This window comes from Enterobacter sp. BIDMC 26 (assembly GCF_000534435.1).
GTDB classification, from domain to species: domain Bacteria; phylum Pseudomonadota; class Gammaproteobacteria; order Enterobacterales; family Enterobacteriaceae; genus Enterobacter; species Enterobacter ludwigii.
The window spans coordinates 1,369,665-1,427,335 of sequence record NZ_KI973182.1; the positions used below are offsets into that span (position 1 = coordinate 1,369,665).

A 57,671-nucleotide genomic window follows, 5' to 3' on the forward strand; every position below is an offset into this window, starting at 1 on the left:
GCAACAACCGCGGCGGACGGCGGCTGGAGCCTGACGGTACCGGCAGCGGATCTGGCCGCGCTGGGTGAGGCGAACTACACCCTGAGCGCAACCGCGACGAACACCGTGGGGAACAGCGTCAGCAATACGGCGAACCTGCAGGTCGATACCGCGCTGCCGACCGTTATCATCAACACCGTGGCCGGTGACAACGTGATCAATGCGGCGGAAGTGGCTGCCGGTCAAACCCTGAGCGGTACCGTTGCCCACGCCGAAGCGGGCAATACCGTCACCGTTACGATGGGCGGTAACAGCTGGACGGCGACGGTGCAGGATGACCTGACCTGGTCCGTCAACGTGCCTTCAGAGGTGCTGACGGCGCTGGGTAACGGCGGACTGAGCGTGACGGCCACCGTCACCAACGGACACGGCAATACCGGTTCCGGCGAACGCGATATCACCATTGACGCCAGCCTGCCGGGCCTGCGTGTCGATACCGTGGCAGGCGACGATGTGATCAACAGCATTGAGCAGGGTCAGAACCTGATTGTCAGCGGCTCCAGCGATGGGCTGGCAGCGGGGACCATGCTTACGGTAACGGTGAACGGCAAAACCTATGCGGCGTCCGTACTGGCGGACGGGACCTGGAACGCGGCTATTCCGGCGGCGGATGTAAGCGCGCTGCCGGCAGGAACGGTAACCGTTACCGTTGCAGGCCAAAGCACCACGGGCAATCCGGTGACCATCAGCCATGACGTCACTGTTGATCTGGCGACCGTCGCCATCAGCATTGATACCATTGCCGTTGACGATGTGATTAACGCGGCGGAGAAAGGGGCAGATCTGCTGCTTTCCGGCACCACCAGCAACGTGGAAGCCAACCAGACCGTCAGCATCACCTTTGGCGGCAAGCACTACACGGCCACCGTTGATGCCAGCGGTAACTGGACGGCGACGGTACCGTCTGCTGACCTGGCCGGTCTGAAAGACGGCGATGCCAGCGTACAGGTGAGCGTCACCAACGTGAACGGCAACAGCGCCTCAGCAGGGCGCGAATACAGCGTCGATGCGACCGCGCCTGCCATGACGATTGATACGGTTGCCGGCGACAACGTGATCAACGCCAGCGAAGCGTCTGCAGGTGTGGCCATCACCGGCACCACCACGGCAGAAGCGGGTCAGACGGTCACCGTAACGCTCGGCAATAAGCAGTACACTGCGCAGGTTCAGGCAGGCGGCACGTGGAGTGTGAATGTGCCCGGGGCCGACCTGACCGCGATGGCCGACAACGGCTACACCGTACAGGTTAGCGTGAGCGATGCGGCCGGTAACCCAGGCAGCGCGGATAAAGCCATTACCCTTGACACCACGCCACCGGTTATCAGCTTTAACGCGGTCGCCGTTGATGATGTGATCAACAGCGTGGAGCATGCGCAGGCGCAGATCGTCAGCGGTAGTGCAACCGGTGCAAACGTCGGCGACAGGCTGGTGATTACCGTCGGGTCTCATCAGTACACGACAACGGTAGATGCGAGCGGCAACTGGAGTGTGGGCGTACCGGCCAGCGTCATTTCCTCGCTGGCTGACGGCACCGCGACCCTCAGCGCAACCATTACCGACAGTGCGGGCAACAGCAGCACGAAGACCCATGATGTGGTGGTCAACACGGCCTCGGTGGCGCTGACCGTGAATACCATTGCCGGCGACGACGTGATCAACGCGGCAGAAGCAGGCACCTCGCTGGTGATTAACGGCTCGAGCGCGCAGTTTGCCAGCGGGACGCAGGTCACGGTAACCCTGAACGGTAAAAGCTACACCGCCACCATTCAGAGCGACGGCTCCTGGACGACTACCGTGCCGGCTGCTGATGTGGGCGCACTGACCGATGGCGGACATTATCCTGTCTCCGTTGCTGCCCAGGACAGCGCGGGCAACAGCGCGTCGGCAACGCACAGCATCAGCGTGGATACCACCGCGCCGGTGATCGGTGTGAATACGCTCTCTGGCGACGACGTGTTAAATGCAGCAGAAGCACAGCAGCCGCTGACCGTGCATGGTTCTACCAGCGCGGAAGCCGGGCAGACCGTTACCGTAACGCTGGGGGGTAAAACCTACAGCGCAACGGTGGCGAACGATGGTACGTGGACGCTGGATGTGCCAGCCGCCGACCTGGCGGCCCTGAATGAAGGGGCGCTGACGCTGACCGCTTCAGTCAACGATAAAGCGGGTAACAGCGGACAGACCACTCACACCCTGACGGTGGATACCGTGGCGCCAACCGTAACCATCGGCACTGTGGCGGATGACGATATTATCAATAACGCTGAGCAGCTGGCAGGCCAGACCATCAGCGGCACCACCACGGCGGAGCAGGGCCAGACGGTGACGGTTTCCTTCAACGATCACAACTATCAGGCGACCGTGGGGGCGGACGGCTCGTGGTCGGTCTTTGTGCCGGGGCATGATTTCCTCGGCCTGAGCGACGGAAATTACACCCTAACGGCGACGGTGAACGATAAGGCCGGTAACCCGGGCAGCGCGACGCACGACGTGACGCTGAACGGTGATGTCCCGACCATAACTATCCACTCCTTTGCGCAGGACGATATCGTCAGCGCCGCTGAACATGGTATCCCTCTGGTGGTCGGTGGTACCACCGACGCGCCTGCGGGCCAGACGGTGACCATCACCCTGAACGGCAAAACCTACACCACAACCGTGCAGGCTGACGGTAGCTGGAACTACACCGTAGGCAGTGCAGACGTGACCGCGCTGGCAGATGGAGGATCGTATGTGATCCATGCCCAGGTGAGTAACACCATCGGTAACACTGCCAGCGACGATCACACCGTGACCGTGGATCTGACCGCGCCGTCAATGGGGATCAGTATCGACGCCCTGCAAAACGATACCGGGCTGAGCGCGAGTGATTTCATCACCAACGACAGCCAGATTATTGTTAACGGTTCATTGACCGCGCAGCTCGGCAATAACGAGAAAGCGCAGATCAGCGTGGACGGCGGGGCGAGCTGGATTGACCTGGCCGTCACGGGCACCACCTGGCGCTACACCGATGGCCGCACCCTGACGGACGGTACGTATCAGTACCAGGTCCGCGTGATTGATAACGCGGGTAACGTAGGGGCAACGGACAGCCAGAACGTGGTGGTGGATCTCACCGCGCCTGCGGCGACGACCATTACGGTCGATTCCGTCAGTCAGGATACCGGTTTGTCTGGCAGCGACTTTATCACCAGCGATAACCAGATCAGCCTGAAAGGGACGCTCGGTGCGGCGCTGGGGAGTGGCGATCACGCGCAGATCAGCCTCGATGGCGGTGTAACCTGGACGGATGTCAGCGTCAGCGGACTGAGCTGGACCTGGGTTGATACCCGCACGCTGGCGGACGGCGATTATAACTATCAGCTTCGCGTGATTGACGATGCGGGCAATATCAGCGCCACCACCAGCCAGGTGGTCACCATTGATACCGTGGCACCCGATGCCAGTAAAACCATCGCCATTGACAGCATCAGCGATGACACTGGCCTGAGCAGCAGCGACTTTATCACCCATGATACCTCGCTAACGCTGCATGGCTCGCTCGGCGCGACGCTGGCTGACGGCGAATATGCGCAAATCAGCATCGACGGTGGCGTGACCTGGCAGAACGTGATTGTCACCGGTAACAGCTGGTACTACGTGGACGGCCGCACGCTGGGTAATGCCACCTATGACTATTATGTGCGCGTGGTGGATGCCGCAGGTAACGTGGGATCCAGTGCCCATCAGCAGGTGACTGTCGATACGGTCGCCCCGGATGCGGCGATTACGGTGACCGTGGATAACATCACCGTGGATACCGGCTTCGACCACAACGACTTCCTGACCAGTTCAACGTCATACACCCTGAACGGGACGCTGGGGGCGCAACCCGGTGCGGGCGAGTATGTTCAGGTCAGTATGGATGGCGGCACCACCTGGGTTAACGCGACGGTGAATGGCACACAGTGGAGCTATAACGACACGCGTACCCTGGCCGACGGTAGCTACAACTATCAGGTGCGGGTGGTCGATCTGGCCGGTAACGTCGGGGCAACCACGTCGCAGACGGTCACGGTTGATACCCACGCGCCTCAGTACGGCATCACCATTGACAGCATCAGTGAAGATACCGGGCAGTCCGGCACTGATTTCATCACCATGGACACCACGCTTACGCTCAACGGCTCGCTTGGCAGCGCGCTGGCCAATGATGAACGCGTGCAGATTAGCCTGGACGGCGGGAATACCTGGACAGATGCAACGGTAACCAACCAGCGCTGGAGCTACACCGATACCCGCGATCTGGCTGACGGTGATTACACCTATCAGGTGCGGATTATCGACCAGGCGGGCAACGTGGGCTCAACCTCATCGCAGGTGGTGACGGTGGATACCACGCCGCCAACCACCGTGGGAACCGTGGTGAGCTATACCGATGACGAAGGTGAGCGTCTGGGCTCCTTTGGCAGCGCGATGGCGACGGATGACAGCTCGCCGCTGATCAACGGAACGCTGAACCGCGCACCGGATGACGGTGAGATTGTGCAGCTTTATCGTGACGGGATCCTGCTGGGCCAGGTCACGATGAACGGTAGCGCAAGCTGGTCCTTCCAGGATAACGGCCTGAGCGATGGCAATCATACGTATATCCTGCGGGTAACCGATAAAGCCGGTAACTATACGGAATCGGACGGGTTTGTACTGAACGTCGATACCAGTATCCCGACCACCACGGCGGCAATTACCGCGCAGACAACATTGGATACCACGCCGATTGTCAGCGGAACGGTCTCCGCGGATCTGGTGAACGGCGAGTACCTGGTGGTGAATGTGAACGGTAAAACCTACACCTCGCAGACGGGCGGCGCGGTGGTGGTCGACCCGGATCACAACACCTGGTATCTGCAGATCCCGGACAGCGATGCACTGAGCGTTGCCAGCTATAACGTAACGGCACAGGTGAAGAGCAGCGCGGGTAACGGCAATACCACCGGGACGGCGAGCGGCAGCCTGGTGATTGACACCACCACGGTGAATACCAGTTGGGCCACCACGGCGGGTAACAGCGAAAACTCGACCATGACCGTCGGCATGAACAGCAGCGGCCTGTGGAATATCATTGCTAACGGACAGTCCTATTCCAGCAGTGATGATTCAACCTACGCGGCGAACGCGCTGACCAATACGCGTGGCTACCCTGCCGTTAGCCAGACCGCTGCCGATTTTGACCGTAACGGCACGCAGGACATCTTTGCGACTGAAACCACCTACGGCGGGTCTACACAGGTGATGTGGACCTACGATGGCAGCACTTACAACGCCAGCCAACTGGGTATGGGAACCACTATCTGGTACGGCGGTGTCATTGCCTACGATAAAACCGGTGACGGGTATCTGGACCTTGCGTATGGCGATGCCGGTGCGGACTCCATTACCTATCTTATTAACAACAAGGGGGTACTCACGCCGGATGGGAGCTATGGCGGCGCCGGATTCTGGGGACAATTCACCACCATGCGTGAAATCTCCGGCGTTGACCTGAATAACGACGGCACCGTGGATGTGGTTCAGCACACCAACCGCAGCGGCGCGTACTCGCTTACCGTGATTAACAACAACGGTAACGGGACGTTATCCCTCGGTCAGAACCTGACTAACGTGTTTGTGGCAAACGTGGCGAATACCACCACGGCGGCGTCGATGACGTGGGCGGATTTCAACGGCGATGGCTACATGGATCTGTACCTGGGCAGCAGCTATAACAACAACGGCGGGGTGATCTACTACAACGACGGTACCGGGAAACTCTCCACCACCAAGAGCGCGGTTGAGGCCTCTAACGCGTCAGCAGGGTATCTGTCGGTGGCGGTGGACTGGAACGCTGACGGCCAGATGGACGTCATCAAGCTCAGTACCTACAGCGGATCGCAGACCGCAACCCTGTTTACCAACAACGGTTACGGTTCAAGCTGGACATCAAGTCAGCTGGCTTCCGGACTGGCGAACGTCACCGGTGTGGCCGCCGTGGATTACAACTGGGACGGCGCGCAGGATCTGCTGGTGTCGCAGCAGAACGGCAAAGTGGTGCTGGTGCAAAACAGCAAAACCGTTGCCGACGGCACGGCGATGCATCTGCACATTGTCGACAGTGAGGGTATCAACGCCTACTACGGTAATACGGTCAATCTGTATAACGCGGCGGGCGTACTGGTGGCCTCGCAGATCATCAACGCCCAGTCCGGTATCGGTTCGAACGATACCTCTGCACTGGTGAGTTTCTACGGTCTGGATCCGAATGAAACTTACTCGGCCGAGATCCTGAAAATCACCAATGGCGTGTCGGATAACGTCACCTGGAGCGGTCTGGAAGCCGGCAACGGTAAAGAGGGCTACGTCCTCACTGCCGAAGCAGCAACCGGAGGGCACAGCGGGACGCTTACCGGTACCGGGTATAACGATACCTTTATCGCCGAGGACGGCACGTATACCTATAACGGTTCCGGCGGCTGGACGACCCACTCGGATCACGACACCTGGAGCAACACCGGGGGTATGGACGTGGTGGACTACCGCAATGCGACGTCCGGCGTGACCGTCGACCTGCGTCTTTCTACCGCGCAGGACACCGGGTTTGGTACCTCACGCCTGCTGAACATTGAGGGCATTAACGGCTCGGACTTTGACGATGTCATTACCGGTAACAGCGGTAACAACCAGTTCGAAGGCCGTGGCGGTAACGACACGTTCAATATTGGCAGCGGCGGTCACGATACGCTGCTCTACACGTTGATCAACGCCTCCAATGCCACAGGCGGTAACGGCAGTGATGTGGTGAACGGCTTTACGGTAGGCACCTGGGAAGGCACGGCGGATACGGACCGTATTGACCTGCGCGACCTGCTTTCAGGCAGCGGCTACACCGGTACGGGCTCAGCGAGCTATGTGAACGGGGTCGCCACGCTGGACGGCAGTGCGGGGAATATCACCGATTACATCCGCGTGGTGCAAAACGGCAGCAATACCGAAATCCAGGTTGACCTGGACGGTAGCGGCGGCCAGTTCTCACCCACAACGCTGGTCACGCTGAACGGCGTGCAGACCGATCTGGCTACGCTGCTGGCAAATCATCAACTGTTAATTGCGTAAAACTATGCCGCGAGGAGCGATCCTCGCGGCCTTTTGCGTAGCTATAACGAAGAGCGATAAAAGATTTCACAACATTATGAAGACACATCCACAGTACGAACCCTGGTTGCAGGGCATGCTCATCATCGCGAAGCACTATCGGCTGGACTTCTCGGCAGAGCATGTTCGGGTCACGATTAACCATGAAAGCCAGTCTCCACGCCAGTTGGTGCTGGAAGAGATGGCACGCCAGCTTGGGTTAGGGATGCGTATGGTGGCGGCCGACGCGGTCTCCCTCGACCCGTGGCGTTTACCTCTGCTTGCGGAATTTACCGGCGGGCAAATCGCGGTCATTAACCGCATGGACAGCGAGGGCAACGTGAGCCTGCAGTTCAGCGGTGACGGCGGCCTGGAGACGACGCTGACGCGTGAGGCGCTGTGCTCACGGTTAACAGGACTGCTGGTGCTGCGCCCGCTCGAGTCCACGCCGGATGCCCGAGTGGATGATTACATCAAACCGTATGAGAAAAACTGGTTCTGGCAGCTGGCCCTGAAGGACTGGCGACGCTACAGCGATATTATGCTGGTGGCGCTGGTCGCTAACGTCCTGGCCCTTTCCGGCATGGTCTTTTCCATGCAGGTGTATGACAGGGTGGTGCCCTCGCAATCGGAAGCCACGCTGTGGGTACTGTTTGGCGGCGTGATGATCGCCATTGTTTTCGAATTCATCATGCGCATGCTGCGCGTGCACATTTCGGATGTGGTGGGTAAACGCGCCGACCTGCGTATTTCTGAACGCGTTTTTGCACACGCGCTGCGGATTAAAAACGGAGCCCGCTCTAAGTCAACCGGGTCGTTTATTGCCCAGATCCGCGAGCTGGAGTCGGTTCGTGAACTGATCACGTCCACCACCATTGCGGCCATCTCCGATCTGCCATTCTTCCTGCTGTTTGTGTTCATTTTGTGGATGATTGGCGGACCGCTGGTACTGGTTGTCCTGCTTGCCGTGCCGCTGCTGCTTATCCCGGGCCTGCTGGTCCAGCGCCCGCTGGGCAAACTGTCCAGCGAAGGGATGCGCGAGTCTGCCATTCGTAACGCCACGCTGGTGGAAGCGGTTCAGGGCATTGAAGACATCAAGCTGATGCGCGCTGAACAGCGCTTCCAGAATCAGTGGAATAACACCAATGATGTTGCCGCTAACGTCGGCATGAAGCAGCGCTGGCTGACCGGGCTGTTGCTGACCTGGACGCAGGAGGTGCAGTCGATTGTGTATGCCGTGGTGCTGCTGGTGGGGTGCTACCTGGTTATCAGCGGGGACATGACCACCGGTGCGCTGGTGGGGACCTCTATTCTCGCGTCGCGGACCATCGCGCCGCTGTCGCAAATTTCAGGCGTGCTCTCCCGCTGGCAGTCGGCGAAAGTGGCGCGTAAAGGACTCGACGATCTGATGCAGCGCCCGATTGACGATCCTCAGCAGGGCAAGAAGGTGCATAAAGCCCATCTGCGGGGGGATTATGTGCTGGAAGAGGTGGGGTTCTGGTACGACGATGAAGAAAAACTCACCGTTCTGAACATCAGCAAACTGCAGATTCGCGCCGGTGAGCGTGTGGCGGTGCTCGGACGCAACGGCTCCGGCAAAAGCACGCTGCTGCAGCTGCTGGCAGGGATGCAGGAGCCTCAGCAGGGCAGCATTCTGCTGGATAATATCGCGTTGAACCATCTGGACCCGGCTGACGTGCGCCGCGACATGCAGCTGCTGAGCCAGCAGGCGCGGCTGTTCTTTGGCTCCGTGCGGGACAACATTCTGATGGGCAACCCGCTGGCCACCGACGATGAGATCCATCAGGCGCTGGTGAACAGTGGTGCGCTGGAGTTTGTCCGCAAACAGAAAATGGGGCTCAACTACATTATCAACGAAGGCGGTGCGGGCCTGTCCGGCGGGCAGCGTCAGGCGTTATTACTGGCTCGCGCCCTGATCACCTCTCCGAACATTTTGTTGCTGGATGAACCTACCGCCTGGCTTGACGAGATGAGTGAGAAGCAGTTTATCCAGCACCTTAAACCGTGGTTGGGCAAGCGCCGGACGCTGGTGGTCGCGACCCATCGTCTGCCTATTCTGGAACTGGTTGACCGTATCATCGTGCTGGAAAACGGCAAGGTGATCATGGATGGCCCGCGCGACGCAATTCTTCGCCAGCACGGTATGGCGCCGCAAAAAGCCTCACAGCGTACCGTGACCATGAAACCGACACCAGTAGCAGAGGAGGGCGTAGCATGACTGATTTCTCTCGCGTCAACAGCCGCCTGAAGGAGCCACGCTTGCCGCGGTCAACCTGGGTCGCCTGGTCGCTGTTCGCCCTGCTGGCGGTATTTATCACCTGGGCAAGCCTGTTCAGCCTTGATGAGGTCACCACCGGTAGCGGCAAGGTGATCCCCTCTTCGCACGAGCAGGTGATCCAGTCCCTCGAAGGGGGCATTATTCACAGTTTGCTGGTGCGTGAAGGCGACATCGTTGAGCGTGGTCAGCAGCTTGCACAGCTTGACCGGACGAAAACCGAATCAAGCGTGCTGGAAAGTGAATCGCGCCTGAATGCCGCGCTGGCAACTGCCTCGCGTCTAAAGGCCGAAGTGAACGACACGGCACTGGCTTTTCCGGCAGAGCTGGATGATGACGTTGAGCTGGTCAAACAGGAAACGGCGCTGTATCAGTCTCGTCGCGAAAGTCTTGAGAAAGGGCTGGCGGGGTTACGGCAGGGGGCCGAACTGGTGCAGCGTGAGCTGTCGCTGACCCGTCCGCTGGTGACGCAGGGGGCAGCCAGTAAGGTGGAGGTGTTACGTCTTGAGCGTCAAAAAAATGAGCTTGAGAACAAAATCACCGAGATGAAAAACCAGTATTACGTTCGCGCCCGTGAAGAGCTGGCGAAAGCGAACGCGGAGATTGAAGCGCAACGTTCGGTGATGAAAGGGCGTGAAGATTCGTTGACCAGACTGACCTTCAATGCGCCGGTGCGCGGGATCGTTAAGGATATCGACGTGACAACCGTGGGAGGGGTGATTCCGCCAAACGGCAAGCTGATGAGCCTGGTTCCGCTTGATGACCAGATGGTGATTGAAGCGAAAATCTCGCCGCGCGATGTCGCCTTTATTCATCCGGGACAAAAAGCGCTGGTGAAAGTGACCGCCTATGACTACTCCATTTACGGTGGGCTGGAGGGCGAGGTGACCATGATTTCGCCGGATACGCTTCAGGATGAGGTGAAAAGGGATGTGTATTACTATCGGGTCTATATTCGCACTGACAGTAACCATCTGACCAATAAACAAGGCAAAGCCTTCCCGGTGTTTCCGGGGATGATTGCGACCGTTGATATTAAAACAGGCAATAAAACGATTCTGGATTATCTGTTGAAACCGCTTAATAAGGCGAAAGAGGCACTGCGGGAACGGTAAGCAAAGGGCGTTCGGGAAACCGAACGCCAGAAACATTATACCGTCGACGTTACGTTAACAACGTGGCGTCGTTCTTTAGGAACGACGTTGATATAGTGAGTCACATAGGCGAAGTATAATCCGGCATAGTTTTCGACCAGTTCTATAAACGCCGGGTAAATCGACATCTGGCCATCACCCTGATCTTTAAGATAACCCGCCTCTTGCGCCGATTTGATAATACGGTTGACGTGGATCCGTGAAACAAAAAATTCTTTAGCCAGTAAGTTGGCTGAATAAGGTATGACTGCGCCATGTACGGTTTTATTTTTTATAGCCTGCAGGTAAAGATATAACATTATCATTCGCCCTCCGTCTTTATCAATAAACAATCCCACTTCAGGCAAAACCTTCCTGAACGTTAATCCCCTGAAAAGGTATTCCGCTGCGCGACGGAAAAAGTTATTTCGCAGGATGTCGTTATCCAGCAGATTAACGTTGATATTAAACTTTGGGAAAAGAATACTTACCGGCAAAAATGCGCCGGACATGTAGCGTTTAAGTTCATTAAGTCCCTTTTCAGTCGGTGCGATTCTCGTTTTGCGTCTGTCTTCACTGCAGCGCCAGGTCTTGATGCGCCCGGTGGTTCTGAGCAAGGTGATGATCGCAATCACACTGTTGGGGCTGGCTATTTTATAACGGGAACATAATTCTTTAATTTCTGATACTGACTCAGCCTGATTTCCAAAGATAAAACAACACATGGAAAGAATAATGTTGAACCGTGATTCCTGAAGCATCGTTTTGTAGAACAAAGGTTGTTTTTTGTAGATGGCGTCATTAATGGTGTAGTGCTCTGTTATTGCCTCACTGAATCGCGGATTGTTTTTAATGACATCCCTTCGATGTAGCAAGGCCCTGGATGAGATATGATTATCCATAGCGTTTGTCTCTTATATGAATGAGCCGATAGATGAAGTATCCAGTCTTCTTTCGGATTTTTCATTATACCTTGAGATTGACATATTTACCGTTATTATTTGATGCGAATTTTATATTTATACTGCATATGGATACAGGCGGTGATTAACACAAAGATGTTCTCGTTAGTCACGTTGATAACGGTTTCTTAACCTGATGGTGTACTGTAAAATTATTATCAACAACAGGGTTTTTTTATATTTTGTTACATTCACAAATGGGATATGTGTTCTTGTGCCCAGGAGCAGGTTATGACCCAAAATATTTCTTTCAGAAATGCTGCTTTTTATGAGCAAAAATTTGTCATCTCAACCTGCCATTTCACATTTCAGGGGTACAGTCTGTTACTCAAACAGTACGGTATAGACGCTTCGCACGTTCGTTTTGAGGGGGATGAACCTTCCCGGCAGGATCTGGAAAATATCCTTAGCAGTCAAAACGCTCAAATCTCGGTGTTTCTCGGAAAAGGTGTGGTCTCTCTGCTGGAGAGCCTGAAGCGACTCGCTTGCGTGCTAAATAAACTTCCTGTTATTCGAAAGGTAACCCTGTACGGGGAAATGCCGGATGGCTGGCTGTATCGAACTCTGGGGAATCTTTTAAATAATACTTTCCAGCTTTCATTGATTCGTATAGCCAGCGTGTCTGATGTTATGACCTGTTTTCGTATGCATAATGACGTATTTAAGGATAACTCACGTTCATTGCGTGACCAATACTGGGGGTTGTCTTATCAGGAAAACGTAAAAGGTTTAACCGAAAGAGAGGTAAGCGTTTTATTAAATTTTTATCGCGGAATGTCAGTGAAAGAGCAGTGTGAAAAAATGGGGCTGTCTAATAAAACGGTTTATACTCATCGTAAGGAAGGGGTGAAAAAATTGCACCAGATCCGACGCTGGCTGAAAGATCCGCATGCCTTAAGAATGGAAGGAAGCACGGAACGGTTAACGCAAAAAGAAAGTCTCTCTGCCAAAGAGACGGCGATTTATAATGCATTGCTAAAAAGAGAGATATTCCCTGCGTATCAGATCATAACCGATCGTTATAAGAAGGGGGTGGGGTTTGAGATACTCATTCGCTGGAATAATAATGGTAAAATTATCAAGCCAGTTAATTTTCTTACTGATATTTCAAGCCAGGAAATATGGCTAAAAATTACTGCGCTAGTGATTCATGCTGCGGTGTCAGGTATTAATAAATATAACGGTAAATATTATTTTTCCGTCAATATCCCCCCGCGACTTGCCTCGGGTAATGCACTTCCCGACATGGCCAAAAAGGCTGTGGCGATGCTGCTCAATCCGCAGTGGGCCGACAAACTGGTCTTTGAATTTGCGGAAGATATTGATGTGACCAAGGATAGAACGATCCCAGAAACCATGCGGCGTTTACGCAATACCGGGTGCCGGCTGTTTCTCGATGACTGCTTTTCCAACCATCAAACCATGTTCCCGGTAAGGCAGGTGCATTTTGATGGATTAAAGCTTGACCGGGATATCGTCGAGCATTTTGTGGCGAATGATAATGATTATAATCTTATTAAAGCGATACAGATATACAGCGATATGACCGGTACGGATTGTATTGCTGAAGGGGTGGATAGCGAAGAGAAGTTTGAGAAATTAGTCGCCCTTGGGGTTAAAAGCTTTCAGGGCTATTATCTGTCGCGGGCGGTGAAAGAAGACGAATTAGATCGCATGGTCAGATTGTTTAGCTAAAGCGCAAAAATAAAGCCCCGAAGGGCCTTTATTTATTTTCGACCCAGTAACAGGCCGAGAACAATACCTACCGCCCCCGCAGCAATTAAACCCGTCAGGGGATTGTTTCTCACCGCTTCAGTGACATCGGAAACGGCGTCGCTGGCCTGTGCGGCATATTTCTTGGCAGCACCTTTAACCTGATGCTTAGGGGAGTCAACGAAATCGCCAAACTGCTGCTGGGCTGAGCCTGCCAGTTCATCGAGTTTATTTTTCGCTTTGTCTTCTGCAAACTGTGTATTTTTATCAGTATTGAAATCAGTCATTTTTGCCTCCTTGTGTTGATAGTATAAGGATAGCCTCTCTTTTGCGTTTTAAGGGACGCAGGGCGGAAATTGGCACAAAATCCTCCTGTTTTCGGATATATCTCTATGCCATAAACCCTTTATTTCTCATTCTCATCCTGACCGTAATACAGTTTCCCAATCCGGATAAGCGGGCGGCCCTGAGACTTGCGGTGCAGGTTACTGTCCCTGAGCGAATACACGCACCCGCAATATTCCTGCTGGTAAAACTGTTCCCGCTTGCTTATCTCAATCATGCGCGAGGAACCGCCCTGTTTGCGCCAGTTGTAGTCCCAGTAGACCATCCCCGGATAGCGCGCTGCCGCACGCTGGCCGCAGTCATTTATCTGCTGCATATTCTTCCAGCGGGAGATCCCTAATGAACTACTGATGACGCGAAAACCATTTTCTGCCGCATACAACGCTGTGCGTTCGAAACGCATATCGAAGCACATGGTGCAGCGGATGCCGCGCTCGGGTTCCCATTCCATGCCCTTAGCGCGTTCAAACCAGTTATCGGTGTCGTAATCGGCATCGACAAACGGCACGCCGTGTTTTTCCGCAAAGCGAATATTCTCCTCCTTACGGATGAGGTATTCCTTTTGTGGATGAATATTGGGGTTATAGAAAAATATGGTGTAATCAATTCCCGAGGCCTGGATGGCTTCCATCACTTCTCCCGAGCAGGGTGCGCAGCAGGAGTGCAGCAGCAGTTTGTCGGCACCGTCTGGCAGGGTAAGTTGAGGGCGGATAAAGGGGGTTGTACTCATCGTATCAACTCTATGTGAATGAAATTTATTGAATTGTAGTCCCGTAATCGAAGAAAGTGAACGTTCAGGGCAAACCCCAACCTTTGGTTCAGCAACTCTGCATGTTCCTCATCAAACATTTTTATGCCGTATAGATACCTGGTATACCCCGACCTGGCTTGTGATGAAAGAGCGGTCAGTGCCCAACATGTCTAAGTGTGCCATGACTGGTGAGGTGTACGTCGGCGGATAGCATCTTCTTTTTGACCCCTATGTCAGAGACATACCCAAACGCGCATAAGCACGCAGGCTCTGGTTGCCTGAAGGAATGGTTCGAACTGAGTATTAGATGGTAGAAGGTTTTATCGCAGGGTGTTTGGCGATGCTGGATTTAACTTGAGATGGATAATTAACTCTGAAAGGGCCTGAAAAGGCCCCTACTTTTTAACATCAAGATAATGGGAAGCCTGCGTCGATATCATTGTGAGAAACTGCTTTGCGGTAATACCCCATAAAGATGGGTCAAAATCGAACCTATACAAGTTAAGAAATTCCAGTTCCACATCATCATTTTTGTTGATGAAATTATGGCAATCCTCAATTAGTCCCTTTGCATATTCAGGTCCTTCGGATTTCAAATACTCTTCCATCACCTCTTCGATCGTCTCGCCGAACAGGTCGTAATCCTGGTTAAAGTAAGCACCCATTAGATGATCTAAAAATTTATTAATCATGATTTATCTCAGTACCGGGAATGCAGTCAGTACGTAGTACGGCTTGTTGTTATACAACTGGCACTCAAGAACGACACGCATTTTATATGACTTGATTATGGGGCCAGTCGCAGACTCTATGCCGAAGCCAACTTCTTTGCCTGCAAAAAAATCGAGGTTCAATTTTGAGCCAGTTCTCGCAGTTTTGGCCCAGTTATTTATATAAGAGGAATTGAATTTCAGTGCCTGGGAAATGGCATCTTCAGCTATGCGTCTGTTATAAAAAGTGCTGCTTCCAGATAGCGTGGGTCTGTTAGCCATACGTGTTCTGAGATCTGCTTCACTTAAACCTACATGGCGAGAGAGTGTATGCCCACCGGGTTTATATCCAGATGCAGATTCATGCTCAATAAGCCTAATTCTTCCGACGCGCACTGATGCGACACGGACAGCTCCGAGAGCAAGGCCAAAAGCTACGGGCACGGCAATATCGACGGTCAGACCTATATTAATTGCGGTCTTTTCATCAGCACCAAGACGGCGAGCTGTATCAACAGCTAACTGGTATGCTGCTGTTCGGGTATCACGACCAGAAATAGTCTGGTCAATAGCTGCATTGAGGCTATCGAGCCCATGCGCGCCAACAACAATGCAGGCTGCTTTAGTCAGCGTAGTTGGGTCTGGTGCTGCGCACAAAATTGTCGCGCCGGCCAGTTCAACAGTACTCATTGCCACACCGAGTCCGCCTAACAACCGATTCTGCAGTGTCTCTGCTTCGGTTACTGTTTTATCAGACAACACTGCAGCCATCTGAACCGGTGACATAACTACCTGTAATCCTTCACTCATACCCATACTCCGATGAAGATATTCCTCGATAATAAGAAAAATTAGTGCGTTACGCAAAAAGTGTTCTAGTGTGCAAAGCGTAGTCTCTTCAACACAACGATTGATTATAGATACACTGCCTTGGGGGGTATTTTAAGGCTCCATCAAGTCACCTCGTATTCCCCCGATCCTGAGACGACTCGCAGCAATCATGCATTGACCGAAGGAATAAATTCGACATAATTTATTTCTGTGGTGAATCATCTCTGACGAGAGGGCGTTCCGGACTACTGCTGTCCGCAGGTATGCACGCGTCTTCGCGTACCAGGGGAGAGTCACTGGGATGCACCCGACACCACGATTCTTTCTTTAATTTTTTATCCCATTGGAAGGGTATAGAGTGCACAAGTTTAATTCCTCTCTTCTTGCGATTTTTTTGCTGACAGGTTGTAGTTCCGATCTGGTTCTCAGCCCACCTCAAAAACCTGAATACAAGGCTATGCCAGAGATAACCCAGTCTGTGACGCCATCCCAACAGCGTGCGATCATGGCTGGCGAGAGGCCTGATTGGTCAGAAAGGACGCCAGTCGGCACCATGAAACGATATTGATAAATACCTAGCGACCAGGGCTGCCATTCGGTGGCCTTTTTTATTGTGATGAATGAGCGGAATGTGATGGCTACAGTCCCTTGTTTGCTCAGCAACAGGGCTCGCGTGCCTGGTGCGACGTTGTACCTATCAATTGGCTAAGAATAAGGGGGTGTAGACATGTAACCTACTGAATATTTTAGAAAAATAGGTAATAGAATGAGTATAAAATTACTTTATGTCCGAAAGAGCCTTTTACCCCCTCAGCTAACTACACGATAACCACGTCAAACCTAATGTTTACATAAAGCTGCTTTCAAAGATACAATACCCCCCTATAGTATCAGGAGGGCGTATGCCGCATTCACCCGCAGATAAAAAACGTATTCTGACGCGCGTCCGCCGCATTCGAGGGCAGGTTGATGCTCTTGAGCGTGCACTGGAATCGGGCGACCCCTGTCTGGCCATCCTGCAGCAAATTGCCGCCGTGCGCGGTGCTGCGAATGGGCTGATGGGCGAAATGGTTGAAATTCACCTCAAAGATGAGCTGGTGACCGGGGAAACAACGCCGGACCAGCGGGCCGTTCGCATGGCAGAAGTCGGCCATTTGCTGCGCTCTTATCTAAAATAAACCCACAGACCTCACAATAAGGGAAGAGACATTATGAAATCTCGCGCTGCTGTCGCATTTGGCCCCGGCCAGCCGCTCAAAATCGTTGAAATCGACGTGGCTCCGCCGAAGAAAGGCGAAGTCCTGATCAAAATTACCCATACCGGCGTGTGCCATACCGATGCGTTTACCCTTTCGGGTGACGATCCTGAAGGCGTGTTCCCGGCGGTACTCGGCCACGAAGGCGGCGGGATTGTGGTGGAAGTCGGCGAGGGTGTGACCAGCCTGAAGCCGGGTGACCATGTGATCCCGCTGTACACGGCAGAATGTGGTGAGTGTAAGTTCTGTAAATCCGGCAAAACTAACCTCTGCCAGGCGGTTCGCGCTACTCAGGGTAAAGGTCTGATGCCAGACGGTACCACTCGCTTCTCCTATAACGGTGAACCGATCTATCACTACATGGGCACCAGTACCTTCAGCGAATACACCGTGTGTGCGGAAATTTCGCTGGCGAAAGTGAACCCACAGGCGCCGCTGGATAAAGTTTGCCTGCTGGGCTGCGGCGTGACCACCGGGATTGGCGCGGTGCATAACACTGCAAAAGTGAAAGAGGGCGACACCGTTGCGGTGTTCGGTCTCGGCGGTATCGGTCTGGCGGTTATCCAGGGGGCGGTGCAGGCGAAGGCGGGTCGTATTATCGCTGTCGATACTAACCCGGAGAAATTCACACTGGCAGGCGAAATGGGTGCCACTGATTTCGTGAACCCGAAAGACTACGATAAGCCGGTTCAGGATGTGATCGTTGAGATGACCGATGGCGGCGTTGACTTCAGCTTCGAATGTATCGGTAACGTTAACGTGATGCGCTCCGCGCTTGAATGCTGCCACAAAGGCTGGGGTGAGAGCATCATCATTGGCGTTGCCGGTGCGGGCCAGGAGATCAAAACCCGTCCATTCCAGCTGGTGACCGGCCGTGTGTGGCGTGGTTCAGCGTTTGGCGGCGTGAAAGGGCGCACCCAGCTTCCGGGCATGGTGGAAGATGCAATGGTCGGGAAAATTCAGCTCGACCCGTTCATTACCCATCGCCTGCCGCTGGAGCAAATCAACGACGCGTTCGATTTGATGCATGAAGGTAAGTCCATCCGTACCGTGATTCACTTCGGCGACAAGTAACTCTTCTGCCAGCGGTTTTTTTGCCGCTGGCGTTTCCTGCATAATCTTCTCTAAAGTGTGACCTGCCTTGCGCTTTTAGCCGTAAGCTAATCTCCAGCCGTGCCGATGACTATTTTACAGGCGTGTTTTTACGCATCTTACCTACAAGAGAGTCGACGGTCATGGACAACACAACAACGATGCAGGCGCAGCGCACGCTGAGCTTTTTGCATCATATCAGGCTGGTTCCGCTGTTTTCCTCCATTCTCGGTGGCATTATTTTGCTGTTCGCCTTGAGCTCAGGTCTGGCGGGCTATTTCCTGCTGCAGGCAGACGCCGATCAGCAGGATGTCACATCAGAAATTCAGGTGCGTATGGGGCTGTCGAACAGTTCTAACCATCTTCGCACCGCGCGTATCAATATGATCCACGCTGGCGCGGCCAGCCGTATCGCCGAGATGGATGCAATGAAGCAGAACATCAGCGAGGCGGAAAAACGTATTAAGCAGTCTCAGGATGGCTTTAATGCGTACATGAACCGCCCCGTTCGTACGGCGGAGGATGAAGCGCTGGATGCCGAACTGAAAACACGCTTTGACGCCTATATCGCGGGCCTTCAGCCGATGGTGAAATTTGCCAAAAACGGCATGTTTGAAGCGATCATTAACCATGAAAACGAATCCGCGCGCCCGCTGGATGACGCCTATAACGCCGTCCTGCTGAAGGCGATTAAGATCCGTACCGACCGGGCCAATGCCCTGACGGCGCAGGCGCACAGCCGCACGCAGCTGGGCCTGATGTTCATGGTCGGGGCGTTTGCCCTGGCGCTGGTGTTGACCGCGCTGACCTTTATCGTGCTGCGCCGCACGGTCATCAATCCGCTTCAGCGTGCTGCTACGCGAATCGAGAACATTGCGAAAGGCGACCTGACGATGCCGGATGATGTCGCCGGGCGCAGCGAAATTGGCCGGCTGACGCGCGACCTGCAAACCATGCAGCACTCGCTGGAGACCACGGTTGGCACCGTACGCCAGGGGGCGGAAGAGATCTATCGCGGAACCAGTGAAATCTCGGCTGGCAACACCGATCTCTCATCCCGTACCGAACAGCAGGCGGCCGCCATTGAGCAGACTGCCGCAAGTATGGAACAGCTGACCGCGACGGTGAAACAGAATGCCGATAACGCGCACCATGCCAGCAAGCTGGCGGAAGATGCCTCCGGTAAAGCCAGCCGTGGCGGCCAGATGGTCTCCGGCGTGGTGAAAACGATGAGCAATATCTCCACCAGTTCGAAGAAGATCTCTGAAATTACTGCGGTGATTAACAGCATTGCGTTCCAGACCAATATCCTGGCGCTCAATGCGGCAGTAGAAGCAGCGCGTGCGGGTGAACAAGGACGCGGCTTTGCGGTGGTGGCGAGCGAAGTGCGTACCCTGGCGAGCCGAAGTGCAAATGCCGCGAAAGAGATTGAAAGCCTGATCAACGAGTCGGTTTCCCTGATCGATCAGGGTTCCGGTGAAGTGGTCGCCGCGGGCAACACCATGAACGACATCGTCGATGCGGTGAAACGCGTCACCGATATTATGCTGGAAATTGCCGCCGCCTCCGACGAACAGAGCCGCGGTATCGAGCAGGTCAGCCAGGCAATTTCGGAGATGGACAAAGTGACGCAGCAGAACGCCTCGCTGGTGGAGGAAGCCTCTGCGGCGGCGGCCTCCCTGGAAGAACAGGGCGCGCGTCTGACCGAGGCAGTCGGGGCATTTCGTCTGAGTGGCGCAAAGCCTGGCCGTTCAGTCTCGTCTGCGCCAGCGGTGAAAAACGCACCTTTACGTCCTGCGCCTGCGGTGTCGGGTGATAACTGGGAAACGTTCTGAGTCGTCCGGGGTAAACGGGTGAAAAAAAAGGGACCGTCAGGTCCCTTTTTTATGGCGTTACTGCTTATCCGGCAGCGCGTAGGCAATCACGTAATCACCGCGATCCGGCGACTGACGGGCACCCCCCGCGTTGATGATGATGTACTGTTTACCGGTTTTCGGTGAAATATAGGTCATCGGTCCGGACTGGCTACCGACCGGCAGACGGTCTTTCCAGATCTCTTTTCCGGTGGCGGTATCAAACGCGCGCAGGTAGAAATCCTGGGTGCCGGCAAAGAACAGCAGACCGGACTGGGTAGCGAGGGACGCGCCCAGGGTCGGCATACCGATTGGGATCGGCATATGCATGCGAATGCCAAGCGGGCCAGTATCTTCCACCGTACCGACCGGAACCTGCCACACCAGCTTGCCTGATTTCAGGTCAACGGCTGACATGGTGCCAAACGGTGGCTTCTGACACGGAATGCCCAACGGCGACAGGAAGCGTTCACGCATAGCCCCGAACGGTGTACCGTCCATAGGCACAATACCCATCTCAATGCCGCTGGCGTTTTTCGCCACGTTGGCACGCGGTACCATGTAGTTTGCCAGTCCCAGGCGCATATCGTTAACGAACATCAGGCTGTTGTTCGGGTCGATTGAGACGCTGCCCCAGTTCATCCCGCCGAGGGAGCCCGGGAACTGCAGGGAACGGTCGAGACCCGGTGGGGTGAAGACGCCCTGGTGACGCATCTCTTTAAACTGAATGCGGCACAGCAGCAGGTCTACTGGCGTCGCCCCCCACATATCCGATTCGGTCAGCGTCTGGTTGCCAATCATCGGCATGCCAACAGAGTACGGTTGGGTCGGGGAGTAACGTTCACCTTCAACGTTACCGGCCGGTACCGGGCGCTCTTCCACTTTCGCCACGGGCTTGCCGGTTTCGCGGTTGAGCATAAAGATCATGCCCTGTTTGCTGGTCTGCACCAGCACCGGCGTGGTGCCACCTTTACCGTCGGGTAAATCGTACAGCAGCGGCTGGGAAGGGAGATCAAAGTCCCACAGGTCGTGGTGGGTGGTCTGGAAATGCCAGCGCACCTGACCGGTGGCGGCGTCCACCGCCACGATGGAGGAGCTGTACTTGTCATCCAGCGCCGTACGCTCACCTGCCCAGAAATCTGGCGTGGCGTTGCCGGTTGGCAGATAGATCAGGTTCAGTTTTGCATCGTAAGACATGGCAGACCAGACGTTTGGCGTGCCGCGTGTATAGGTCTGTCCTTCCGGTGGGAGGCCGGTCAGCTGCGGATTACCCGGATCCCATGCCCATGCCAGCTTGCCGGTATGAACGTCATACGCACGCACGACGCCCGGCGGTTCACCGGTGGAGAAGTTATCCGCGATACGACCGCCGACCACCACCACATTCCCCGCGACCAGCGGCGTGGAGGTCTGCTGATAGTAACCCGGTTTGATTTCCCCCATCCCGATGCTCAGGTCAACGGTGCCACGATCGCCAAAGTCTTCACAGACTTTGCCATTATCCGCATTGATAGCAATCAGTCGCGCATCGGTGGTCGGCAGGAACAGACGACGAGGGCAGGCCGCAGGCTGTGCATCTGCCTGTGACGTTGTCACGCTGCTGTGATCTTCAAAATAGCCCAGACCGCGGCAACGCTGCCAGTTCGGTGCCGAGGCTTTCGCGTCGTAACGCCATTTCTCTTTACCGGAGTCGACGTCCAGCGCCAGGACTTTACTGTACGGCGTACAGACATACAGCGTGTCGCCAATTTGCAATGGGGTGTTCTGATCTTCCGCACCGGAGCCGTTGCTCTGAGGAATATCCCCCGTGTGGGCAACCCAGGCCACCTTCAGATCATTCACGTTTTGTTTGTTAATTTGATCGAGGGCGGCGAAGCGGTCACCGTGGGTGGTATTGCCCCAGTGCGCCCAGTTTTTCTGCTCCTGACCCGGTGCGACCGGTTTTACCGGTACCGGCTCATTCGCCGCCACCAGCGTTTGCGGCTTGAACATCCAGCCGAGGCTCACCAGCATCACGACCGCCAGAACGGCCGCGACGCCAAATGCCGGTGCTTTGTTCGGGGCGTTGTGGTTTGCGGCGCGCATAAACGGCCAGACGATGGCACAGAGGAAGGCCAGCACGGCAAACGTAAAGAGGCGCGAGAAGAGCGGCCAGAAATCCCATCCGGCATCGCTGACGGCCCAGAACAGCGAGGCGATAAACGCGATGCCATAGAGGACGATCCCGCTGGTGCGGTTGATGAAAATCAGGACGGCGGCAATCACCATCGCCACGCCCATGATCAGGAAGTACCCACTTCCGCCTACGGTAACAAGCTTTAAACCTAAGCCGCCAACAGCCAGACCGATGAGCGTCATCAGTCCGGCAAGGAGCCACTGCAGGATACGGGGTATCCCACGTGGCGCGCTGCCAAATGCCATTTCTGTCTCCTTTAAATCCCCCGCGTTGCGGAACGGTGCCGAATATGTACCAATTGGGTAATAATCGCGGAGAGGGATGAGGTTTTATACGGTTTATCCGCATAATTTGCGGTTGAATTCCTGTTTAACAAATAGCATGCGAACCATTTGGTGAATTCGCAGCTATGATAAAACTGTTAAATTGTTTTACGCAATTGTTAATGGATGATTTCGCATTTTTTGACCACAGAAACAAAAAACCCGTCGACAGGACGGGTTAGTGGTTGAGGTTGTAAAGGCGTCTCAGGCAGGCATGGATTTGCGGATGGCGCTGAGCAGCGTCTGCGCACCCGGGGAGAGCGGGGTATCCACGCGGGTTAATATACCGATAGGTTCGCCCGCACCTGGCGACGTCACCGGCAGTGCGGTAAGCGTGCCCTGGCGGAGATCATCTTTCACCGCGCCGGAGGGAACGAACCAGACGTAATCATAATCCACCGTAAGCTGGCGCGAAAGCGAGGCTGACAGCGTTTCGATGCAACCTGAAGGCAGTGAGCAGCCCTGCATCTGCAGCAGTGTCTCGGCGTTCTGACGCGGAACGGTGCCTTTTGGGGATACTACCACCGGCCACTCCATCACGCGGCTTAACGTCACCGTATCCTGCAGAAGGGGGTGACCGGGTCGCACGACCAGCTTCAGGGATTCCAGGAACAACAGTTCGTAGTTAAGCCCGCCCATAAGCTCGGGGTCGGACATGCGCCCGATACCGAGATCCAGTTCGCCGGATTTTAGCCCGGCGAGCAGCATGGTGTTATTCATGGTGGCAACCTGAATAGTGGTATGCCGCTGATGTTTGTGGAACTGTCCAATGACCGGAGGCAGAATGCCGAGCGCCGCCGTTGGCAGGGCACCCACGCGCACAATCTCCGTGGCGTGCTCCTCTTTGCGGTTGAGCGACTGTCCGGCAGTATTCAGCGCATCGAGAACCTTGACGGCGTGCGTCAGGAATTGTTCACCCACGAGGGTGAGTTGTGCCCCCAGCCGACCGCGGTCGAAGAGACGGGTTCCGGTGAGTTGTTCCAGCTCGTTCAGCGTTTTGGAGAGCGCAGGCTGGCTTAGGTTGAGAGTTTCAGCCGCTCGCCCCAGCGTTCCCTGTTGAGCGACGGCCACAAATGTATGCAAATGGCGCAAGCGTATGCGCTGACTGAACAGACCATTTTTTTCCATAGGCGATGTTAAAAACAGAGCGATGCGGGTGACAAGCTAAGTTGTTTAATTTTGATAACTTGATAGCAAAATATTTTTAACATTTGATCTGTTTGAGTTACAACATGTTTTTTGGCAGGGGGGAGAGGAAGAACGTCCTTGTTCTTTTCGTGCACATTGAGAGCGTTACGTCAGTGTATAGCCGGGTTAAATCACGCCATCACCGCCGTCAGAGCACCATACCTGACCGGAGGTAAATGAACATTCATCCGAGGCCAGCGTGACATAGAGCGGTGCGATTTCAACAGGTTGACCCGGACGCCCCAGCGGGGTATCACCACCAAACTCTTTCACTTTTTCCATCGGCTGGCCGCCGCTGGATTGCAGCACCGTCCAGTAAGGACCCGGGGCAACCGCGTTGACGCGTATTCCTTTTGGACCAAGCTGTTTCGCTAAGGATTTGGTGAATACCGCCAGACAGGCTTTTGTCTGGGCATAATCCAGCAGCACAGGGCTGGGCTTAACCGCCTGGACCGAGGAAGTATTAATGATAGAGGCCGACGGTTTCAGATGGCGCAGCGCCGCTTTGGTTATCCAGAAAGGCGCATAGACATTGGTTTTAAAGGTCGCGTCAAAATCTTCCGTGGTGAGCTCTTCAAGGGATTCCCGGTATTGCTGACGACCGGCGTTATTCACCAGAATGTCCAGTCCCCCCAGTTTGGCCACCGCCTCTTCTACCAGCTTCTGGCAGAACGTCTCATCCCGAATGTCACCCGGCAGCGCGACGGCAATGCGTCCTTCCGCTTTGATAAGTTCAATGACGTCAACCGCGTCTTTCTCTTCTTCAGGCAGATAGTTAATTGCGACGTCAGCCCCTTCACGGGCGTAAGCGATCGCGACTGCGCGACCAATACCGGAGTCACCTCCGGTGATCAATGCTTTCTTGCCGGCAAGGCGGCCATGCCCTTTATAGCTCGTTTCCCCGTGGTCGGGTACGGGTTGCATTTCTGATGCCAGTCCCGGCGGCGTTTGCGGTTGCTCCGGGAAAGGGGGTTGCGGGTAAGCGTTCTGACGTTGTGTAGTATCACTCATAGCTGACTCCTTAAGCCAAGGGGTGAGATTTGATGGATAGTTGCAGCGTTAACGCTTCGCTGAATTATTTCTGCAAATGATCGACGCGCACGACAGGCGGCGATGATTTCTTATCAAGCGATCCGTTGATACTGATCATCTGATCGGGTTTAACTGTTCTGCCGTCGAATACTGCCTGGGGAATAATAACGTCTATTTTTCCGGTTTTATCCTGGAATACAAACTTATCGCCGCTACCGTCAATAAGGTTTCCGCGTAATGAAATAGTCGCACCATCATGCATTTCTTTTGCATGATCGATGGTCATAATTCGTGCGTCATCGGTTCCACGATAACCGCTATCCAGTGCGTGCGGCGGTGGCGGTGCTTCACCTTTTTGTAACCCGCCGTTATTATCTGCCCATGCGGCCGGTACCAGAAATATCAAAAAAGCGGAAATAAGCGATAATTTCATCTGATATCCTTCATTTTGTGTGTCTTGACTTATTAAGTATTGTTGCTATTCCTTTATGTGGCAAATGTGATAAGTCTTAAAAACATTCGCTTTTGAAATCAAAAATATCGGTTAATAAGCGAAACGGTGATAGCCGCCATGAAGCGTCAAAGTGATAAGTTACCTGGGATAGATGAGAATTACCGATTGCTGACGTTTGAATATGGATTTCGTCAGGTGGGTTTTATTGTCCTGCTGGCCATTATCGTTGCGGCGATAGCGGGCTTCTTTTCAAGCGGAGTGGTGAGTGATACGCAAAGAACAAACTCGGCAAAGTCGCTGACCATCAACTACGAGCGCTTTGGCCGACGCCAGACGGAGTCGAAGATCCACCTTTCATTCCCGGTCAGAACAGAAGGGAAATACACCCTGAGTGTGACCAGCGAGAGCAACGATGTTTACGAGCCAGGAAGCGTTTGGCCGCAACCGGACAGCATGTTCAGTCGCGGGAATACGCTCTTTTTTGTGTATAACAACCTGAAAATGTCCGACAACTTCTCTGTCTTACTTTTCACGACCCCTGCACGCGCAGGTAAATGGGACAATGTCGTTCGCATAAACAACGAGCCGGAAATCCCTTTCTGGCAATTTATTTACCCGTAGGAGGCTGATATGGATATGGTCTTTCGTGCGCTGGCTATTTACCTGTTCCTCGTCGTGGTATTTAAAGTTGCCGGACGGCGCGCTTTGCTGCAGATGACCAGCTTTGATCTGATTCTCCTGTTAATTATCAGTGAGGCGACGCAACAGGCGCTGCTCGGGGAAGATTTTTCGGTCACCGGCGCAATGATTACCATTACCACGCTGGTGGTAGTGGATATTATCTTTGGGATAATGAAAAAATATTTCTCACCGGTAGAAAATATTCTTGATGGCACTCCGGTGATATTGGTTGAGAACGGCGTGCCGTTAGCAGATAAACTCAAAAAAGTCGACGTTTCCTGTGATGATATTCTGGTATCGGCACGCCAGAATAATGGTGTTACGCAGCTGAGTGAAATTAAATATGCCATTCTTGAGCGCAATGGACATATTTCAATCATTCCTTTTGAGAAGTAAGAGGCCACGAAATGAGCAACCTTCACCATGATAACAATTATACCGTCGCCGAACTGACCAAAAAAGTGGCGAGCAAATTGACAGACTTAGGGCTTCGCTTAACCACGGCAGAATCCTGCACCGGCGGAAAACTCTCCGTCGCCCTTTGTGCCGAAGAGAACACGGCCGAATTTTATGATGTCGGCCTGGTCGTGTTCAGTGACGGCGCAAAAGAGCGCATTCTGGGCGTGCGTCCTGAGACCCTTGAACGGTATACGGCCGTAAGTGAACAGACGGTGACCGAAATGGCCGCCCGGATCCTGGAAATTGCCCAGGCGGATGTCAGTATTGCCATCAGTGGTTATGCCGGGCCAGAAGGGGGCGACGATGGCACGGCGGCAGGGACCGTTTGCTTCGCCTGGAACCTTCGCGGACACACGGAAACCCGTACCGTCCTGTTTTCCGGCGACTGCCAGGATGTGGTAGAGAAGGCGGTGCAGTATTCATTGTCTGAATTAGTGACCAGATTATCCGGCTGGGATAACGAGTAAATTAACGCGGAGGTTCTATGGCTGTGATTGTCATTACCGGCGGTACGGCGGGTGTGGGAAAGGCAACGGCGCTGCACTTCGCAAAGGCAGGCTACGATGTGGGCATTATTGCCCGCGATGAGACAAGCCTGCACTCGACCCAGGAGGAGTTAACGCGATTTGGCGTCAAAGCCTGTGCGGTACAGGCGGATGTCGCCGACAGCCAGGCGGTGGTGGACGCGGCAAACGAGATTGAATATCGCCTCGGCGCAATTGATGTGTGGGTTAACAATGCGATGGGTGCGGTGCTGGCACCGTTTCGTACCCTGACGCCGGATGAATTTCGCCGCGTCACTGACGTGACCTATCTTGGCTTCGTAAACGGAACCCGCGCCGCGCTGGAATTGATGGTGCCACGCGATCGCGGCGTGATTATTCAGGTCGGGTCCGCGCTGGCCTACCGCTCGATCCCGTTACAATCGGCCTACTGCGGCGCCAAAGCGGCGATTCGGGGATTCACCGATGCGGTGCGCACGGAACTGATGCATGAGAACAGCCGGGTGCAGCTTTCAATGGTGCAGATGCCGGGGCTGAATACACCGCAGTTTGACTGGGCAAGAAACAAATTCGCCTGGGCTATGCGTCCGGTTCCGCCAGTGTTTGAGCCTGAAGTTGCCGCGAGCGCGATTTTTAAGGTCGCGCAAAAACCGGTGCGCGAACTGTGGGTGGGCAGCAGCACCATTCAGTCGATCGTCGGACAATTCCTCTTTCCGGGTTTCCTGGACCGGCTGATGGTGAAGAAGGCCTGGGAAGGTCAGATGACTGACGATCTGAATGACCGGGATCGCCAGGATTATCTCGACCAGCCGGTCAACGACCTGCACAAAATCCATGGGCGTTTTACCCCGGAAGCGAAAAACCGCGCCACGGCGATCACGTCAGGTGTGCCCGGGAAAGTCCTGTTAGGCTCCCTCGCGGTGGCGGGCGTTGTGCTGACGCGGCTGATGACCCGGCGTAAAAGGTAATCAGCGCAGCGCGCTACGGTTAGTCCAGAACCAGCGATAGCCGTAGCCGCTGAGGGTAAGCTGGACGGTTTTGCCACAGATCAGCGCGTCGTCATAGCGTTTATCCGCCAGGCAGGCGGTCCAGGTGGCGTGACGGATCCCGCGGGCGGTAAACTGGACCGGCTTGTCGCTAAAGTTAACGAAGGTCAGGATACTGCGCGCTTCGGCTTCGTAATAAATGCCCAGTACCGCGTCATCATCAATATTGATGAGACGAAACGGTGCGACAGCAATCTCCGGAAATTCAGAGCGCGTATTGGCCATGTCGATGATCCGGTGCAGCAGGGAATTGCGGTGCAGCAGGGAATCGGCCACGTTGATTTTCTGATAACGCCAGGGACCGCGATCGATGATCGGGGCGATAAACCGCTCAGGATCCGCTGCTGAAAAGCCACCGCCTTCTGACCCCGCCCACTGCATTGGTGTACGCACGGCATAGCGCTCGTCCAGCGTCAAATCATCACCCATGCCAATCTCATCGCCGTAGCGCATGACCGGCACGCCCGGGAGTGAGAAGAGCACCGCGTGGCAGAACGCCAGCCGTTTTTGATCGCCCTTTAACATCGGTGCCAGACGGCGTCGTATCCCGCGCTGGTAGACGTTCATCTCTTCGTCAGGGGCGAAGGTGTCGACCACAATCTGTTTCTCTTTTTTACCGATCCCTTCCAGATCCAACTCATCGTGGTTGCGCAGCCAGTTGGCAAAGCAGCACGAGTCAGGCGGGACAATCATCTTCTTTATGGCATTGCGCAGCGGTCGGGCGCTTTTCCTGGCAAGGCTGACGTAGAAATACTTATTGAGCCAGAAATTCAGCACCAGATTCAGACGGTTATTTTCGCCGAAATAGTCTTTATACGCCTCCACGTCGACGTCCACCTCACCGAGCAGGATCGCTTCCGGATTACGTGCTTCAATAAGGCGGCGCATATGCTCCAGGATCCATAACCCCTTTTTCTCGTCACCGCCGCCTGCCTGCGCGGTCAGGTGCGTTGCGGCATCAAGGCGAAATCCCGACACCCCGAGCTTGAGCCAGAAGAGGATAATATTTTCGATCTCGTTGAGCAGCGCGGGGCAGGTCAGATTCAGGTCGGGCTCATGGTGATAGAACATATGTCGGTAGTATTGCCCGGCCTCGTCATCCCATGTCCAGACGCTCTCTTCCACGCCGGGAAACATCGGGGAGGTATCGTCCTCGTTATTATCCGACCAGATGTAATAGTCACGAAAAGGTGAAGTTGGGTTGCGGCGAGCCTGCTGAAACCAGGGATGGGCGTCCGAGGTGTGCTGAATCAACAGCTCAATAATGACCTGCATACCCAGCTCCCGAGCCTGTTCAATAAAGGCAATAATGTCGGCCAGCTTTCCGAAGCGAGGATCAACCTGCAGATGGTCGCTGACGTCGTAACCTTCATCCAGAAACGGGGTGAGGTAGAAAGGGGTGATCCAGATAACCGTCGCCCCCATGCGGCGAATGTAGCGCAGCTTTGCGCCAATCCCGGCGATGTCCCCGCAGCCATCGCCGTTTAAATCATAAAAGAGTGCAGTATCAATCTGATAAATAATGGCTCGGGTATGCCAGTCTGCCATAGTTCACCTCAGTGATAACCTTCCGTGTCGGAAACTTTGCCCCGGAAAACATAGTAGCTCCAGGCGGTGTACACCAGAATCACCGGAATAATCAGTAACGTTCCGACCAGCATAAACAGCTGGCTGGCCGGTGGTGCCGCAGCCTCCCACAGGGTAATGCGCGGCGGAATAATGTTAGGCCACAGGCTAATGCCCAGACCGCTAAATCCGAGGAAGATCAGCCCAAGGGTCAACAGGAAGGGACGCGAGTGGCTGGCCGGGTTGTGCGTCAGTCGCCAGATCCACAGGCTAAACACGCCTACCAGCAGGGGAACCGGCAGGAACCAGATGAAGTTGGGGAAGGTAAACCAGCGGTCGGCAACGTACTGCCAGCCGAGCGGCGTCCAGATACTCACCACCGCGATCACCACCACCAGCGCCAGCAGCACGTGCCGGGTCAGTTCACGCATGCGGTTTTGCAACGCGCCTTCACTTTTCATGATAAGCCACGTGGTACCGAGCAGGGTGTAGGCCACTACCAGCCCGATGCCGCAGAAAAGATTGAAGGGCGTTAACCAGTCAAGGGCGGAGCCGACAAAGCGCCGGCCCTCAACGTCAAAGCCGTTAATCACTGCTCCCACCACCACCCCCTGGCTGAAGGTGGCAAGCAAAGAGCCGCCGGCGAAGGCGTAGTCCCAGAATTTGCGGTGCGAAGGCGTTGCCTTAAAGCGGAACTCAAAGGCCACGCCGCGAAAGATAAGGCCAATTAACATGGCGGTAAGAGGGATGGTCAGCGCATCGATAATCACCGCATAGGCCAGCGGAAACGCGCCGAACAACCCCGCACCGCCGAGCACCAGCCAGGTCTCGTTGCCGTCCCACACCGGCGCCACGCTGTTGACCATTACGTCACGCTCTCTGGCATCGCCCACGAAGTTAAAGAGCAGCCCGATGCCCAAATCAAAGCCATCCATGATGATATACATCAGCGTGGCGAACACGATGATGGCAAACCAGATAACTGAGATATCGACGCCCATCAGTTTCTCTCCTGTTCCGGAACAGACTCAGCGGCAGACAGCGGACGGGCAGGGGTGCCCGAGGTATTTGACGTCAACGTATCAACGGGCTGCGGACCTTTCTTGATAAGCCGAATCAGGTAGACGTAGCCCACGCCAAACACCGACGAATAGACCACAAAGAAGGCCAGCAGGCTAATGCTCATCTGCAGCGTGCTGTGCAGCGAGACCGCGTCGATCGTGCGCAGATAGCCATACACCACCCACGGCTGACGACCCACTTCGGTGGTGACCCAGCCGGCCAGCAGCGCCAGTAGGCCCGCTGGTCCCATGCAGAGCGCGAACCAGTGGAAGGGCCGCGACTGGTAGAGTCGATGGCGATAGCGTAGCCAGACGCTGACCAGACCCAGCGTGATCATCAGCAGACCCATGCCGACCATAATGCGGAATGACCAGAAAACAATCGGTGAGTTCGGGCGATCTTCTTTCGGGAAGTCTTTCAGTGCCGGGACCTGTTTATCCAGGCTGTGGGTCAAAATCAGACTGCCAAGGGCAGGAATTTCCAGCGCGTAGCGGGTGCGCTCCTGCTCCATATCCGGCAGGCCAAACAGCAGCAGCGGTGTCGCTTCGCCTGGCGGATTCTCCCAGTGACCTTCGATGGCGGCAATTTTGGCCGGCTGATGTTCGAGGGTATTCAGGCCATGCATATCACCGACGACGGCCTGAATGGGCGCGACCAGCAGGGCCATCCACATCGCCATGGAAAACATGGTGCGTATCGCGGGCGTGTCGTTGCCGCGCAGCAGATGCCATGCGCCCGACGCCCCCACAAACAGCGCGCTGCTCAGGAACGCGGCGATAGCCATGTGAATGAGACGGTAAGGGAAGGAGGGGTTAAAAATGATGGCCAGCCAGTCCTCCGGAATGACCTGACCGTTCTGAATACTGAACCCCTGGGGCGTGTGCATCCAGCTGTTGGAGGCGAGGATCCAGAAGGTGGACATCAGCGTACCCAGCGCGACCATGCAGGTCGAGAAAAAATGGAGGCCCGGGCCGACCTTGTTCCAGCCGAACAACATCACGCCAAGAAATCCGGCTTCGAGGAAGAAGGCGGTTAAGACTTCATAGGTCAGGAGGGGGCCGGTAATACTGCCGGCAAACTGTGAGAATCCGCTCCAGTTAGTGCCGAACTGATAGGCCATGACCAGACCGGAAACGACCCCCATACCGAAGTTAACGGCAAATATCTTTAGCCAGAAATGGTACAGCGAGCGCCACACCTCATTTTTGGTGCGAAGCCACATCCCTTCGAGCACCACCAGATAGCTGGCAAGACCGATGGTGATCGCCGGGAATAGAATATGAAACGAGACGGTAAAAGCGAACTGGATTCTGGCGAGGTGAAATGCGTCGAGTTCGAACATGGTCCGTACCTCTGGAACTGTTGCGCACGAGGATTGCCAGGCAGTCCGGGGCTGCCTGGCAAAATCGGTTACGGTTTTTTCTTCCCGGCACCCAGTTCGGCGCCGGTCAGCGGGTCGGAATGTGGATCGGACTTCGTGCGGGCCGACATCGCTTTGACCAGCGTGGCCTGTTCGGTCGTCAGCGTCACGCTTGCACTCCCGTCACCGCCGTCAACGGCAGGTTGGGGGGATTCAACGTAGTCGAAATGTTTATCGCTGTTCCAGCTTCCGCGAACCTCTCCACCTTCAGACATATTGTAGTACTTGTTGGTGTATTCCTCGATTGGCGGCAGTTTTCCCGGAGGGAAATTATTACGAATGGACTGAAGCGCCTTTTCAAAGGAGAGCTGATGCGCCGCCTCACGCGTCATCAGAAACGCCAGCGCATCCTTCACGCCCGGATCGTCCGTGACGTTAATCAGCCGTTCATAGATGATCTTCGCTCGGGCCTCGGCAGCCACATTTGAGCGCAGATCGGCGGTCGGCTCGCCAATGGTGTCGACATAAGCCGCCGTCCATGGCACCCCGGCGGAGTTGGTCAACGGAGTACCGCCACCGTAAAGCAGGGAGGTGATATGGCTGTCGTTACCGTTTTCGGTCATGGACCGATACAGCTCGGCTTCATTTTCCACGCCCTCCGCCAGTGCGCCTTTAGCCCCTTTATTAAGCATACCCACCAGGGTACCGATAATTTCAAGGTGGCTTAACTCTTCGGTCGCGATATCCATTAGCATATCTTTACGACCCGGGTCGTCATCACTCAACCCCTGAGTAAAGTAACGGCAGGCGGCGGCCAGCTCGCCCTGAGGACCGCCGAATTGTTCCAGTAATAAATTGGCAAGGCCGGGATTCGGTTCGGCAACCCGAACCGTATATTGTAATTGTTTGACGTGTCGAAACATGTCTTCTCTCCTGAGGTTATTTTTTTGCTTCGACACCGGATGCGTCTGAACGCAGCAGGAACTGTTCGGTGGTCTGTGGAATGTGGCGAATCAGCCAGTCGGCCATCTCGCGCTCTTCCGCCAGGATACTCTCGATGGCGGGCACGGAAGCCATGTCGCCCGCTTTTTTGGCCGCGGCCAGCAGGGAGGTGTAGCAGGCTATTTCAAACTGTTCGAAAACATAGCCGCTGATAGACCCTTTGACGATCTCATCAGAGGGGAACATCCCGCCAATGGACTGTCCGAGCGCCGCCATTTTACTCATCGAATCTTTTAAAACCGAACGAGAAATATCATTACGGTCGAGGATCTCTTCCAGTAAGGTAATTTGTCGCTTTGTTTCACTAATATGCTGCTCAATTCTGGCGCGAACATCGGGATAATTATCAATACGGCTGGCCATGGATTCCAGCATAGATTCGGCTTGCTTTTCCATCGCATGGGCATCGCGTAGCCAGTCATGGTAGTGTTCTACGTGATTCATTATAATGTCCTCATTATGGTGTCGCTTATTTGGTCTCACTCTCAGCAGCCTGATCGGCACGCGCAGCACTGTAGCCAGATAAATGGCCGACAATATTGGCGTAGATACTGATGATAATGACCCATAGCACGCTGCTCTTCCACCATAAAACGGAAGGGATAGCGAGTATGAACCATATTATTGCTGCCGTTAAATGGCACCGTTTAATAGTCCTGGGACTGATGCTCATTTTATTTAACCTTTGCTATAGCGTCATTTTTGCGCTTTTTGGTTAATATTGCCTACGGCCAGGTCGGTAAGTTTAAGATCGGTTTCTTTCTCTTCTTCCAGCGTTTCGGCCAGAAGTTTAACGGCTTTTTTATAGCCCAGTTGTTCTGCTAATGTGGCGAGGGTACCGTAACTGGCAATTTCGTAATGCTCCACTTTTTGTGCTGCGGCAATTAATGCGGCGTCACGCACCTCATTTTTCTCGGTGCTCTCGATGACCTCATTGGCCTCTTCAATCAGGCCTTCCATTGCTACGCACTTCATACGCTTGAGCTTAAGGCCAGATTCTTGCTCGATAATCTGGTCGATACGCTCAATCTGTCCCTGCGTCTCTTCAAGGTGTGCACTAAAGGCTGCGCTCAGTTTTTCACTGGAGGCAGCACGAGCCAGTTTGCCGAGCGCGCGGGTCAGCTGCTTCTCAGCGCTGTAGGTATCGGACAGGAGGTGAATAAACACATCTTCGACACTTTTCATATTCATCATTACGCTCCGGTAAAATAAAGAAGGGGTACTGCGAGCCTGGAGGCCCGCAGCATGCTCTCTGTTTTAAATAAAAAAGATTTACATCAGATCAGGAGTTTTTACGGCCACCACCGTGGCTGTTTTCTCCTCCTTTCTTACCTGCTTCAGATGCGCGTTGCGGATCGTTTTTAAAATTACCGCCGCTGTGCTGGCCACCTTTACGTCCAGCTTCTGATGCTTTTTCACGGTCTTGTGCGAAATTACCGGAACCACCACGATGCTCTGCCATATTAAACCTCATATATTGGTTATGTCAGTTAAGATACGAAAATATTCCGTATCACTCGTCGTTCGAATAATAACTTTAGTCGGTGTTTCATATTCGTCAAATATGTTTTGTAAACCATCGCTTCGTTGCTGAGATATTTCTGATGGTTAACGCTTCGTTTAATATGAATATATCCTGGATGGCTTGCGGTTAACTGCCTGTCTTCATGGGGTTAATCCGCGAGCCGCAGGGGATAACTGTTTTTCTTGCATTGTTTATGCCTGAAGCGCGTGCGGCAGTCTAAAAATTACAGATTAATCTTAAGGAGAAATATTGGAAATCCGCTTGTTGCGTTAACGAAATAAGATATATGCCACTGATATTTGTTTTTAATGAGATATTACCTCTTAAGATAATGCTATTTATTACCTCTTAATGGTTAAGCGATGAGGTTATTAATAATACAGTTTGATCAGAAAACGCTTTATTTAGAGAAGGTGAATCTACATTTAGAGAAGGTGAATCTGCCAGGTCATATGGGTGTCAGGGCAGGCCAGCACACGCTTTAACCACTCCTGTCTTAAGATCACAAATCGGAAATTCTTCCCCCCAGAGGGAACGGGTTTCTCTACACTCCAGGTAATATTCACTGGAGGCATGACATCATGGCGAACACCATCACGGCTGATGATATTCGGGAACACTTTTCGCAGGCTATGTCGGCGATGTACCAGCAGGAAGTTCCGCAGTACGGCACCTTGCTCGACCTGGTTGCGGACGTAAACCTGGCGGTTCTGGAAAATAACCCACTATTACATGAACAACTGGCGAACGCGGATGAACTGGCGCGCCTGAATGTGGAGCGTCATGGGGCGATCCGCGTGGGTACCGCGCAAGAGCTTTCGACCTTGCGTCGTATGTTTGCCATTATGGGGATGTACCCGGTCAGCTATTATGACCTCTCTCAGGCGGGCGTGCCCGTCCACTCCACGGCGTTCCGCCCGGTCGATGATGCGGCGCTGTGCCGAAATCCGTTTCGTATCTTTACCTCGCTGCTGCGCCTCGAACTGATTGACAACGTCGTCCTGCGTGAGCGTGCCGCGGAGATCCTGTCTCACCGCAATATCTTTACCCCGCGTTGTCTGGAGCTTATCGCGCTGCATGAGGCAGAAGGGCACTTTACGGATGCGCAGGCGCAGGCGTTTGTACAGGAGGCGTTAGAAACCTTCCGCTGGCATCGCCATGCGACGGTCGACCAGGAGACCTATCTGGCATTGCATAACGAGCACCGACTGATTGCGGATGTGGTCTGTTTCCCGGGGTGCCATATCAACCACCTCACGCCACGTACGCTGGATATTGACCGGGTGCAGGAGCTGATGCCGAAGTACGGGATTGAACCCAAAACTCTGATTGAAGGGCCACCGCGCCGCGAGGTTCCCGTATTACTGCGCCAGACCAGCTTTAAAGCGCTGGAAGAGCCGGTGCTGTTTGCCGGGGAGCATACAGGAACGCATACCGCGCGCTTTGGCGAAATTGAACAGCGCGGCGTGGCGTTGACGCCAAAAGGTCGTGCGCTTTATGACAGCCTGCTTGCAGAGGCCGGTACCGGTAAAGATAACATGACGCACCAGCTCCATTTGCGCGAGATCTTCAGCGCCTTCCCGGACAGTGAATTGTTGATGCGCCGTCAGGAGCTGGCCTATTTCCGCTATCGCCTGACGCCATCCGGGGAAGCGCATCGTCATGCGTTTCGTCCGGGAGACGATCCACAGCCGTTAATTGAGCGCGGGTGGGTTGTCGCTCAGCCGATCACCTATGAAGATTTCCTCCCGGTCAGTGCCGCAGGGATTTTCCAGTCGAATCTGGGCAATGAAACCCAGGCGCGTAGCCACGGTAACGCCAGTCGCGACGCGTTCGAAGCGGCGCTGGGTTGCCCGGTGTACGATGAGTTCATGCTCTATCAGGAGGCTGAAATCCGCAGCAAACAGCGTTGCGGTTTGCTCTGAAATCGTTACTCTTCTGGGGTGTGATGGAAACAGAAGGTTGTTATGCAAAATCCCTCCGCCCCTGTGATTGAAACGCGCCAGGGCGCACTGTCTGGTTTAACAGATGAAAACGTACATCTCTGGTGTGGTATTCCCTATGCGGCGCCTCCCGTTGGCAACTGGCGCTGGCGTTCGCCACGGCCGCCTGAACGCTGGGAGGGGCTGCGTCTGGCCACCGCTTTTTCGCCCTCAAGCTGGCAGAACAGTGAGTATTGCCAGGCGTTAGGCGGCGGCGATCCCGGCCGGTTCTCAGAAGATTGTCTGTATCTTAACGTCTGGTCACCCGTCGAGCGCCCGGCGCCGCTTCCCGTCATGGTCTGGCTACACGGCGGGGGGTTTACCATTGGCGCGGGTGGCCTGCCGCCCTATAACGGTAAGGCGCTGGCAACGCGCGGCGTGGTGGTTGTGACGATCAATTACCGTCTTGGTCACCTTGGCTTTTTTGCCCATCCCGCGCTGGAGGGAGAAGAAGACCGGGTGGTGCATAACTTTGCGCTGCTGGATCAGATTGCCGCCCTTGAATGGGTTCGGGAGAATATTGCCGCTTTCGGTGGCGATCCTGACAACGTCACCCTGTTTGGCGAATCCGCCGGCGCGCGCAGCGTGCTGTCGCTGCTGGCGTCTCCGCTGGCGAAGGGACTCTTCCACAAGGCGATTGTGCAAAGCGGATACACCCTGCCGGATACGCCACGGGAACAGGCCCTGCAAAAAGGGGAAGCGCTGGCGGCGCATTTCGGCCTTGAGGAGGCGTCAGCAGAACAGTTACGTGCCATTCCCCCCGAAGCGTTCTGGCCGCTGGCCGCGCCGCTGAACATCGCCCCGGCCCCCATCGTCGGAGACTGTGTTCTGCCGGAATCAATGCTCGATGTGTTCTTTGCCGCGCGTCAGCATCCTGTTCCGGTGATGATTGGGTCGAACAGTGACGAAGCCAGCGTGATGGCGGTATTTGGTATCGATCTCGCCGGTCAGATCCAGAAGCTTCGCCGTGAACGTCGCTTTGGACTGGGGCTGATCAAACTGCTCTATCCGGGTGTGAAAGGGGATGTGGAGCTTGGCAGGCAGGTGTGCCGGGATATGGCTTTTACCACCATGGGATATGTGGTGATGCAGGCCCAGCAGCGCGTGGGCGGCTTGTGCTGGCGTTACTGGTTCGACTATGTGGCGGAAGCAGAACACGCAACCTATATCAACGGTGCCTGGCATGGTAATGAGGTGCCGTACGTGTTTGATACCCTTGGTGAGATTGAGCCTTCCTGCCACTACGTTAATGCGCGAGACCGGCAATTCGCTGCGCAGGTTGCAGATTATTGGGTGAGCTTTGCGCGTGACGCCGGTCACCGGGAAAGTCTTCCTGGCCCGACGCACTGGCCGGCCTGTCGAAAAGGAAGGGACGTGCTGCTACGTATTGGCGTGAATAAACATGCAGGTTTCAGGCTTGAAAACCGCTTTATGCGCGCGCGAATGAGCCTCTTTAAGCGCGTCATGAAACACCATGTGAGCCTCGACTGAGCAGGCAGGCGCGAAACGCCGCCAGCCCATTTTCCTGGCCAGGCGATTCGCGCAGAACCAGTCTGTAGCTCGCACCCGTTTTAATGCTGCTCTCAAAAGGCCGCACCAGCCTTCCGGCGCGGACATCTTCTTCCACCAGCGTTTCGTCAGCAATGGCCACCCCCAGCCCCTGAATGGCGGCCGTGATGGCAAGGTCCATCGTGTCGAAGTGTTGATTTTTGTGCATAACAACCCCCGGGCCTTCCTGCTTCGCCAGCCACAAGGACCAGTCTGTCTTATCCCGTGTCGGGTGAAGGAAGGTTAACGCACCCAGTTCGCAACCTGCTCGCAGGGGGCTCATTACCGGCGTTAACGCCTCTTCAAACAGCAGATCGCCCGCGCTCATATGGGTGCCAAATACAATGGCCGCGTCGTAAGATTCCGTTTTGAAATTGACGTTATGGTCGGTGGTAGTGGTCAATGCGATCTGCAGATCCGGTTGCTCACGCTCCACCTCCAGCAGACGAGGCACCAGCCAGCGCATGGCGCAGGTGGGTGCTTTGAGTCGGATCACGGTTTGCTGGGTACGGGCCCGATCGGCCAGGGTCAGCAGCGTTTCAAAAGTGGATTGCAATTCCGGAAGCAGGGCGCTGCCCTGTGGGGAGAGGCGCAGGCCGCGCGCATGGCGCTCGAACAGCGGAAAGCCGAACCACGCTTCAAGGGTGGCGATTTTGCGACTTACGGCTCCCTGCGTCAGACAGAGCTCTGTTGCGGCATGGGTCAGATTCAGATGACGCGCGGTGACTAAAAAGGCGTCGATGGCATTAAGCGGGAGCGAACGGCGCGACATTAACCACCTCAGGTATGCGTTTTTCTCATGGCTATTATGACAACAATTCGATTGTCCCGACAACTGACTTGTTGTTTGAATAGTTATGCATTCATCATGAGAAAGGAAAGAGGATGACGTTACACACTCCGGTGCACACCCGTTCCAAATTACCCGATGTGGGGACCACGATTTTTACCGTTATCGGCCAGCTCTCCGCCCGGCATAACGCCATCAATCTTTCTCAGGGTGCACCCAATTTTTCCTGCGATCCCAAACTGGTCGCCGGGGTGACCCGGGCGATGGAGGCAGGGCACAACCAGTACGCGGCAATGACCGGCCTGCAGCCGCTTAAAGAGCGTATTGCGGATAAAATTGCCACCCTCTACGGCACGCACTATGACCCGGCCAGCGAAGTGCTGGTCACCGCCAGTGCCAGCGAAGGACTCTATTCGGCGATCAGCGGGCTGGTGCACCCGGGCGACGAAGTGATCTACTTTGAACCGTCGTTTGACAGTTACGCCCCGATTGTTCGCCTGCAGGGGGCCACGCCGGTTGCCATTAAACTGACGGTGCCGGATTTTGCCGTCAACTGGGATGAAGTCCGTGCGGCGATCACCCCGCGTACGCGCATGATTATCATCAATACCCCGCACAACCCGAGCGGGCAGGTCTTCTCAGCAGAGGACCTGCAGCAGCTGGTGGCGGTGACCCGCAATACCGATATCATTATTTTGTCTGACGAAGTGTACGAACACGTCGTCTTTGATGGTGAACCGCACCACGGTATGGCGACACATCCGCAACTGGCGGAGCGGAGCGTCATTATCTCTTCCTTCGGAAAAACCTATCACGTGACCGGCTGGCGCGTGGGTTACTGTGTTGCTCCGGCGGTACTGATGGATGAGATTTGTAAAGTCCATCAATTTCTGATGTTTTCTGCCGATACGCCAATGCAGCATGCGTTTGCAGAGCACATGATTGACCCGCAAACCTGGCTGTCGCTGGCGGCGTTTTATCAGCGCAAACGCGATCTGCTGCAAAGTTTGCTGGAAGCATCACCGTTCAGACTCTTGCCGAGCGCCGGTTCGTTTTTCCTGCTGGCCGACTACAGCCAGTTTAGCGATGAGCGCGACAGTGAACTGGTGAAACGGCTGATCGTTGAGTATGGAGTGGCCACCATTCCGCTGTCGGCGTTTTATGCGGATGGTACGGATAATAAATTGATTCGTCTCTCTTTTGCGAAAGATGAGGCGACGTTACGGGCAGGTGCCCAGGCCCTGTGTCGGGTTAAACCACGCTAAGGAGTTGGAGATGAAATTACGCGCGTTAGTTGTCGGCATGGGATTGCTGTGTACGTTTTCGTCATTCGCGGCTACCGAACTGCGGTACGGGCTGGAGGCGGAATATCCGCCGTTTGAAAGCCGAAATGCTGCTGGCGAACTGGAAGGGTTTGACGTTGAGCTGGGCAATGCCATCTGCAAAGCCGCAGCGCTGAAATGCACCTGGGTTGAAACCTCTTTTGATGCGTTAATACCGGGCCTGGTGGCGAAGAAATTTGATGCCATTAACTCGGCGATGAACATCACCGAACAGCGACGTAAAAGTATTGATTTTACCCAGCCGATTTACCGCATCCCATCGCAGCTCGTTGGCAAGGCCGGTACCGCGGTAGAGGCAACGCCCGCGGGGCTTAAGGGCAAAACCATCGGTGTCCTGCAGGGCTCCATTCAGGAAACCTATGCGAAAGAGCACTGGGAAAAGCAGGGTGTCACCGTGGTGTCTTATAAAGATCAGAATATGGCCTGGGGCGATCTGCTGAATGGCCGTATCGACGCCTCGCTGGTCATGTCCGCGGCCGGGCAGGCAGGTTTCCTCAGCAAGCCGCAGGGGAAAGGGTTTGGCTTTATCGGCAAACCGGTGTCGGACGACACTATCCTCGGCAGTGGGATCGGCTTTGGGTTGCGTAAAGGGGACGAGGCCACCAAAAAGCAACTTGATGCCGCAATTGATAAAGTGCGTGCCGATGGCACGATCGCTAAACTCGCTGATAAGTACTTCCCAGGTATCGATGTCAGCGTAAAATAACCGCCTCATTTGCCCCGACTGACGATGTCCAGCCGGGGCATTTTTATACACGTCTTTATACCTTTCTTTACACCTTTTTCGGGTCGTTCTGGTCGACAGAAAATATTTCGCACTTTGTACAGATAATCGCCGCCCAACAATTGGATTCTTAACCATTTTTGTTTAGGCTGTGCGTTCTTTCTTGCCGTCATTTCGCCGAGTGCGAAACACATTCACACGACCATAAGGACGTTTTTCCAGGCATGAATCGCAGACGTTTTCTAAAAGGCTCGCTGGCAATGGCAGCCCTGAGCGGCACAACTGGCCTTGCTTCCCTGTTTTCCAAAGCGGCTTACGCTGCTGACTCTGACATTGCTGACGGTCAGAGCCGTCGTTTTGACTTCTCCGTACTGCAATCCATGGCCCATGACCTGGCGAAAACCCCATGGGGCGGAGCACCGCGACCGTTACCGGACACGCTGGCGACCATGACGCCGCAGGCCTATAACGCCATCCGTTACGATGAAAAACAGTCACTGTGGAATAACATTGAAGGCCGTCAGCTGGATGTGCAGTTCTTCCATATGGGCATGGGTTTCCGTCGCCGCGTGCGCATGTTCTCGCTGGATCAGTCAACGTCACAGGCGCGCGAAATCCACTTCCGTCCTGAGCTGTTCAGCTACGGTGAAACCGGTGTTGATACGAAGCAGCTGGAAGGGCAAAGCGATCTTGGGTTTGCCGGTTTCCGTGCCTTCAAGGCACCGGAACTGGCGCGTCGCGATATCGTCTCATTCCTGGGGGCGAGCTATTTCCGTGCGGTTGATGATACCTATCAGTATGGTCTTTCCGCGCGGGGTCTGGCGGTGGATACCTTTACCGACACGCCGGAAGAGTTCCCAGACTTCACCGCGTTCTGGTTTGAAACCGTCAAACCGGGCGACACTACCTTCACCGTCTATACGCTGCTGGACAGCCCAAGCATCACCGGTGCGTATAAGTTCGTGATCCACTGCGAGAAGAGCCAGGTGATCATGGAGGTGGAAAACCATCTCTATGCGCGTAAAGACATTAAACAGCTCGGCATTGCGCCGATGACCAGTATGTTCAGCTGCGGTACAAACGAACGCCGCATGTGCGATACCATCCACCCGCAAATTCATGACTCCGACCGTCTCGCCATGTGGCGCGGTAACGGGGAGTGGATTTGCCGTCCGCTGAACAACCCGCAGAAGCTGCAGTTCAATGCGTTTGTGGACAAAAACCCGAAAGGGTTCGGCTTGCTCCAGCTCGATCGCGATTTCTCGCATTATCAGGATGTCATGGGCTGGTATAACAAACGCCCAGGCCTCTGGGTGGAGCCGCGTAACGACTGGGGTAAAGGTGCGGTTGGCCTGATGGAGATCCCGACAACGGGTGAAACACTGGATAACGTGGTCTGCTTCTGGCAGCCAGAAAAACCGGTGAAAGCGGGCGATGAGCTGGACTTTAAATACCGTCTTTACTGGAGCGCCATGCCGCCGGTCCGTTCCCCACTGGCGAATGTCTTCGCGACCCGCACCGGTATGGGTGGGTTCCCGGAAGGCTGGGCGCCGGGCGAAAACTACCCGAAAGTGTGGGCCCGTCGCTTTGCTATCGACTTCGTCGGGGGCGATCTGAAAGCTGCCGCGCCAAAAGGCATTGAGCCGGTCATTACCCTCTCCAGCGGTGAAGCGAAGCAGGTTGAGATCCTCTACGTTGAGCCGTTTGACGGCTATCGCATTCTGTTCGACTGGTATCCTACCTCGGATTCAACCGAACCGGTGGACATGCGCCTGTTCCTGCGCTGTCAGGGAGATGCGATCAGTGAGACCTGGCTGTATCAGTATTTCCCGCTTGCGCCGGACAAACGTAACTACGTTGACGATCGCATCATGCGTTGACCATTTATTCCCTCTCCCCGGCGGGGAGAGGGTGACGGGAAGGGACCATGACCGCCACTGAATCTGAAATAATCCCGGTGACTGACCATCTCGAGCTTCGCGCCGTCGAAGAGCGCTATACCGCCGATTTGCACAACATGGTCATCAGAAACAAAGCCTGGCTGCAAACCGCCTTTGACTGGGCGCAGCATGTGGGCACCGAAGATGACACCCGTCGTAATGTGCTGAGTAATCAGATGCTGCACCAGCGCGGCTACGCCAAAATGTTTCTGATTTTCAAGGATGAGGACCTGGTCGGCGTGCTGTCGTTTAATGCGATTGAACCCGCCAACAAAGCCGGATACATCGGTTACTGGCTGGACGAGGCGCATCAGGGACAGGGCATTTTGTCGCAGGCGCTGCAGGCGTTTATGCGCTATTACGTCGAGCAAGGCGAGATCCGCCGTTTTGTCATTAAGTGTCGGGTGGCGAATAAACCCAGCAACAACGTTGCCCTGCGCAACGGTTTTACGCTGGAAGGGTGCCTGCGGGAAGCAGAGTTCCTGAATGGCCGTTTTGACGATGTGAATATCTACGGGAAAATTTACCCGCTATAACGCCCCCAACAGAGGCGTACGGGTGATGCGCTGGTCGCCGTTAATCACCTTTTCGCCGCGCAGGTGGATGTTCTCACCGGCAAAAGCCTCAATCACCGCATCGTCGGTGATTTCAACCCGATGCTCAATAAGCACATCGCCGCTGATACGCGCCCGCCCCTGGATCACGACCTTATCGTCAAGCAGGATAGGGCCGCCGCGCAACCAGGCCTGACCGCCAATCAGGACGTGGTGTTTAATGACACAATTTCCTTCCACCACCGCGTTTTCAGCCACCTGAGAGCTGTAGCGGACGGTAGGGATGGCATCGTCGTCAAAACCGGCAATGACGCGGGCGTTACCGTACACTTTTGCGCAGTCACATACCCAGACGTTATTGAGATCGTTGCCTTCGAGGATGGCGCTGTCGAAAACTTCCGCCCGGTGTTCAACGAAGGCATAATTAACCATTGCCTCGCCGTAGATTTGCGCCTGATGCACAATGCGGGACTGGCTCACCGTCGCCTTGTCATAAATTTTCAGGATCTGCTCATGGTCCGGCGTAAGCCCTTTGGCAGCAATCACCACGCTGTTATGAAGCACCCGCGCCTCGCCGAAAATATGGCATTCGCCGCGCACGCAGGATTGCTGTATCGTGACGTTGTCACTTATGCGCGCACCGTGACTGACCTCTGCGCCGTCGAGCCAGCAGTTGTCGCCAATCTGCGCGTCATGACTGACGATGCAAGGCAGGGTAAGGCGCGCGTTGCCGGACACCGTCGCACCGGCAAAGACGACGCTGTTTTCATCGTAGATCCAGCAGTCGCCTTCGTGCGCGAGGGCGCTCTCATCTTCAACCCAGCCGCCTTTCGTGCCGCTCACGATGTCGTTAAAATTCGCCGTGGCAATAATCTGTCGTAACGACGCCGTGTGCGTTGTCTCGCCGTTTTTCCATTGCCAGAGGCGGGTGTTCTCGCTGAGCCTGTACTTTTTCATCATGGAGTCTCGGGTAAGCGTCTCCACTAAACGTAGCAAACTTTCGGCGTTTCGTAGTGCTGGCATCCGTCGCGGAAACCCCTTAAAATGGCATTTAAAATACATTTTAAAAATTCAAATTAATGAATAAAAATAACAACGCTCAACAAGTGCTTAACCTGCCCGCGGGTTACTTCGGTATGGTGCTTGGCATCATTGGGATGGGCTTCGCCTGGCGATACGCCAGCACGCTCTGGCCCGTAACGCGCTGGCCGGGTGAGAGCCTGGTGGCCCTTGCGATTGTGATTTGGTTTTTGCTGACGGTGGCGTTTATCGCCCGGGCGATCCGTTTCCCGCGAAGTGTGCTGGCCGAGATGCGCCACCCGGTGATGAGCAGTTTTGTCAGCCTTTTTCCCGCCACAACGATGCTGGTCGCCATCGGTTTTGTGCCCTGGCTGCGCCCGGTGTCACTGGTGTTATTTGGCGTCGGGGTGGTGATACAGCTGGCTTATGCTGCCTGGCAAAGCGCCGGATTATGGCGCGGTAACCATCCGCAAGAGGCCACCACGCCGGGGTTATACCTGCCCACGGTGGCAAACAACTTTATCAGCGCCATGGCGTGCGGCGCGCTGGGGTTTAACGATGCCGGGCTGGTGTTTCTCGGGGCGGGCGTTTTTTCCTGGCTCAGCCTTGAGCCGGTGATTTTGCAACGACTTCGTAGCGCCGGGGAGTTGCCTTCCGCGCTGCGAACCTCGCTGGGTATTCAGCTGGCCCCCGCGCTGGTGGCCTGCAGCGCCTGGTTTAGCGTCAATGGCGGTGAGGCGGATACATTTGCCAAAATGCTGTTCGGCTACGGCCTGTTGCAACTGCTGTTTATGTTACGGCTGATGCCATGGTATTTGTCCCAGCCGTTTAACGCCTCGTTCTGGAGCTTCTCGTTTGGCGTGTCGGCCTTGGCCACCACGGGGCTTCATCTTGGGCAGAGCAGTCCGTCGGGCTTTTTTCACGCCATTGCCGTCCCACTGTTTATCTTTACCAATGTCATCATCGGGATGCTGCTGGTACGAACGTTTATCTTGCTGATACAGGGCAAACTTCTGGTGCGCACTGATAAAGCGCTGCTTATGCAATCTGAGGAACAATAATGGCTGTTGATGAAAATTACTTCACAGAGAAATATGGCTTAACCCGTACGCACTCAGAAGTGCTGTACAGCGCGGGCATTGTGAAACCGGGTAAAACGTTGGATCTGGGCTGCGGTAACGGGCGTAACAGCCTCTATCTGGCAGCCAACGGTTACGACGTGACCGCGTGGGATAAAAATCCACTGAGTATCGATAATATTGAGCGCATCAAAGCGGAAGAAGGCATCGTAAACCTGCAGACGGCAATCAAAGATCTGAACAACCTGAGCTTTGAGGGCGAATACGATTTTATTCTCTCTACCGTGGTGCTGATGTTCCTGGAAGCGAAAACCATTCCGGGCCTGATCGGCAATATGCAGCGCTGCACCAGACCCGGCGGTTATAACCTGATTGTTGCCGCGATGGACACGGCGGATTACCCGTGCACCGTCGGCTTCCCGTTTGCGTTCAAAAGCGGTGAACTGAGCAACTACTACGAGGGCTGGGCGTTGCTCAAGTACAACGAAGAGGTGGGCGAACTGCACCGCACTGACGAGAACGGTAACCGCATCAAACTGCGTTTTGCCACGCTGCTGGCGCGCAAGCCCGCTTAACGGGCGGCCAGCAGGCAGAGCTGCAGGGCCGTGTTGTATGAGGCCTCGAACGACGACAGCGGCAGAAACTCAAACTTCGAGTGGAAGTTATGCGCGCCGGTGAAGAAGTTTGGCGTGAGCAGGCCTTTTGCCGAGAGCGCTGCGCCGTCAGTACCGCCGCGCATTGGCGTCGGTTTGGGCGTGATCCCAAGGGATTCCATGGCCTCAAACATCAGGTCGATAGCGCGACGATCCTCACCAATCGCATTGCTGATATTGCTGTAGGTATCTTCAATGCGATACTCCACCTTTGCCGTAGGATGCTGCCCGGCAATCAACGCCGCGACATCGGCAATCTGCTGCTTGCGGGCGGCAAACTGTGCTTTATCAAAATCACGGATATTCGCTTTTAAGACGGCCTCGTTTTGCCCCGCCTGAATGCCGTTAAACCAGATATAGCCTTCACGCCCCTCGGTGCATTCCGGGGTTTGCTGGCGGTCAAAATGGCTGATGAAGTCTGTCGCCATCAGCAGTGGGTTAACCAGCACGCCTTTGGCGGACATGGGGTGAGCCGTTACGCCGGTAAAGCGAATTTCTGCCGCCGCGGCGTTGAAGTTCTCGTAAACAATCTCACCCAGCTCACAGCAGTCGATGGTCCAGGCAAAATCAACGTCAAAACGGTTTAGATCCAGCGCCTTCGCGCCACACAGGCCGATCTCCTCATCCGGCACAAACGCGACCACAATGTCGCCATGCTGGTGTTCTGGCGTCAGGTTTTCCAGCAGCGTCATGACCACGGTGACGGCGGCTTTATTATCTGCGCCTAATACGCTGGTCCCGTCGCTGAAAATAATCTCTTCACCCGGGTAAGCCAGAATTTCCGGATGCTCTTTTACGCGTAACCAGATTGATTTCTCTTTATTCAAACAGAGGTCTTCACCCGTAAATTTTAATATTTGTGGATGAATATCCGGTGATAAACCGACATCGACGGTATCAATATGGGTAATAAAACCGATGCGTGGCGCCCCGGCTACATTACCTTTTTTAACCGCAGTAACCGTCGCGTATTCATCAATCACAATATCGTCTAAACCCAGCTGCGCCAGCTCCTGGGCCAGCTCACGCGCCATGTCGTGCTGGCCCGGCGTAGAGGGAAGGGTGTTCACTCTGGGATCGCTCTGGCTGGTGATGGCGAGATAGCGGAAGAAGCGGTGCGTTAATTGTCTGGAGAGTGCCGAGCCCATAGTGATTCCTTCTGTATTTATTTTTCAGGTGTTTGCTACATCACTTTAATGATATTTATGAAATGGCAAAAGAATTAATTAGCCGTCGAATTAAAAAGACAGGAATAAATGATGAAAAGCAAACTCACAATGTTAACGCTGGCACTTGCTGCGCTCACGGTCAGTTCCACCGTCGCGGCAAAAACGCTGGTGTATTGCTCTGAAGGATCGCCGGAAAATTTTAATCCTCAGTTATACACGTCGGGAACCAGCGTGGATGCCAGTGCCGTGCCGGTCTATAACCGGCTGGTCGATTTCAGGGCGGGTACAACGGAACTGGTCCCGAGCCTCGCGGAAGGTTGGGAGGTGAGCGAGGACGGCAAGGTTTATACCTTCCATCTGCGTAAAGGGGTGAAATTCCAGAGTAATAAATTGTTCAGGCCGACGCGCGACTTTAACGCCGACGACGTGATTTTCTCGTTTATGCGCCAGAAGGATGTAAATCATCCCTATCACAACGTCTCTAACGGCAGCTATTCCAACTTCGAGAGCCTTGAGTTCGGTAGCCTGATCACGGCCATTGATAAAGTCGATGAGTACACCGTGCGCTTTACGCTCGCCCATCCGGAAGCGCCGTTTGTCGCCGATCTGGCGTGGTATTTCGCCTCGATCCTGTCGGCGGAGTATGCCGACGCGATGCTGAAAGCCGGCACGCCGGAAAAGGTGGATATGGACCCGATTGGCACCGGGCCGTTTAAGCTGGCGCAGTACCAGAAAGATTCGCGCATCCTGTTCACTGCGTTTCCGGAGTACTGGCAGGGCAAATCGAAGCTGGATCGACTGGTGTTTAGCATCACGCCCGATGCCTCGGTGCGTTTTGCCAAAATCGAGAAGAACGAATGTCAGGTGATGCCGTTTCCAAACCCGGCGGACCTGCCGCGCATGAAGGCTAACAAAGACATTAATCTGATGAGTAAAGCCGGGCTGAATACCGGTTTTCTGGCCTTCAATACGCAAAAACCTCCGCTGGATAACGTGAAGGTTCGCCAGGCGCTGGCAATGGCCATCAATAAGCCGGCCATTATTGACGCGGTATTCCACGGCACCGGCACGGCGGCGAAAAACCTGCTGCCACCCGGCGTCTGGAGCGCCGACAGCGAACTGAAGGATTACGACTACGATCCTGAAAAAGCGAAAGCGTTGTTGAAGGAGGCTGGTTTTGCAAACGGCATCAGCATCGATTTATGGGCGATGCCGGTTCAGCGTCCCTACAATCCGAACGCAAAACGGATGGCGGAGATGATTCAGGCCGACTGGGCGAAGGTTGGCGTCCAGACCAAAATCGTCACCTATGAATGGGGCGAGTATCTTAAGCGGGTGAAGGGCGGTGAACACCAGGCCGCGCTGATGGGCTGGACCACCGCAACCGGCGACCCGGATAACTTCTTTGGTCCGTTATTTACCTGTACTTCGGCTAACGGTGGATCTAATTCCGCCAAATGGTGCTACAAACCATTTGATAAAATTATCGCTGAAGCGAAATCGATAACCGATCATGATAAACGCGTGGCGCTGTATAAAGAGGCTCAGCAGATGATGCATGACCAGATACCGGCAGTAATGATTGCCCATTCGACGATTTTTGAACCGGTGCGCAAGGAAGTCACGGGCTATGAAATCGATCCGTTCGGCAAGCATTTGTTCTGGCAGGTTGATATTAATCAGTAGTTTTTCACTGCCCGGCGTTCAGTCGGGCAATCTTTTCGCAATTTGTGCTGCTTACATCATTTTTTGTCACAACAAACCCGCCAGACTTTTGCTATAACTTCAAATGCATACTTGCAGATAACATGGAATACCATCATGCGTACTCACACTTTTTTTAAAGTTGCAGTGCTTTCTGGTCTGTTGGCGTTAGCGGGCTGTTCGTCTAAAGTCGCCGCCCCCGAACAATATTCAGGCTTTTTAAAAGATTATTCTGGATTGCAGCAAACAACGTCCGCAACGGGTAAACCGACGCTGCGTTGGGTCGACCCGTCGTATAACGAGGCAAATTACGACAGTATTTTATGGACGCCAATCACCTATTATCCAGCGCCAAAACCAACGACCCAAATTGGTCAAAAAACGCTTGATGAGCTTCTGGCTTATACCAACACCAAAATGAAAGCGGCAATCAGCCAGCGTAAACCTGTTGTTACGACACCAGGTAAACACAGCCTGATCTTCCGCGGTGCGATTACCGGTGTGAGTTCGCAGAAAGAAGGTCTGCAGTTCTATGAAGTAGTGCCCGTCGCGTTAGTGGTTGCAGGTACGCAGATGGCAACGGGGCACCGCACCATGGATACCCATCTCTTCTTCGAAGGCGAGCTGATTGATTCGGCGACGAATAAGCCGGTCATGAAGGTCGTGCGTAAAGGCGAAGGTAAAGAGCTGGCGAACGAAAACACGCCAATGGGCTTCGCAACGTTAAAACAGGTTGTGGATGACATGGCGACAGATGCCACCATGTTTGATGTTAAGAAAACCGCGAAATAATCAAAAAGGCCTGCATTGCTGCAGGCCTTTTTTTTATGCCATACGCAAACGTCTGAACCAGGTTTCCGGTTTCGTAAACATCACCATATTCCCGCCCAGAATCAGCAGTAATCCAATGATGCCGTTGAGATGCCACACGTAACCTTCATAGACCGTGGAGATGGACAGCGCCACCAGCGGGAAGAGCAGCGTACTGTATGCCGCTTTGCCCGGGCCAATGCGTCCCACCAGCGTGAAGTAGGCACCAAAAGCGATGACCGAACCAAAAATGGCGAGATAAAGCAGCGCGCCAATGTAACTCACCGTCCATTCGGGGATAAAACTGTCACCCCGGAACAGGGCAATGCAGCCCATAATGACCGTACCGTAAAACATCGCCCAGGCGTTGGTGGTCATGGTCTCCAGCCCTTTTCGCTGGTGGCGCATGCTGATCATATTGCCCAGCGAGAACCCGTAGGTCCCCAGTGCTGAAAGACCAATCCCCGTCAGCAGGGAGGCACTCCAGCCACTCGCCAGCAGGTCGTCCCAGAAGAGGGTGATGATCCCGATAAGCCCCAGGGCCGCCGCCGTCCAGAAGCGTGCGGGTGGGCGCTGACCGAAGAAAATAAAGCTGTTGATGGCGTTATACAGTACGGCCATCGAGAAAATCACCGACTCCAGCCCGGTATTGATGTGCGCGGCGGCGGTGTAAAAACACCAGAAGTTGAAGCAAAAAACGCAGCATCCCTGCAGCATGCAAAAGAGATGATCCCGCAAGGCCAGCTTACGAAGCCGACGCAGGGCAATTAAGACGATCATGATCGTGGCGCAGGCCACGGCAAAGCGCCAGAAAATTGACACCGGGGCTGCGACTGGCCCCTGTTGCAGGAAAATGGCAATCCAGGTTGTTCCCCATATCACCACCACCAGTCCATAGAGTAATGCGTTCATTGTTGCTCTCTTCTCACATACTGAAAAGTGCAGTCTGGCGCGAGTGGCATGACATTGCTTTCACCGATTTGCGGTGGACTTGCATATTCTTGCGCTTTTTTGTGGCTGCAGATCTGGCATCGTGGCGCAACACTTCATAGACTGAGAGTCTGATTACTCACCCGTTAATAGCTATGTCTCGCGCTTACGATACCTTTGAAACGCTACGCCAGCAGAACGCCGTGCTGCGGGAAACCGTTGCGCTGAATTCCGGTATTCAACTGGCAGCCTGGTACAACAAGCACGACACGATAACCGTGAAAAGTAATCACCATACCCTCAGCCTGTACGTGGCGGACGGTTATGAGAGCTATCAAAAAACGCCGGGCGGCTGGAAAAACGGCGGCGGCCCGGACCGTTTCTGTCTGATGCCAAAAGAGAGTGAATCGACGTGGGATATTCGCGATGATCTGTCGTTTGTCCATCTCTACTGCACCGATGAGCATCTGCGTGATGTCGGGGAAAAAATCTGGGACAAGCGCCCGCTGTCCCTGACGCTGGATGAAAAGATCTTCGGCAGCGACCCGAAAATTACCGCGCTTTACCGTCAGTTTTTGCTCGGCTGCGACTGGCAGCAAAAAGCTAACCAGCTCACCCTGAGTACCGCGTCTACGCTGTTGATGACCCACCTGTTACAGAATTACTCCAGCGTGCAGTGGAAACTGCCGGTGGTGACCGGCGGGTTGTCGCCGTTTGTGCTGCGTAACGTGCTGGCGTTTATCGAAGAGAACCTTTCCCAGCCGCTAACGCTGGCGGAACTGGCCGAACAGGCCGCGCTGAGCGAGTATCATTTCGCCAGGATGTTCCGTCAGTCCATGGGGCTGGCACCGCATCAGTACGTGATGCAGCGTCGAATGGAGAAAGCCAAAGCGCTGGTGCAGCACACAACCACACCGCTCACGGATATCGCGCTGGCCTGCGGGTTTAACTCCGCCAGCCATTTCAGTAACCGCTTTCGCAGCATGATGGGCATAACGCCCTCGCAGCTACGCGCGGCGAAGGTGTGAAAAGACCGTATAACATACGCCGCCCAGCACCAGCCCCCAGAACGCAGAGCCAATACCCAGGATCGTGACGCCGCTGGCGGTCATCAGAAAGGTGACAATTGCCGCGTCGCGCTCCGTTTCGTTGTTCAGTGCCTGATACAAGCTCCCGCTGATGGTGCCCAGCAGCGCCAGGCCGGCGAGCATCTGGATCCAGCTCAGGGGAAGGGAGGCCATCAGCCCGGAAATGGATCCGCCAAAAATGCCCGCCAGCAGATAAAACCCGCCTGCGGCCATGGCGGCAAGCCAGCGTTTGCTGGCATCCGGGTGCGCATCCGGGCTCTGGCAAATCGCAGCGGTGATCGCGGCGATACAGATGGAAAAGACGCCGAGCGGGGATAACACCAGAGCCAGCCCTCCGGTGACGATCATCAGTGGTGATACGGCCAGAGGATAGCCGGAAGCCTGCATCGTGGCGAAGCCCGGCGCATTCTGGGACGCCATGGTGACCAGGAAGAAGGGCACGCCAATGCTTATCAGACTGGTTAACGTAAAGGTTGGCGCGATAAACGTGGGCATCACCACGGAAAGGGTTAACTCTTTTGTGACAACGTCACCTCCCGCCCAGGCCACCATACTGCCCACCAGCAACGTGGCGACAATGGCGTAGCGGGGGGCCAGCGCTTTGGCGAACAGCCATGCCGCCAGCATGCTGCCGCACAGTAAAAAATGCCCCTCAAGATTGCTGAACGCCTGCAGTCCAAACCTGAGCAGCACCCCGGCGAGCATAGCAGCGGCAAGGGAATGCGGGATAAGCTTCATCAGGCGAGCAAACAACCCGGTTACGCCGCACAGCAGAATGAGCGCGTTGGCAAAGATAAAAATCCCGATGGTCTCGGCAAGCGTTACCCCGTGCAGGCTGGTGGCTAACAGCGCCGCGCCGGGCGTAGACCAGGCGGTGAGTACCGGGGCTTTATACCACCAGGAAAGCGCCAGCGTGCTGACCCCCATACCTATCCCCAGGGCCGTCATCCAGCCGGCGATCTGCTGCGCGTTTGCGCCTGCGGCAGCAGCGGCTTGCCAGATAATGGCGGCGGAACTGGCATATCCCACCAGAACGGCGACAAAACCGGCGAGAACGGCAGGAAAGAGTGAGGATGAAGGGCGCATGAAGACTCCGTTGTGCGTTATAACGTCCGCCCTAAGGTAACACTGTGCGTTATAGCGTACAAGTGGTATGATCGGTCGCTTCAGGAGGGAACATGGACATCACACAACATCTTGCTTACACACTGAAAACCGAGCGTCAGGCGCGTGGCTGGAGCCTCGCCAGACTGGCGGAAGAGACCGGCGTTTCAAAGGCCATGCTCGGGCAAATCGAGCGCAATGAATCCAGCCCGACGGTATCCACGTTGTGGAAAATCGCCACGGGGCTGAACATCCCTTTTTCTGCCTTCATCACGCCGGCAGCTGACAGGCAGGCGGTATTCGACCCGGAACAGCAGGCGATGGTGGTGAAACCGTTATTCCCGTGGGATGAGACGCTAAAGTTTGACCACTTTTCGATAACCCTCGCTGCCGGTGCCCTGAGCGAATCCACGCCCCACGAGGCGGGCGTGATTGAACACGTGGTGGTGATCAGCGGCGAACTGGAGATGAACATCGATGGCGAGTGGCAGACCATTACTGCCGATTCGGGGGTGCGTTTTGCCGGGGATAAACCGCACGCCTATCGCAACAGCAGCGACCGGCCGGTGCATTTTCACTCCCTGATCCATTATCCCCGCTGAAGCGACGCAAAACTGTTTCGCTGCCGCATACTTCTGACTACAATAGCCGCCATTTTGACCATAACGGATAACGACGAAGTATGCGCCTGCAATCCCATCATCTCGAACTCTTAAGCCCGGCCCGCGACGCCTCCATCGCCCGTGAAGCGATCCTTCATGGTGCTGATGCCGTCTACATTGGTGGGCCTGGCTTTGGTGCCCGTCATAACGCCAGCAACAGCCTGAGCGATATTGCTGAACTGGTGCCGTTCGCCCATCGCTTTGGGGCGAAAGTGTTCGTGACCCTGAACACCATTCTGCATGATGATGAGCTGGAGCCTGCGCAACGTTTAATTACCGATCTCTACCAGACCGGCGTCGATGCCCTGATTGTGCAGGATATGGGCGTGCTGGAGCTGGATATTCCCCCCATTGAACTGCACGCCAGTACCCAGTGCGATATCCGCACGGTAGAGAAGGCGAAGTTTCTTTCTGATGTGGGTTTTTCCCAGATCGTGCTGGCGCGTGAGCTGAACCTGAACCAGATCCGCGATATTCACCAGGCGACCGACGCAACCATTGAATTCTTTATCCACGGCGCGCTGTGCGTCGCCTATTCTGGTCAGTGCAATATTTCCCACGCCCAGACGGGGCGCAGCGCCAACCGCGGCGACTGCTCTCAGGCATGTCGTCTGCCGTATACCCTGAAAGACGATCAGGGCCGCGTTGTGGCGTTCGAAAAACACCTGCTCTCGATGAAAGATAACGATCAGACTGCCAACCTGGGTGCGCTGATTGACGCCGGTGTGCGCTCCTTCAAGATTGAAGGGCGTTATAAAGACATGAGCTACGTGAAGAACATCACCGCTCACTATCGTCAGATGCTGGATGCCATCATTGAAGATCGCGGTGACCTGGCGCGTGCGTCGGCCGGTCGTACCGAGCATTTCTTTATTCCGTCAACGGACAAAACTTTCCACCGCGGCAGCACTGACTACTTTGTGAATGCCCGTAAAGGGGATATCGGCGCGTTTGATTCACCGAAGTTTATCGGTTTGCCGGTGGGTGAAGTGCTGAAAGTGGCAAAAGATCACCTCGACGTGGAAGTGACCGAGCCGCTGGCCAACGGCGATGGCCTGAACGTGATGATCAAGCGTGAAGTGGTGGGCTTCCGTGCGAATACGGTGGAAAAAACCGGTGAAAATCGCTATCGCGTATGGCCAAACGAGATGCCTGCGGATCTCTACAAAGCGCGCCCTAACGCGGCACTGAACCGTAACCTTGACCACAACTGGCAGCAGGCGCTGCTGAAAACCTCGAGCGAACGTCGTATCGCGGTGGACATTGAACTGGGCGGCTGGGAAGAGCAGCTGATCCTGACCATGACCTGTGAAGACGGTATCAGCGTGACGCATACGCTTGATGGCCTGTTCGAGGTGGCAAACAACGCGGAAAAAGCCCTTAACAACCTGAAGGATGGCGTGGCGAAGCTGGGGCAGACCCTTTACTACGCGCGTCATATCGACGTTAACCTGCCGGATGCCCTGTTTGTTCCGAACAGCCTGCTGAACCAGTTCCGCCGCGAGACGGCAGAAATGCTGGATGCCGCCCGCCTGGCTAACTATCCACGCGGCAGCCGCAAGGCCGAAACCGTTCCTGCGCCGGTTTACCCTGACACGCACTTGTCCTTCCTGGCGAACGTCTATAACCACAAAGCGCGTGAATTCTATCACCGTCACGGCGTACAGCTGATTGACGCAGCCTATGAAGCGCATGAAGAGAAGGGCGATGTGCCGGTGATGATCACCAAGCACTGTCTGCGCTTCGCCTTCAACCTCTGCCCGAAACAGGCGAAAGGGAATATTAAAAGCTGGAAGGCCACACCGATGCAGCTGGTGAATGGCGACGAAGTGCTGACCCTGAAATTTGACTGCCGTCCGTGCGAAATGCATGTGATTGGCAAGATGAAAAATCATATTTTCAAAATGCCGTCACCGGGTAGCGTTGTGGCCTCCGTGAGCCCGGACGATTTAATGAAAACCCTGCCGAAGCGTAAGGGTAATTAATTACCGAAAGTGCGTGTCCGGTTTGCGCGATTTCTGCCACAGGTGGTGTTCGCGCAAACCTTCCGCAGACTCTTCGGCAACGCTGCGTAATTCATCGCTATCCGCTTCATGGCGGAGCTGATGCTCCACATTCTTTACCCACACATATTCATGGCCTTTATGTCCTGCCATCAGCTGACCTGAAAATAAACCACACACCAGCAATATCAGCGTTAACCCTTTTCTCATCATTATTTCACCGTTGAATGCCATCGCGGAACTATCATGCCAATAATTTCGTCGGGAAATTATTCAAAAATTCAAATTAGCGCAAAGAGAGTGTCAAATTCTGTGCGGCGACAGCTGGGATGAGACTTTTCCTAAAATTAGCATCAAGTTTGTTAACCGCCAATTCTGGTACGTAATTAGCCACTAGCTTTAAGGATAAATCCTATATAATGGTTAAACTCTGGCTAAGGAATGGGTCTTGTTAAATGAAAAAAATGATAGCGCTTGCGCTGCTGGTGGTTGCTGTTGGGGCGGGTGCAGGTATTTACTCTATTAGTAATGACGAACCAGAATATATTCAGTCCGCGAAAGCGCGTGTTGGGTCATATTTAACCAGCGATTACGGACGCGTGGCCTGTAATAGCACCAAAATTGATGACCAGCGCTGGCAATTAGGCTGCACCAATCAGGCAAGAGGTAAAACATTCGAGTTTGCGGTTTATCCGTCTGAAAAAGCACCGTATGGTGTGTCGCGTTCGTTTTATCTGGAAGCCATCAATGATGATGCAAAACAGAGCGCGGAGCAGGGTCTGATGCGTTATTTGCAAATCAATACCAAAGCGGGTTAATCAGGCTGTTTACCTTTCATTGAGACTATGGATGTTAGTTTGTAAGAGATCCGCTGCCCGGCCATGGAGTGTCGGGACGTAGAGACCAAAATACAAATCTATCCATGCAAGCATTTACCGCCATATTATGGCGGTTTTTTTTGTCTGCAATCCGGCCACTAGCGGTCAGGACGCGAATAGTGTTTGCGATACTGGGCCGGTGAAAGGGCGAACTGCTGCCGAAAATGGTGACGCAGGGTCGATGCCTGACCGAATCCGGTCTGCTCCGCGATGCTGTCGATACTTAAACGACTGCTTTCCAGATAATCTTTTGCCCTCAGCAGGCGCTCATTGAGCAGCCAGCGCGCGGGCGTGGTGCCGGTCGCATCCTGAAAGCGGCGCAGAAAGGTGCGTTGACTCATGCCGACCCGACGCGCCAGTGAATCAACGCTGTGCGATACGGCAAGATGGGTGTGCAGAAAATCAAACAGCTGACCGAGACGCTGACTTTCGCGCAGTTGCGCCACCGGGCGGCTTAGCTGCTGCGGCTGTGAGCCATCCCGGTGCGGGGGAATGACCAGACGACGCGCTACGGTGTTGGCGATTTCCATCCCATAATCCCGCCGGACTACGTGTAGGCATAAATCGATACCTGCCGCGCTGCCCGCCGAGGTGAGAATGTCGCCGTCGTCCTGATAAAGTACATCTTCAACCACTTCGATGGCCGGGTAACGGGCCTTAAGCGCCTCAATATAGCGCCAGTGCGTTGTGGCTTTACGCCCATCCAGCAGCCCGGCAGCGGCAAAAACAAACACGCCGGAACAGATCGACAAAAGCTGGCATCCCCGCGCATTGGCCTTACGTAATGCCGCGCAGAGCGCGGGCGGAACCGGTGAATCCAGTCCTCGCCAGCCGGGCACAACGATCAGGTCGGCCGTCTCAAGCAGGGTTAAATCGCCGTCGGTGATGAGGCGAATCCCGCCGGTCGCCCGAAGTTCACCGCTGTCTACGCCCGCGACGGCAAAACGATACCATTCGTCTCCCAGCTCCGGACGCGGCAGACCAAAGATTTCCACTGCCACGCCAAACTCAAAGGTACACAAACCGTCATACGCCAGCACAATGACCTGAGGGCGGGAAATCTGTCTTAAGTTTGTCATCTTTTTGCTGTTTTCTGGCATAAGCGAGCGCATTCACGGGCTGAATTTGTGGATAGAGTAGTGTTAACACAAACGCCAAAGATGAGGAAGGATCATGAGTTATG

50 protein-coding genes (1 of these 50 only partly in view) are annotated in these 57,671 nt (G+C 54.7%); 26 read left to right on the top strand and 24 right to left on the bottom strand.

Annotated features, from left to right (window positions below):
• From L462_RS16800 to L462_RS16790, 3 genes are all read left to right on the top strand, one after another.
• A partial coding sequence (locus tag L462_RS16800) for an Ig-like domain-containing protein (protein ID WP_032678117.1) occupies positions 1 to 7,170 on the top strand: 7,170 nt, incomplete at its 5' end.
• Between the two features lie 76 nt (positions 7,171 to 7,246).
• Entirely contained in the window at positions 7,247 to 9,427 is a 2,181-nt protein-coding gene (locus L462_RS16795; protein ID WP_032678118.1) for a type I secretion system permease/ATPase, read from the top strand.
• The gene (locus L462_RS16790; RefSeq protein ID WP_032678119.1) at positions 9,424 to 10,599 is read left to right on the top strand and encodes an HlyD family type I secretion periplasmic adaptor subunit; all 1,176 of its coding nucleotides are present in this window, start codon (positions 9,424 to 9,426) and stop codon (positions 10,597 to 10,599) included. Before L462_RS16795 ends, L462_RS16790 begins: the two co-directional genes overlap by 4 nt.
• Positions 10,600 to 10,634: 35 nt before the next feature.
• Here L462_RS16790 and L462_RS16785 read toward each other — a convergent pair whose 3' ends face one another.
• On the bottom strand, positions 10,635 to 11,519 hold the full coding sequence (locus tag L462_RS16785) for a MarR family transcriptional regulator (RefSeq protein WP_032678120.1): 885 nt from the start codon (positions 11,517 to 11,519) through the stop codon (positions 10,635 to 10,637).
• A 291-nt stretch (positions 11,520 to 11,810) separates the two neighbouring features.
• On the opposite strand from L462_RS16785, the gene L462_RS16780 reads away from it, so the two are divergent.
• Positions 11,811 to 13,274 carry an EAL domain-containing protein gene (locus tag L462_RS16780; protein WP_032678121.1) on the top strand — a complete coding sequence of 488 codons (1,464 nt, stop codon included), beginning with the start codon at positions 11,811 to 11,813 and terminating at the stop codon, positions 13,272 to 13,274.
• Between the two features lie 32 nt (positions 13,275 to 13,306).
• On the opposite strand, the gene L462_RS16775 is transcribed toward L462_RS16780, so the two are convergent.
• From L462_RS16775 to L462_RS16760, 4 genes are all read right to left on the bottom strand, one after another.
• Positions 13,307 to 13,579, bottom strand: coding sequence for an ElaB/YgaM/YqjD family protein (locus L462_RS16775; RefSeq protein WP_014169987.1), 273 nt, complete (start codon positions 13,577 to 13,579; stop codon positions 13,307 to 13,309).
• Between the two features lie 119 nt (positions 13,580 to 13,698).
• Positions 13,699 to 14,367, bottom strand: a complete 669-nt coding sequence (locus tag L462_RS16770) for an epoxyqueuosine reductase QueH (protein ID WP_020884202.1) — start codon at positions 14,365 to 14,367, stop codon at positions 13,699 to 13,701.
• A 416-nt stretch (positions 14,368 to 14,783) separates the two neighbouring features.
• Positions 14,784 to 15,080: a contact-dependent growth inhibition system immunity protein gene (locus L462_RS16765; protein ID WP_050595736.1), complete on the bottom strand. Its 297-nt coding sequence runs from the start codon at positions 15,078 to 15,080 to the stop codon at positions 14,784 to 14,786.
• Positions 15,081 to 15,083: 3 nt separating this feature from the next.
• Entirely contained in the window at positions 15,084 to 15,908 is an 825-nt protein-coding gene (locus L462_RS16760; protein WP_032679680.1) for an RNase A-like domain-containing protein, read from the bottom strand.
• A 923-nt stretch (positions 15,909 to 16,831) separates the two neighbouring features.
• On the opposite strand from L462_RS16760, the gene L462_RS16755 reads away from it, so the two are divergent.
• From L462_RS16755 to L462_RS16745, 3 genes are all read left to right on the top strand, one after another.
• Positions 16,832 to 17,107: a metal/formaldehyde-sensitive transcriptional repressor gene (locus tag L462_RS16755; RefSeq protein ID WP_014169989.1), complete on the top strand. Its 276-nt coding sequence runs from the start codon at positions 16,832 to 16,834 to the stop codon at positions 17,105 to 17,107.
• A 33-nt stretch (positions 17,108 to 17,140) separates the two neighbouring features.
• The gene (locus tag L462_RS16750) at positions 17,141 to 18,259 is read left to right on the top strand and encodes an S-(hydroxymethyl)glutathione dehydrogenase/class III alcohol dehydrogenase (protein ID WP_014169990.1); all 1,119 of its coding nucleotides are present in this window, start codon (positions 17,141 to 17,143) and stop codon (positions 18,257 to 18,259) included.
• A gap of 161 nt (positions 18,260 to 18,420) precedes the next feature.
• Positions 18,421 to 20,112, top strand: coding sequence for a methyl-accepting chemotaxis protein (locus tag L462_RS16745; RefSeq protein ID WP_025204238.1), 1,692 nt, complete (start codon positions 18,421 to 18,423; stop codon positions 20,110 to 20,112).
• Between the two features lie 57 nt (positions 20,113 to 20,169).
• On the opposite strand, the gene L462_RS16740 is transcribed toward L462_RS16745, so the two are convergent.
• The 4 genes from L462_RS16740 to L462_RS16725 all read right to left on the bottom strand — a co-directional run bounded on the left by L462_RS16740 (position 20,170) and on the right by L462_RS16725 (position 25,282).
• Complete coding sequence (locus tag L462_RS16740; RefSeq protein WP_032678122.1) at positions 20,170 to 22,551, bottom strand: glucose/quinate/shikimate family membrane-bound PQQ-dependent dehydrogenase; 2,382 nt, start codon at positions 22,549 to 22,551, stop codon at positions 20,170 to 20,172.
• A gap of 282 nt (positions 22,552 to 22,833) precedes the next feature.
• Positions 22,834 to 23,757, bottom strand: coding sequence for a LysR substrate-binding domain-containing protein (locus tag L462_RS16735; protein WP_014169993.1), 924 nt, complete (start codon positions 23,755 to 23,757; stop codon positions 22,834 to 22,836).
• 186 nt (positions 23,758 to 23,943) lie between these two features.
• On the bottom strand, positions 23,944 to 24,828 hold the full coding sequence (locus L462_RS16730; RefSeq protein ID WP_032678123.1) for an SDR family oxidoreductase: 885 nt from the start codon (positions 24,826 to 24,828) through the stop codon (positions 23,944 to 23,946).
• Between the two features lie 64 nt (positions 24,829 to 24,892).
• On the bottom strand, positions 24,893 to 25,282 hold the full coding sequence (locus L462_RS16725; RefSeq protein ID WP_020884197.1) for a YdeI family stress tolerance OB fold protein: 390 nt from the start codon (positions 25,280 to 25,282) through the stop codon (positions 24,893 to 24,895).
• A gap of 138 nt (positions 25,283 to 25,420) precedes the next feature.
• Here L462_RS16725 and L462_RS16720 point away from each other — a divergent pair, with 138 nt between their 5' ends.
• The 4 genes from L462_RS16720 to L462_RS16705 are packed head-to-tail and all read left to right on the top strand — an operon-like array spanning position 25,421 to position 27,914.
• Entirely contained in the window at positions 25,421 to 25,924 is a 504-nt protein-coding gene (locus L462_RS16720) for a hypothetical protein (RefSeq protein WP_032678124.1), read from the top strand.
• Positions 25,925 to 25,933: 9 nt separating this feature from the next.
• Positions 25,934 to 26,380, top strand: a complete 447-nt coding sequence (locus L462_RS16715) for a DUF421 domain-containing protein (RefSeq protein ID WP_020884195.1) — start codon at positions 25,934 to 25,936, stop codon at positions 26,378 to 26,380.
• An 11-nt stretch (positions 26,381 to 26,391) separates the two neighbouring features.
• Complete coding sequence (locus tag L462_RS16710; protein WP_014169998.1) at positions 26,392 to 26,910, top strand: 2-oxo-tetronate isomerase; 519 nt, start codon at positions 26,392 to 26,394, stop codon at positions 26,908 to 26,910.
• Positions 26,911 to 26,927: 17 nt separating this feature from the next.
• The gene (locus tag L462_RS16705; RefSeq protein ID WP_025204235.1) at positions 26,928 to 27,914 is read left to right on the top strand and encodes an SDR family oxidoreductase; all 987 of its coding nucleotides are present in this window, start codon (positions 26,928 to 26,930) and stop codon (positions 27,912 to 27,914) included.
• On the opposite strand, the gene L462_RS16700 is transcribed toward L462_RS16705, so the two are convergent.
• The 8 genes from L462_RS16700 to L462_RS16665 form a co-directional block, all read right to left on the bottom strand.
• Positions 27,915 to 29,540: an alpha-amylase family protein gene (locus L462_RS16700; RefSeq protein WP_032678125.1), complete on the bottom strand. Its 1,626-nt coding sequence runs from the start codon at positions 29,538 to 29,540 to the stop codon at positions 27,915 to 27,917. It lies immediately after the preceding gene.
• 8 nt (positions 29,541 to 29,548) lie between these two features.
• Positions 29,549 to 30,559 (bottom strand): cytochrome d ubiquinol oxidase subunit II, encoded by a 1,011-nt coding sequence (gene cydB, locus L462_RS16695; protein ID WP_032678126.1) that lies wholly within the window; start codon positions 30,557 to 30,559, stop codon positions 29,549 to 29,551.
• Positions 30,559 to 31,962, bottom strand: coding sequence for a cytochrome ubiquinol oxidase subunit I (locus L462_RS16690; protein WP_020884191.1), 1,404 nt, complete (start codon positions 31,960 to 31,962; stop codon positions 30,559 to 30,561). Before L462_RS16690 ends, cydB begins: the two co-directional genes overlap by 1 nt.
• A gap of 68 nt (positions 31,963 to 32,030) precedes the next feature.
• Positions 32,031 to 32,903 carry a manganese catalase family protein gene (locus tag L462_RS16685; protein WP_020884190.1) on the bottom strand — a complete coding sequence of 291 codons (873 nt, stop codon included), beginning with the start codon at positions 32,901 to 32,903 and terminating at the stop codon, positions 32,031 to 32,033.
• 16 nt (positions 32,904 to 32,919) lie between these two features.
• The gene (locus L462_RS16680) at positions 32,920 to 33,426 is read right to left on the bottom strand and encodes a ferritin-like domain-containing protein (RefSeq protein ID WP_014170004.1); all 507 of its coding nucleotides are present in this window, start codon (positions 33,424 to 33,426) and stop codon (positions 32,920 to 32,922) included.
• 25 nt (positions 33,427 to 33,451) lie between these two features.
• Positions 33,452 to 33,655 carry a hypothetical protein gene (locus L462_RS16675; RefSeq protein WP_020884189.1) on the bottom strand — a complete coding sequence of 68 codons (204 nt, stop codon included), beginning with the start codon at positions 33,653 to 33,655 and terminating at the stop codon, positions 33,452 to 33,454.
• Between the two features lie 23 nt (positions 33,656 to 33,678).
• Positions 33,679 to 34,173: a YciE/YciF ferroxidase family protein gene (locus L462_RS16670; protein WP_020884188.1), complete on the bottom strand. Its 495-nt coding sequence runs from the start codon at positions 34,171 to 34,173 to the stop codon at positions 33,679 to 33,681.
• A gap of 91 nt (positions 34,174 to 34,264) precedes the next feature.
• Positions 34,265 to 34,444 carry a con-10 family general stress protein gene (locus L462_RS16665; protein WP_020884187.1) on the bottom strand — a complete coding sequence of 60 codons (180 nt, stop codon included), beginning with the start codon at positions 34,442 to 34,444 and terminating at the stop codon, positions 34,265 to 34,267.
• 644 nt (positions 34,445 to 35,088) lie between these two features.
• Here L462_RS16665 and L462_RS16660 point away from each other — a divergent pair.
• Both L462_RS16660 and L462_RS16655 read left to right on the top strand, forming a co-directional pair.
• Complete coding sequence (locus L462_RS16660) at positions 35,089 to 36,432, top strand: 2-oxoadipate dioxygenase/decarboxylase HglS (RefSeq protein WP_032678127.1); 1,344 nt, start codon at positions 35,089 to 35,091, stop codon at positions 36,430 to 36,432.
• Positions 36,433 to 36,474: 42 nt separating this feature from the next.
• The gene (locus L462_RS16655; RefSeq protein ID WP_032678128.1) at positions 36,475 to 37,980 is read left to right on the top strand and encodes a carboxylesterase/lipase family protein; all 1,506 of its coding nucleotides are present in this window, start codon (positions 36,475 to 36,477) and stop codon (positions 37,978 to 37,980) included.
• Here the strand turns inward: L462_RS16655 and L462_RS16650 are convergent.
• Positions 37,952 to 38,809: a LysR family transcriptional regulator gene (locus L462_RS16650; protein WP_032678129.1), complete on the bottom strand. Its 858-nt coding sequence runs from the start codon at positions 38,807 to 38,809 to the stop codon at positions 37,952 to 37,954. The genes L462_RS16655 and L462_RS16650 overlap by 29 nt on opposite strands.
• 113 nt (positions 38,810 to 38,922) lie before the next feature.
• On the opposite strand from L462_RS16650, the gene L462_RS16645 reads away from it, so the two are divergent.
• The 4 genes from L462_RS16645 to rimL all read left to right on the top strand — a co-directional run bounded on the left by L462_RS16645 (position 38,923) and on the right by rimL (position 43,370).
• Entirely contained in the window at positions 38,923 to 40,092 is a 1,170-nt protein-coding gene (locus L462_RS16645) for a pyridoxal phosphate-dependent aminotransferase (protein WP_014170012.1), read from the top strand.
• Between the two features lie 10 nt (positions 40,093 to 40,102).
• Entirely contained in the window at positions 40,103 to 40,876 is a 774-nt protein-coding gene (locus L462_RS16640; RefSeq protein WP_025204230.1) for a transporter substrate-binding domain-containing protein, read from the top strand.
• Between the two features lie 242 nt (positions 40,877 to 41,118).
• Positions 41,119 to 42,774, top strand: coding sequence for a glucan biosynthesis protein D (locus L462_RS16635; protein ID WP_032678130.1), 1,656 nt, complete (start codon positions 41,119 to 41,121; stop codon positions 42,772 to 42,774).
• A 47-nt stretch (positions 42,775 to 42,821) separates the two neighbouring features.
• Positions 42,822 to 43,370, top strand: coding sequence for a 50S ribosomal protein L7/L12-serine acetyltransferase (gene rimL, locus L462_RS16630; RefSeq protein WP_032678131.1), 549 nt, complete (start codon positions 42,822 to 42,824; stop codon positions 43,368 to 43,370).
• Here rimL and ydcK read toward each other — a convergent pair.
• Positions 43,365 to 44,345, bottom strand: coding sequence for a YdcK family protein (ydcK, locus tag L462_RS16625; protein ID WP_032679681.1), 981 nt, complete (start codon positions 44,343 to 44,345; stop codon positions 43,365 to 43,367). The genes rimL and ydcK overlap by 6 nt on opposite strands.
• A 122-nt stretch (positions 44,346 to 44,467) precedes the next feature.
• On the opposite strand from ydcK, the gene tehA reads away from it, so the two are divergent.
• Positions 44,468 to 45,469, top strand: a complete 1,002-nt coding sequence (gene tehA / locus L462_RS16620) for a dicarboxylate transporter/tellurite-resistance protein TehA (RefSeq protein WP_032678132.1) — start codon at positions 44,468 to 44,470, stop codon at positions 45,467 to 45,469.
• Positions 45,469 to 46,062, top strand: a complete 594-nt coding sequence (tehB, locus tag L462_RS16615; RefSeq protein ID WP_032678133.1) for a tellurite resistance methyltransferase TehB — start codon at positions 45,469 to 45,471, stop codon at positions 46,060 to 46,062. The genes tehA and tehB overlap by 1 nt, the downstream gene beginning before the upstream one ends.
• On the opposite strand, the gene pepT is transcribed toward tehB, so the two are convergent.
• A complete protein-coding gene (gene pepT / locus L462_RS16610) occupies positions 46,059 to 47,288 on the bottom strand; it encodes a peptidase T (RefSeq protein ID WP_020884177.1) in 1,230 nt (409 codons plus the stop codon). The two genes, tehB and pepT, sit on opposite strands and share 4 nt — an antisense overlap.
• Positions 47,289 to 47,399: 111 nt before the next feature.
• Between pepT and L462_RS16605 the strand changes: the two genes are divergently transcribed.
• On the top strand, positions 47,400 to 48,995 hold the full coding sequence (locus tag L462_RS16605; protein WP_032678134.1) for an ABC transporter substrate-binding protein: 1,596 nt from the start codon (positions 47,400 to 47,402) through the stop codon (positions 48,993 to 48,995).
• Positions 48,996 to 49,130: 135 nt separating this feature from the next.
• Complete coding sequence (locus L462_RS16600) at positions 49,131 to 49,805, top strand: DUF3313 domain-containing protein (protein ID WP_020884175.1); 675 nt, start codon at positions 49,131 to 49,133, stop codon at positions 49,803 to 49,805.
• A gap of 33 nt (positions 49,806 to 49,838) precedes the next feature.
• Here the strand turns inward: L462_RS16600 and L462_RS16595 are convergent, their stop codons facing one another.
• Positions 49,839 to 50,735 (bottom strand): DMT family transporter, encoded by an 897-nt coding sequence (locus tag L462_RS16595; RefSeq protein ID WP_014170023.1) that lies wholly within the window; start codon positions 50,733 to 50,735, stop codon positions 49,839 to 49,841.
• Between the two features lie 173 nt (positions 50,736 to 50,908).
• On the opposite strand from L462_RS16595, the gene L462_RS16590 reads away from it, so the two are divergent.
• Complete coding sequence (locus L462_RS16590; RefSeq protein ID WP_025204220.1) at positions 50,909 to 51,781, top strand: helix-turn-helix domain-containing protein; 873 nt, start codon at positions 50,909 to 50,911, stop codon at positions 51,779 to 51,781.
• Here L462_RS16590 and L462_RS16585 read toward each other — a convergent pair.
• Complete coding sequence (locus L462_RS16585; RefSeq protein WP_020884173.1) at positions 51,761 to 52,927, bottom strand: benzoate/H(+) symporter BenE family transporter; 1,167 nt, start codon at positions 52,925 to 52,927, stop codon at positions 51,761 to 51,763. The two genes, L462_RS16590 and L462_RS16585, sit on opposite strands and share 21 nt — an antisense overlap.
• A gap of 92 nt (positions 52,928 to 53,019) precedes the next feature.
• Between L462_RS16585 and L462_RS16580 the strand changes: the two genes are divergently transcribed.
• Both L462_RS16580 and L462_RS16575 read left to right on the top strand, forming a co-directional pair.
• Positions 53,020 to 53,547 carry a helix-turn-helix domain-containing protein gene (locus tag L462_RS16580; RefSeq protein ID WP_014170026.1) on the top strand — a complete coding sequence of 176 codons (528 nt, stop codon included), beginning with the start codon at positions 53,020 to 53,022 and terminating at the stop codon, positions 53,545 to 53,547.
• Between the two features lie 80 nt (positions 53,548 to 53,627).
• The gene (locus tag L462_RS16575; protein WP_014170027.1) at positions 53,628 to 55,592 is read left to right on the top strand and encodes a peptidase U32 family protein; all 1,965 of its coding nucleotides are present in this window, start codon (positions 53,628 to 53,630) and stop codon (positions 55,590 to 55,592) included.
• On the opposite strand, the gene L462_RS16570 is transcribed toward L462_RS16575, so the two are convergent.
• Complete coding sequence (locus L462_RS16570; protein ID WP_025204219.1) at positions 55,593 to 55,823, bottom strand: DUF2554 family protein; 231 nt, start codon at positions 55,821 to 55,823, stop codon at positions 55,593 to 55,595. It lies immediately after the preceding gene.
• Between the two features lie 242 nt (positions 55,824 to 56,065).
• Here L462_RS16570 and L462_RS16565 point away from each other — a divergent pair, with 242 nt between their 5' ends.
• A complete protein-coding gene (locus tag L462_RS16565) occupies positions 56,066 to 56,428 on the top strand; it encodes a hypothetical protein (protein ID WP_020884170.1) in 363 nt (120 codons plus the stop codon).
• Between the two features lie 158 nt (positions 56,429 to 56,586).
• Here the strand turns inward: L462_RS16565 and ftrA are convergent, their stop codons facing one another.
• On the bottom strand, positions 56,587 to 57,588 hold the full coding sequence (gene ftrA, locus L462_RS16560) for a transcriptional regulator FtrA (protein ID WP_032678135.1): 1,002 nt from the start codon (positions 57,586 to 57,588) through the stop codon (positions 56,587 to 56,589).
• A 73-nt stretch (positions 57,589 to 57,661) separates the two neighbouring features.
• Between ftrA and L462_RS16555 the strand changes: the two genes are divergently transcribed.
• Positions 57,662 to 57,671, top strand: the beginning of a protein-coding gene (locus L462_RS16555) for a rhodanese-like domain-containing protein (RefSeq protein ID WP_025204217.1). 404 nt of this gene lie beyond the right edge of the window; 10 of the gene's 414 nt are visible here — the first part of the coding sequence; its start codon is at positions 57,662 to 57,664; its stop codon lies beyond the right edge, outside the window.

What these genes read in the sequence shown, in the direction of transcription:
- L462_RS16660 (WP_032678127.1), top strand. Translation starts at nt 35,089, where the DNA reads ATGGCGAACACCATCACGGCTGATGATATTCGGGAACACTTTTCGCAG.
- L462_RS16655 (WP_032678128.1), top strand. Translation starts at nt 36,475, where the DNA reads ATGCAAAATCCCTCCGCCCCTGTGATTGAAACGCGCCAGGGCGCACTG.
- L462_RS16650 (WP_032678129.1), bottom strand. Translation starts at nt 38,809, where the DNA reads ATGTCGCGCCGTTCGCTCCCGCTTAATGCCATCGACGCCTTTTTAGTC.
- pepT (WP_020884177.1), bottom strand. Translation starts at nt 47,288, where the DNA reads ATGGGCTCGGCACTCTCCAGACAATTAACGCACCGCTTCTTCCGCTAT.
- L462_RS16725 (WP_020884197.1), bottom strand. Translation starts at nt 25,282, where the DNA reads ATGAAATTATCGCTTATTTCCGCTTTTTTGATATTTCTGGTACCGGCC.
- L462_RS16595 (WP_014170023.1), bottom strand. Translation starts at nt 50,735, where the DNA reads ATGAACGCATTACTCTATGGACTGGTGGTGGTGATATGGGGAACAACC.
- L462_RS16735 (WP_014169993.1), bottom strand. Translation starts at nt 23,757, where the DNA reads ATGGAAAAAAATGGTCTGTTCAGTCAGCGCATACGCTTGCGCCATTTG.
- L462_RS16750 (WP_014169990.1), top strand. Translation starts at nt 17,141, where the DNA reads ATGAAATCTCGCGCTGCTGTCGCATTTGGCCCCGGCCAGCCGCTCAAA.
- L462_RS16670 (WP_020884188.1), bottom strand. Translation starts at nt 34,173, where the DNA reads ATGAATATGAAAAGTGTCGAAGATGTGTTTATTCACCTCCTGTCCGAT.
- L462_RS16740 (WP_032678122.1), bottom strand. Translation starts at nt 22,551, where the DNA reads ATGGCATTTGGCAGCGCGCCACGTGGGATACCCCGTATCCTGCAGTGG.
- L462_RS16570 (WP_025204219.1), bottom strand. Translation starts at nt 55,823, where the DNA reads ATGATGAGAAAAGGGTTAACGCTGATATTGCTGGTGTGTGGTTTATTT.
- tehB (WP_032678133.1), top strand. Translation starts at nt 45,469, where the DNA reads ATGGCTGTTGATGAAAATTACTTCACAGAGAAATATGGCTTAACCCGT.
- L462_RS16675 (WP_020884189.1), bottom strand. Translation starts at nt 33,655, where the DNA reads ATGAGCATCAGTCCCAGGACTATTAAACGGTGCCATTTAACGGCAGCA.
- L462_RS16700 (WP_032678125.1), bottom strand. Translation starts at nt 29,540, where the DNA reads ATGGCAGACTGGCATACCCGAGCCATTATTTATCAGATTGATACTGCA.
- L462_RS16645 (WP_014170012.1), top strand. Translation starts at nt 38,923, where the DNA reads ATGACGTTACACACTCCGGTGCACACCCGTTCCAAATTACCCGATGTG.
- L462_RS16585 (WP_020884173.1), bottom strand. Translation starts at nt 52,927, where the DNA reads ATGCGCCCTTCATCCTCACTCTTTCCTGCCGTTCTCGCCGGTTTTGTC.
- L462_RS16590 (WP_025204220.1), top strand. Translation starts at nt 50,909, where the DNA reads ATGTCTCGCGCTTACGATACCTTTGAAACGCTACGCCAGCAGAACGCC.
- rimL (WP_032678131.1), top strand. Translation starts at nt 42,822, where the DNA reads ATGACCGCCACTGAATCTGAAATAATCCCGGTGACTGACCATCTCGAG.
- L462_RS16715 (WP_020884195.1), top strand. Translation starts at nt 25,934, where the DNA reads ATGGATATGGTCTTTCGTGCGCTGGCTATTTACCTGTTCCTCGTCGTG.
- L462_RS16680 (WP_014170004.1), bottom strand. Translation starts at nt 33,426, where the DNA reads ATGAATCACGTAGAACACTACCATGACTGGCTACGCGATGCCCATGCG.
- L462_RS16760 (WP_032679680.1), bottom strand. Translation starts at nt 15,908, where the DNA reads ATGAGTGAAGGATTACAGGTAGTTATGTCACCGGTTCAGATGGCTGCA.
- L462_RS16790 (WP_032678119.1), top strand. Translation starts at nt 9,424, where the DNA reads ATGACTGATTTCTCTCGCGTCAACAGCCGCCTGAAGGAGCCACGCTTG.
- ftrA (WP_032678135.1), bottom strand. Translation starts at nt 57,588, where the DNA reads ATGCCAGAAAACAGCAAAAAGATGACAAACTTAAGACAGATTTCCCGC.
- L462_RS16600 (WP_020884175.1), top strand. Translation starts at nt 49,131, where the DNA reads ATGCGTACTCACACTTTTTTTAAAGTTGCAGTGCTTTCTGGTCTGTTG.
- L462_RS16575 (WP_014170027.1), top strand. Translation starts at nt 53,628, where the DNA reads ATGCGCCTGCAATCCCATCATCTCGAACTCTTAAGCCCGGCCCGCGAC.
- tehA (WP_032678132.1), top strand. Translation starts at nt 44,468, where the DNA reads ATGAATAAAAATAACAACGCTCAACAAGTGCTTAACCTGCCCGCGGGT.
- L462_RS16580 (WP_014170026.1), top strand. Translation starts at nt 53,020, where the DNA reads ATGGACATCACACAACATCTTGCTTACACACTGAAAACCGAGCGTCAG.
- L462_RS16705 (WP_025204235.1), top strand. Translation starts at nt 26,928, where the DNA reads ATGGCTGTGATTGTCATTACCGGCGGTACGGCGGGTGTGGGAAAGGCA.
- L462_RS16685 (WP_020884190.1), bottom strand. Translation starts at nt 32,903, where the DNA reads ATGTTTCGACACGTCAAACAATTACAATATACGGTTCGGGTTGCCGAA.
- L462_RS16690 (WP_020884191.1), bottom strand. Translation starts at nt 31,962, where the DNA reads ATGTTCGAACTCGACGCATTTCACCTCGCCAGAATCCAGTTCGCTTTT.
- L462_RS16780 (WP_032678121.1), top strand. Translation starts at nt 11,811, where the DNA reads ATGACCCAAAATATTTCTTTCAGAAATGCTGCTTTTTATGAGCAAAAA.
- L462_RS16605 (WP_032678134.1), top strand. Translation starts at nt 47,400, where the DNA reads ATGAAAAGCAAACTCACAATGTTAACGCTGGCACTTGCTGCGCTCACG.
- L462_RS16795 (WP_032678118.1), top strand. Translation starts at nt 7,247, where the DNA reads ATGAAGACACATCCACAGTACGAACCCTGGTTGCAGGGCATGCTCATC.
- L462_RS16755 (WP_014169989.1), top strand. Translation starts at nt 16,832, where the DNA reads ATGCCGCATTCACCCGCAGATAAAAAACGTATTCTGACGCGCGTCCGC.
- L462_RS16720 (WP_032678124.1), top strand. Translation starts at nt 25,421, where the DNA reads ATGAAGCGTCAAAGTGATAAGTTACCTGGGATAGATGAGAATTACCGA.
- L462_RS16730 (WP_032678123.1), bottom strand. Translation starts at nt 24,828, where the DNA reads ATGAGTGATACTACACAACGTCAGAACGCTTACCCGCAACCCCCTTTC.
- L462_RS16775 (WP_014169987.1), bottom strand. Translation starts at nt 13,579, where the DNA reads ATGACTGATTTCAATACTGATAAAAATACACAGTTTGCAGAAGACAAA.
- L462_RS16785 (WP_032678120.1), bottom strand. Translation starts at nt 11,519, where the DNA reads ATGGATAATCATATCTCATCCAGGGCCTTGCTACATCGAAGGGATGTC.
- L462_RS16640 (WP_025204230.1), top strand. Translation starts at nt 40,103, where the DNA reads ATGAAATTACGCGCGTTAGTTGTCGGCATGGGATTGCTGTGTACGTTT.
- L462_RS16745 (WP_025204238.1), top strand. Translation starts at nt 18,421, where the DNA reads ATGGACAACACAACAACGATGCAGGCGCAGCGCACGCTGAGCTTTTTG.
- L462_RS16710 (WP_014169998.1), top strand. Translation starts at nt 26,392, where the DNA reads ATGAGCAACCTTCACCATGATAACAATTATACCGTCGCCGAACTGACC.
- cydB (WP_032678126.1), bottom strand. Translation starts at nt 30,559, where the DNA reads ATGGGCGTCGATATCTCAGTTATCTGGTTTGCCATCATCGTGTTCGCC.
- L462_RS16665 (WP_020884187.1), bottom strand. Translation starts at nt 34,444, where the DNA reads ATGGCAGAGCATCGTGGTGGTTCCGGTAATTTCGCACAAGACCGTGAA.
- L462_RS16765 (WP_050595736.1), bottom strand. Translation starts at nt 15,080, where the DNA reads ATGATTAATAAATTTTTAGATCATCTAATGGGTGCTTACTTTAACCAG.
- L462_RS16565 (WP_020884170.1), top strand. Translation starts at nt 56,066, where the DNA reads ATGAAAAAAATGATAGCGCTTGCGCTGCTGGTGGTTGCTGTTGGGGCG.
- ydcK (WP_032679681.1), bottom strand. Translation starts at nt 44,345, where the DNA reads ATGAAAAAGTACAGGCTCAGCGAGAACACCCGCCTCTGGCAATGGAAA.
- L462_RS16770 (WP_020884202.1), bottom strand. Translation starts at nt 14,367, where the DNA reads ATGAGTACAACCCCCTTTATCCGCCCTCAACTTACCCTGCCAGACGGT.
- L462_RS16635 (WP_032678130.1), top strand. Translation starts at nt 41,119, where the DNA reads ATGAATCGCAGACGTTTTCTAAAAGGCTCGCTGGCAATGGCAGCCCTG.